Genomic DNA, 55,868 nt, shown 5'->3' with positions numbered 1-55,868 from the left:
GAAGCGACCGTAGACGAGACGTTCTAGCCGCTCGTCTGCGCTGCCTCCCTGACCTGCATCTAGGTATTCCTTCTCGGCGTGGGCAATCTTCTGCTGGAAGTCGTGTAGTAGAACGTCGAGATCCTCGATCACACCGCTGACGTCGCTAGAGTCGAACTTCAGGGCCTTTTTGAGTTCCCGCAGAACACCGACGAAGTCCACCACCACGCCCACCCGTTTTTGCACGCCGTTGGCGTCGACATAGGGCCGGTTTACACGAGCGATCGATTGCAGGAGCACGTGATCTCGCATCGGCTTGTCGAGGTAAAGGCAATAAAGCAGCGGGGCATCGTATCCGGTGAGCAACTTGTCCGTCACGATGAGGATCTTGGGGTCCTCGGTCGGCTTCTTGAACAACTGCCTGACGTCTTCTTCACGTTCAGAGGATAGTTGGAGTTCTGCTACGAGTGGCCGGTCGACGACATCTGCCGCATTTTCCGTATAGACCGGTACCGACCATTCAGGTGGTAGCAGCTTATCTAGCGCCTTCTTGTACTTGGCGCAGGCCTCGCGGTTGACTGCCACTAGAAAAGCCTTATAGCCCAACGGTAATACACTCTCCTTGAAGTGCTCGGCGACGAAGGCTGCCACCTTCTCAATACGCTCGTCAGCGCATAAGAAGGTACGCAGACCCACTGCGCGGTCGAGCACCTTGTTGAGTTCCTCGATATCGGACACGCCTTCGCTATTTGCCAGCGCGAAGAATTCCTTGTCCAACTGTTCGGTCGGCACAGTCATCGTACTGGGTGCCATCACGTGCTTGATGGGAAGCGTCGTTTCGTCAGCAATGGACTCTGCAATCGAATACTTGTCGAGGTATCCGCGCTCGTCCTGGGCGCCAAAGATCTTGAAGGTTCCCTCGCCTTGTGAGGTGTGTGAGATAGGGGTACCCGTGAAGCCGATGATGGTGGCGTTAGGCACGGCAGCCATGAGGTAGGTGCCTAGGTCTTTTGCCACAGAGCGATGCGCTTCATCGATAAAAACGTAGACGTTGTCGCGGGTGCAGCTATCTTTGCGGATCGCCTCAAATTTGTGGATCATCGAGATGACAAGGCCGCGAAAATCAGCATCGAGCAGGGCCTGTAGCTCGGGTTTGTTGTTCGCCCGTTTTACCGCGATGTCTTCCTGCTGCATCTCGCCAAGCAACCGTTCGACCCAGCCCTTGAGCTGACCTTCCAGCTCCGTCCGGTCCACAACCAAAATGACCGTCGCGTTGGCGAACCGGGCCTTATCCTCGAGGATCAGCCGAGCCGCCGTAAGCAGCGTAAATGTCTTGCCGGATCCCTGGGTGTGCCAAATCAGCCCACGATTCTTGGTAGGGTCGAGACAGCGATCCAGGATAGTGTCGATTGCACGCCGCTGGTGCTGCCGCAGAATAGACTTTCGTGTCTCACCGTCTTGGACGTAAAACAGAATCCAATGCTGTAGCGTGCGCAGGAAATCGGTGCGCTCGAAGAATGCCTGTACGGCGAAGCGGTACGCCTCCTCCGGCACCTGCTTCCAGCGTGCCATGTCGCGCCGATTCACGTTCCACGTTACGCCGTACCAATAATCAAGCAGGTGTGTCACATTGAACAGTTGCGGCGTAGCCAGCAGCTCCGGCGTCTCCAGCTCGTAACGACGCAGCTGCTTGATCGCCCGCTCGATGGCGTCGCCGTCCTTGGGATTCTTGTGCTCGACGATGCACACCGGCACGCCGTTAACAACGAACATCACATCTGCGCGGTTGCCCTTACGTGCAGGAGGCTTGATCTTCCACTCCCAGGTGACGTGAAAGACGTTCGCATCGACATGCACAAAGTCGATAAGCTGGACGTGTCGATGGCGTTTCTCTGCCTCGTCATACCACTGCCGCTCGCCGCGCAGCCATGCCAACAGCTCCCGGTTGCCTTCGATTGTGGCCGGGAGGGCGTCTAAGGTCTCTACTACTGATCGTACGCTGTCTGGCGACAGCCACGGATTGAACTCGGTTAGCTTGGCTTCGAGTTCGTCGCGCAAGAAGGTGCCGGCGTCACCTCCACGTTTGGCACGGGCCACGTCCGGTGTGAGTGGTGTCCAGCCGATCTCTTCGGCGTGCTTGACCATGGGAAACTGCACCGTGCCGGCTTCGCTGATCTTGAGCATGCTCATACTTGGGATTCCTCGATCGTGGCACCTACGCTCTCTAGCGCCGACAGGTCTAGCTCTTCGCTGTTGATTTCACCCGTCATGAGCCTTTGCAGCAGTGCCATGAATAGTTCTCCCATCACATCTCGCTTCTGTTTATGCAGGTCGATCTTGCGATCGATGGTGTCGAGGAATCTTGCAATATCCCTTTGTTCTTCCAATGGGGGTTTTACGATCAGAAGGTCTCGAAGATATCCAAGATTCAGATGTGACACGTGTCCGAGTGATCCCATACCTCGCAACCGCTCATAGCAACTCAACAAGTAGTGCCACAAATATGCTGAATCCATTTCATTTGATGGCTGGATTGCCGCCGCATTCTGAGTTGTGGCTGCGGCAATTTCGAGTAAGGACACCTGTCCGCGTGTCTTTCCTTGGCCGTACATCGCCATCAACACCGTTCCCGGGGGAAATAATTTTAAGCTGTAGTCATCAATAGCTTGTTGCGATATAAACGTGTTAGCTGAGGTAATTCTGTTATTAACAACGTCAGCTGTCTTGATAAATGGGATATTGCCGTCGTAATAATGTTTATGTTTCGTAGCTGGCGTTGTTCCTGTACTAAGCGTGCATACCTTGCCAAGCTCTACCGATTCCCAGCCCTCGGGAATTAGCCCGATTTCGGTCTCCTTCTGTGGCTCGCCAAGCAGTCCCTGCGTGAACAGTTCGAGCATGGCGGACCGTTTTAGCTCCTGTGCCGCGGCCATACTTCGGTCGTGTGTCTGCATGGCGGAGCGTACACGGGCAAGCGCGGTGGCAATGGCCTTCTGTTCGGTCTGTGGCGGATGAGGCACCTCAAGTGCCGCAAGGCGATTGCGTGACAGATTGGGAATAGTCGTTTTGTTGCCAGCCCCTGCGAAGAGGCCCAGCTGCGTGAACGCCGATTGCAAGAAATAGACGTAGAAGCGTGGCTCGACATCGTCGACGAGTGGTCGCAGCCGATGAAGATGATTCTGAAACGACATGACAGTCATCTCACCGTTCCAGATGGCGGCCCGGCCGATTTCTCCTCCCTCGCAGACCAACAAGTCGCCGGGGCGCACCAGCTTGTCCGGTAGCTCATGCTCAGGGATCGTCATCTCATCGACCGTTGTCAAATCGATTTCATCCCATAGCACGTTTGAGGTCCGGAGAAACGGAGTTTTAGCCACACCGGCGCGCGCGGCGGCCGACATGGTCTTGCCCGCACCAATCTCGAACAACTCGCCGAGCGGGCGCCATGACCAGGCATCGTTCTTCATAGGCGCTCCAGCATCTTTGCTAGGGAGGCATCGACTTCTCGTGCCAGTTCATCGAGCCGAAGCATCTCGGTTACGATGTCCTTGATCGGTCTCTGCATTATTGCGTTCGCTTGCACCACCCACTTTCCCGGGCTCAGGTTGTAATCTGCCTCCTGAGCTTGTTCGATAGTGATGACCGCTAACTCGCCATCAATCTGATCGCCCTTCAGGTACATCGCAGCCAGAGTCCGGATATCTTCCTCCGGTAAATAGTTCTTTGGCCGTCCCTTGATGAAATGCTTGCTAGCGTTGAGCAGCACGATCTTGCCCTTACGGGCGGCGGGCTTACGTTTGGAGAGCACAACAATGACGCCTGCAGCGGTCGTGTTATAGAAAAGGTTCTCCGGCAGAAGGATCACTCCATCGATCAAATCGCGATCGACGAACCACTTGCGGATGTTGCGTTCCTTGTCCTCGTTCTTCGAACCCGAGCCGCGCGTGACCGCACCGGTGTCTAACACGACAGCGGCGCGACCATGCTCGTCCATGCAGGCGAGCGTGTGCTGCAGCCAAGCCCAGTCACCCTTGCCACTGGTGATGCCGCCCGTTGTACGGAAGCGGTCAAAGGGGTCGTTGGCAAATAAATCCGATGGAAACGGCTGATTCCACATCGGATTGGCAACGACGATATCATTGGTGGCCAACCGACCATCCGCATCGCGGAACTTGGGGTTGATAATCGTATCGCCGCGCGCCAGTTCCACCTCCATGTCGTGGATGATCGCGTTCATCTGCGCCACGGCATAGCTCTCTGCCTGTAATTCTTGGCCGGAGAGCTTGAGCGGCACCCTACTGGTCGGATCGAGCTCGCGGGCAACGAGCTGCAACTTGATCAGTAGCCCTGCCGAGCCGCAGGCATAGTCGTGGCAGGTTTCACCCGGCTTCGGGCGCAAGATATGCGCCATCAGGAAGCCCACTTCGGTCGGCGTGAAGAACTCGCCGGCGCTTTGGCCGGAGCCCTCCGCGAACTTGCGCAACAGGTATTCGTAGGCGCGACCAAGGAAGTCGGGCTGTACGTCGGCTAGGCCCAGCCGGTAGCGTGGATCGGAGAAGGTCTCGACGACACCGCGCAGCTTGGCCGGATTGATGTCCCGCTCTCCATTTCGTTCGGCTGCGAAATCCACTATATCGATGACGCTGGAGAGGGTCGGATTCTGCTTGACCACCGCACGTACAGCCTTTGTGAGGTGCTCGCCAATGTCTTTCGGCGCTGTGCTGCGACCTTTTTCGTCGAGTGGCCAGTCGTAGTGCTCTCGCCCGCTTATCACGGCCCAACGAGCCTCTGCGGGTAGGTAAAAGCGCAAGAGTGAGTGATCGGACTCTGCAATCTCGAGGGCGGTGGAGCGATCACCGTATTCCTCGGCCAAACGATCGATCTCGTCGTCGAATACGTCGGACAGGCGCTTGAGGAATAGCAACGGCAGAAGGTAGTCCTTGAACTTCGCCGCGTCCTTTTCCCCTCGGATGGAACAAGCTGCATCCCAGAGCATCTGCTCCATGGGCTTTGTGGTTGGGGCGGCATTTGCGCTCCGGCCAAGCCGGCGAGTGGTGGATGGAGCGGCTGCGACGGCAGTAGGCCCCCATTCGAGTTGAGCTTCCTGTATGAGCGCCTGAATGGCTGCCATTGGGGCTCTTTGGGGTTTGGAAAGTCCCCCCTCCCAGCGATTTACGGTTGCGAAAGAGACACCAAGGCGCTCAGCGAGCTGTTCCTGGGTCAGGTCAAGGTTCGCGCGGATGCTCCGGAGGAGATCTGGGATGTCGTGTAAATTTGTCATGTTTGTTATATTTGCTATAAAGTAGTATTGTGTCAAGCGGCTAGTGCTCGGCGCTTGTTGTGGCAGTCAGGCTTAAGAACTCGACTGCATTCGCTCTTCAATGGACAGGAGCAATCCATGGCAGATGTGCATCAGGTTATCTTCTACCCAGTGGGCAATGGTGACACCACGCAGATCGTCTTATCAGCAGGGCGCCGGGTACTGTTTGACTTCTGTCACCGCGACAAGTCCGAAGAGGATGACACGCCGGAAATCGATCTCAAGACGCAGCTCAAGGCGGATTTGAAGGAGGCTGATCGAGACTACTTTGATGTCGTCGCATTCACCCATGCGGACCTAGATCACATTCAGGGCAGCACCGAGTTCTTCGAGCTCCAGCACGCGAAGAAATATCAGGGCGAAGGTCGCATCAAAATCCGGGAGCTGTGGGTGCCGGCTGCGATGCTGTTAGAGGAAGCAGACAACGACCATCAAACTGAGGAATACGTCCTTCTGCGGCAAGAGGCGCGGTACCGTTTGCTGGAAGGCAAGGGCATCCTCGTTTTTTCGAAGCCTCAGGCTTTAGCCGATTGGCTGGAGCCGCTGTTGAAGGCGCGGGGGGAGTCGACTTCTGCACGTGATCATTTGTTTATTGACGCGGGCACGATCGTGCCAGGGTTTTCGCTGCCCGACGACGGGGTCGAATTCTTCTGCCATTCGCCCTTCATCAAACACTGTGATGATGGCGACATCATTCGCAACCGCGCTTCACTTATTTTCAATGTACGTTTCCATGCCGACGGTGAGTACTACGACTATCTGGAGGTAGGTGATGCCACTTGGGAAGAAATTGAAGATATCGTCTGCACCACGCGGTATCACAAGAATGACGATCGCCTCGCCTGGGACCTGTACAACATCCCTCACCATTGCAGCTATCTGGCGCTGAACGAAGAAGGCCAAAAGGGCGACAAAGAAACGGAGCCCAAGCCGCTGGTTAAGGAGCTGTTGCTGCAAGGCAAGAAGGATGCATACATCGTCAGCTGCAGCAAACCCATTCCAGATGTGAAAGATTCATATGAACAGGTCCAGCCGCCGCACATCCAAGCTCGCAAGACCTATGAGCGCTATTTGAAAGAAGTGGACGGCCGCAAATTTCTTGTGACGATGGAAGAGCCAAACGCCAAGAAACCTGAGCCGATCGTCTTCGAAATCGCAAGCGGTGGAGTTACCTGGAAACGCTCAACTTCCATTGGTGCTCCCGCCATCATCGTATCTAAGCCTCCTCGAGCAGGTTGATAGTTATGGCATACCACGAACTTGCCAACGTTGTTGTAATCGAGGACGCAGACACGCTGATCATCCCCCGTGCAAAGGCGCTACTTAAGGCGGTCCAGCATCAACGCGATTATTCGCTGGTCCAGCTCCTGCGGTATCCCATAGACGGAATGCCTACGCTCGAATGCCTCATTGTCGACGTAGAATGCGACGGCGTACCGCCCAAAAATTCATTCGGCATTCAATACCGCGAACGCCTGGCGCTGTGCGTGCCGAATGATCCCAAAAAACTGATCGAGGTCCTGGCGCTGCGCCAGGACTTCCCTTTCCTAATGCACCAGAACCAGGGTGCCCCAGGCGCGCCAGCAAGCTTGTGTTTGTATTTCGAGCCTCCTGCCGCAGTCATGCGTACTTGGACGCCATTGGCGTTTCTTCGCCGCATTCAATGGTGGTTAGAGAAGAGCGCACGTGGCGAGCTGCATCCAGCAGATCAACCGGTTGAGCATTTGTTTTTCGCTAGCAAGTATGAGCTTGTTTTGCCGTGGAATCTTGAGGAACTTCGCAAGAATCCTGTTCTTCGCTTCGGTGTTGTCCGTCGACCTGAGCGTTCTGACGGAGGCCTGACTTGTTTTCTGGAGGCCATCCCTGATGGTGGAGCCAAAGCGAAGACGACGGCACACATCGAGTTGACGCTACCACCGATCGTGCACGGTTTTGTCGAACGTGATCCCGTGACTCTGGGGCAGTTGGCTGACCTGCTGTCGAGGCGAGAGGTCGACCTGATCTCGCCCTTGCGGTTAGCGTTACAGGAACGCGTTCCAGAATCCGGCACCGCAGCGTCCGCCGACGATAATGGTGCCGTCATCTTGCTGCACATTCCTTTATGCAGAGAAGCCTCTGCTGAACCAGACGGAGTCGCGCATCGTGCGTTTTTGGTGCCGGTCGGTGCATTGGAGCTGGGCGTTGCTATCGGCGCGCTGCTCATACACGAGAAACGCTATTACAAGGACATGATGAATGTCCAGGTGCCAATGACCTGGCAGGAACAGCCCATACTTCCCATGAATGTGCTGATGCAGAATGACGCTGCAGCGGCGAGATTGCAATCTGGGATTGAGGATGGGGGGGCTGCAGGTGTACTGATTGGTGCCGGTTCGCTAGGTAGTGCGCTGCTTAATTTATGGGGGCGCAGTGGTTGGGGACGTTGGACCGTTATCGATGTGGACCACGTAAAGCCGCACAATCTGTCACGGCATTCGGCTTACGCGCAGCATATTGGCGAGAGTAAGGCGACGGTCGTCGCAGAGTTGCACGCAGCCATAATGGAAGGCGCAACTGAGATTCTTCCTTTGGTCGCTGATGCTTGTGACTTCACGCAGGAGCCGGTCTCACATGCCTTCAACGGCTCAGCTCTAGTAGTCGATGCTTCAACTTCTCTGGAATACCCACGAGCCGCTAGCACTAGCGATGTGTTACCACGACACATCTCAGTTTTTGTTACGCCAAATGGAATTGCAGCGGTATTGTTGTCCGAAGATGTGAAACGAACGATACGCTTGCGCTCACTCGAAGCGCAGTATTATCGCGCATTGATCCAATCGGATTGGGGGCGAGACCATCTAACCGGCCACACGGGCACGTTTTGGAGCGGAGCCAGTTGTCGTGACATTTCGGTAGTGATGCCCTATTCACGCATCCTAAACCATGCCAGCACACTTGCCGAACAGATTCAGATGGCTGCAGTGCGTGAGGATGCCTTGATTCGAATATGGCAACGCGACCCTCTGTTGGGTGGCGTAGAAGTGCATGACGTCCGGGCCATGCCTGAGCAGCGAATCACGCTCGGTGAGTTCGATCTGTTCATTGATGGCGGTTTAGAGCAGCAATTGCGAGACTGGCGTCAACAAGGCTTCCCTAATGAAACCGGTGGTGTGTTGCTCGGTTACTATGATTTCAACATAAAAGCCGTCATGGTCGTTGCTGCGCTGCCGGCTCCACCTGACAGCAAAGCTAGCCCCAGGTCTTTCGAACGCGGCATCATGGGCCTAGCCAAGGCTGTCAATGACGCCGCTACACGAACTGCAGGCATGGTTGGATACATCGGCGAATGGCACAGCCATCCACCGGGTCACTCTGCCGCGCCGAGTCAGCACGATCTCTTTCAACTCATTCATCTGGCTCTCGGCATGGCCGATGACGGGCTGCCTGCGGTTCAGCTTATTGTGGGCGAACACGACCTGCAAGTGCTGCAAGGTGCGGTGAAGTGATATGTCCGGCGAGATGATTCTGAAAATATGGGACGTGCAACATGGTGCCTGTGCCATGCTCACGCACAGATCGAGTTACGGCGAGGAAGGCCGCCTGGCGATGATCGACTCTGGCGACAACAGCGACACGGGCTGGAAGCCGAGTGCTTACATCAAGCACTATCTAAATCGCAGTGCATTGGACTACTTGTTCGTGACTAATGCGGACCTCGACCACATCAGTGATTTGAACAATCTGTGGCGCGAGGGGATTACGGTTTTAAACTTCTACCGAAACCGCAGTGTGTCGCCGGAAGCACTGAGGCTCATTAAAGAGGCCAGTGGTGAGCTGACCGAAGATATTGAGCGATATTTAGATCTTCACGCCGGCTACGTTTATCCTGTGGACGCACCATTCGATCAAAGCATGGGCGGCATTACGACCAAAACCTTTTACAACAATTATCCGCGCTTCGATGACACCAACAATCTGAGCCTGGCGGTGTTCTTCAAGTTCGGAGCTTTCAAAATACTGTTTCCGGGGGATATGGAAAAAGACGGCTGGCTTGCGCTGCTCGAACAGCCAGCGTTTCGGGCTGAGCTGATTGATACGACTGTGCTTGTCGCATCTCATCATGGGCGCGAAAACGGTTATTGTGCTGAGCTGTTCAACTACTGTCATCCACGTGTGGTTGTAATGTCAGATAAAGCCATAGTCCACGATACCCAGAGGATGACACAGACCTACCGCCAGCGCGTGATTGAGTACTGGCCGAACGGTATCCAGGTCGCCTCAACGGGAAAGCAGCGCCACGTACTTACAACACGCCGTGATGGTTGGATTCAATTCAATGTCAACGATCGCGGCGACTTCACGATCTATACCGAGCGTTTGGGATGAAAGACACCAAAGACTACAGTAGCAAAACGTTGAAAGGCCGCAATCTTACTTGGATGGTTGCGACGCTCGTTCTTGATGTCCTTGTGCTCCTGGTTCTGGCGTTCCATACAGCGTTTGAGGATCTGACGCCGACACGAGTGGCCGCCATCCGCGCTAGTCTAACCGCGTTGCTGCCCATCCCTGTTTTGATCTTCTCTTCGCTCATCTCGGCGGATCATAAGGCCATCCTCGTGTTTTGGCGCTTCCAACATCCACTGCCGGGTTCGAGGGCTTTCTCGGTTCACGCGCCGGCCGATCATCGAATCGACTTGGCGCAGTTGAGGGCGAATGTGGGAGAGTTTCCGGTAGGCGAGAGAGACCAGAACTCGAAATGGTACGGACTCTATAAGCAAGTTGATTCGGATCCCTCTGTTGTAGACAGTCATAAAAACTATCTTCTATTCCGTGATATTGCCGCGATGTCTCTACTGCTCGTGCCCGTGTTACCGGTGGTGATGTATTTCAGCGGCGTGGATTTCAAGCGTATCCTGATTTCGCTTGCCTGGTTCTTTGGGCAGTATTTATTGACAGCGATTGCTGCTCGAACGACTGGGATTCGCTTTGTCCAGAACGTCCTTGCTGTTCATGTGAGCCAGAGCATCACCCCAAGAAAGTCGAGTGGATCTTCTTCATCTAGCCGAGAGGTAAGAGGGGAGAAATGATAATATCATATAAATATAGGCTCGGTGTTGCACAAGCCAGATAGATGGCGTGCCTGGGGGGTTGAGGTGGTATAGTTATAGAGGGGGCGATGTGCGTATAAATTTTGTTAGGCTCAATCCCAAGTATAAATTAAATGGCAGGTTGTTTGTTTACTCAAGTGAAAGATAACAAATCATGGGCATGAAAATTAAGTTAGAAATTCTAGAAAACGGAGATGAAATTGTCGGATTCTCGGAAGGCCGGCTTGCAGTAAAAAAGAGTAATGGCGAATTGGAGATATTCTCATTGTCTTTCGATGAAAATAACATTCCAAGAGTGCATGAGAGAAGTGTTCTAGTTACATTTAAAAGTGGTTCAGCAAAGAAGGTTTCTGTTGTTGATGACGATGGCGATTTTGAAATCGGCTCTTTTTAAATGGGGCCAAATATGCCATGCTCAATTTGCGGAAAAGATGGACACAATGCGAAGACCTGTAATGAAAAACAGCATCCTACAGTTGGCGATACTCATGCCTTATGGGTGAAATTTGATAAAATAACAGGAAAAGAAGCGAGTGAATTATTGAAAGCAATTATCGACATAAAAGAAGAGATTGCACCGCATGCCAGAGGTACCTTTGCCAAAGGCGCGAAAAAAGAAATGCCTCAAAAAATCGCTGAGGCGTTACGATTGAGCGAAAATAATACTGCCGACGATGAGCCAAAGAAGATCGAATAAGCATATAAGTGCTCAGAAAACTGGTAAAGAATTAGATGCCTATATCTGCTTTTTTTGCAACAAAGTTGATAGGGGGAATCATGGACATCATATTATACTGTTTTCTGAAAATGGGAGCGCCTCAATTGATAACATCATAACATTATGCCCAGAATGTCATCGCGAGTATCATGCTGGTCGTATAAAAATTGATATTGGCAGGTTTTAATAATTTTAATTTAATCTTTAAAAATCAACAGATGCATAACTTGGACTGTAATTGATGGCGTGCCAATTTGGTTAAGTTTGTTTATTGAAAAACAATTTTAAGAAAATATTTCCTAATAAATGCAAAATCCCAAGATAATTAGTAAAAATTCGGTAAGAGCGGGAGATGTCCTGCTGTGTTTTGCGCAAGACATGGCGGGAAAGGAAGTTGGCATAGAGCATGGGTATTCTCATGTTGCCATGTGTATTAACGAAATTGATATTGCCGAATCTGATTCGGCTGGAGTTAGAAAAACAAATATCAGTAAACTGCTTGAGGACTATGGGCACATAGCAGTACTTAGAAATGCCGAAATCTGGCAGCCATGTTTAATAAATGGTCTTCATAAATTCACTGAAGAAAAAATTGGTAAAAAATTTAATCTTGTTGGAGCAAAAAAATACAAGGAACGAAAAGAGAGGAATCAAGAGACCCTGATGCAGCAAGTGGAAGACATCTTTGATGGGAAAATTCTTCCTGCATCAGCAGACAGAGATGTGTATTTTTGTTCTGAATTCGTAGTCTCCGTATTCATTCATTTGGGTATTATAGGAAAAGAAGCAACTGTTGCATTTAGATCTGAGACTTTTTCACCTGAAGATATTGGAAAAGATAAGGTCTTTGGTTTCTTTGTGGGATATGTTATTTCATATAATGACTATAAAATTCCAGAAAACGACTATTTTATGACGTCTGTCTAGTGAAATCAGCATGACAAAGGGGGTTTGATAGGAACTATAGCGTAGGACTAATCGATGGGTAAGCGCAGGTTGATTTTCACAATCTTCAAAGATGGGTCAAGCTCTTGTGTCACTACAGAGACTGATCTGATGCCGAATATCAGAAAGCGTCTGCCTGAGTACGTCAACACTAGGAAAATTTGAATCCCATTCAAGGGTGACTGGCACCGGGCCAGTCAATTTGATAGCTTCGACAAGTAAATTCAAGGACTCTGGCGACGGCGTGCAATCATGAGAATCAACTAACAGGGGGCCAATTCTACGGGAGCCCGCAATATGAATCGCTCCAACCTTATCTATAGGAAGTGCTTGTAGATAGCTTAGTGGGTCGAAATTAAAATTGATTGCATTGACAAAAATATTATTAACATCTAAGAGAATTTCACAGTCTGCAGCAGTAACTACCTCTGCCAAATAATGCGCGTCCATCGCGTCATATCCCGGATATCGGAAGTAATATGCAATATTTTCAAGGAGGAATCTAACTCCGGTCTTCTCCATAAATATCTTTATCTTCGCGGCTGCGTCGCGAAGTACTCCATTCGTAGGGCGCAATGGCAATAAACGGCCAGCTTCATACCCATTTAGGCGAGTAATAGCAAAGTGGTCACTCCAGATTTCGGGGGAAAGGGATGACACCGCTAGTTCGCTTGAGCAAAGAAAATCACTCGTCACCCCTCCTGTGGAACCGATCGACATTGATGAAGAGTGTATATGGATGCTTTTATATTGGATAATCTCATTCCAGCTTTCTGTGCGGCTTAACTCACGGATGTTTTCATACATGACTTCCACGTGGTCAATGTCATTAAGGCATTCACGTACAAGGGGAAGTGAATCCAGGTGTAAATTAATACCGATGCTCGGCTGTAGTGTAATTTCCTTCATACAATAGATTCTCGCCGCCTAAAAATCTTTCCCGAACCCACATCACCATAAATTACACATCTATGTGGGAAGTTGCATCCTGAGAACAAAGGGTGATTTAACAGTCCTTCATCTGGCAAAGGCGAGCATGATTGCAAGGTAATTGAGCCGCCTCGACTAAGCACGGTTAGTTTGGCTTTCTCGAGCTCCAACAAAGCTTTGCCAAGCACATTGCAATGGCATACATTAGCCGATATATATCCTAACAGTATCGATAGTGTCTCTTCCACTCTAACTGCAGGCGGAATAGATTCATGCTCAAGAAAGTCCTCGATAACTTCAAGCCACGCATTTTGCCCAACAAAAGAAATGATGGAACTGAATTGGCGTTCGGCGCCGATGCAAAATCTCTCTTCATTTAGCTTGCCAAGAAGCTCTATTCCATGAGGATTTTCTTGTGTTAAGAATAACATCTCTTGATCAATGGCATTTGAATTTAAAGGAAGGCTGTTACTTTTATTTAGTAGTTGTTTACGCTTAAGGCGACTTCCTAGCAATTTACGTAGCGCCTCATCTGAAAGATAATTTTCTGTATCGGTCATATTGTCAATGCCATAGATAGTGAGTCTTTCACTTGCCGAATTTCATCGACATTGGGATGCTCGTTTCCCATAAGAAAGATTATCTCCTCTAGCCTTTTTAGCGCAACTTCTGGCCGGTGTTTTGCTATTGCCTTAGTTGCGAGTAGCTTTAGACCAATTGGCGCGAGATCATATGCCTCATCCAATAACTGGAGCGACCGGTCACCTGGGTGCTGATCTAATATGAAAATATGAGCGCGTAGAGCTCTATCGTATATGCCTTTTGAGTATCTCTCCTCATTGCTTCGTTCGACCCACTCAACCTCAGGAATATCTCTGCTGATCAAGTGCCTGCGGTGAAAAACTGCAATAGTTACTGAAGGCGTCTGTGTTTCGTTAATTGCTTGGTGTGTACAAGGGGGGGTTATATAGCCGACATCACCAACTTTTCCGTAGTAGCGATTAACTTCCTGTAGTTCACTAGTATTGGTTTTAGAATATTTAACTACAGTTATTTCATTATTGAGGACGCCAGTTACTGTCCAGAAATTGTGGGTGTGTATATCGCCTACGTATTTGGCTGGCCAATAAAGTAATCTCACAACAAAACCAGCTGTAACATCTGTAAATATAGGTGGATTTGTCCAGCCGTGACGCCCATTGGCCATGCTGAGTAGAGCTCGCTCTACACAGTCGATACGAAAATTCGCGCTTGACAAGGCGTCACGTAACTCATCTGATGCAGCGCGAGACATCTTATCTTGATCGGAGTAGAGCTGTAGCCTGTCATGTAATCTGAGGGCAAACTCCGCGAAATTATTCATACTCCCTCCGCTGCCGCTGCAAAAATTCTACTCCAGGAGTCAATATAATTAGAGTAGCCGCTTGCCCAATCGACAGTGCTCTTCGTCGGGGGGCAATTAATTATTGATCCAATAACGGATTCCAAGAAATTTGCCAGTAAGTCCACTTTAAGAGAGTCGGTAAACAACTGGTAATCGCGCCCAGGGGTTAGATTATTTTGATACCAAGGAGTTGCGAGGGACTCCGGCGATGCAACTAAGAATCCTCCGGAAGCAATCACTTCCTTTGGAATTATTGAGTTATGGCCAGAGGTACGGTAGCCATCCTTTAAGTAGAGAATAATGTCACAGGAGTGAATAAATTCTGAGACATCCCAATTTGGAATGAACCCCCTCGTCTCTACCCAATTCAGAGATCGAACTTCAACCTGCCATTTTTCTTCAAATCCAGGAAGAGGCTTTCCAGCACAGACGAACTCAATGTCCAAACCCCTAGATCGAAGTAAGGATATGGCCCTCACAGAAGTAATAAGTGACTTTCCCTCTGCTAGCTTTCCATAAAAACCAACTCGCACAGGGCGGTTTGAGAAGCTTTTATCAAAAGATGTCTTGAAATTAAAGAAATTAGGGTCGGGAAAATAAGCACTCGGCAACGGGCCGGTCCACTCTGCGTTCAGAAGTTTTGCCGTTGGGCTTTTGGCAATGAATGCGGAGGCGTGTTCAGCTATTTTCTTGTAGGCTTTCCCCATGTTTTTCGAATGAGCTAAGCGTGCAATGTCACTGCCTGCATGTGTCACAACCAATGGGGTGCCTGTAAGCGTAGAAACTATGTAGCCTGCTATTGCATACGGCTCCAGATAATGTGCAAAGATTACATCGGCAGGCTGTTCTTCAATCGCTGCCAGCGCTTCGTTTACGAGGAGAGTTACTCGAGGTTCAGTCGGTGGGATATAAAATTGATCATCTTCCCATTTTTGACAGTAGCGAATTCTGAAGTTTGCGCTATTGCATATATTCTCAATTTCCTTGGCTGGACAATGCCTAGACTCGTATCGATACTGAGGTGGCGCCCACCCACTATCCGTGCAGACAGACACCATATGCCCAGCATTCGATAGCCCTCGAGCGAGCCACAGGTTCAATGTACTAACCTGCCCAACCAAAGGGAAAAACTTGCTCAGCAGAAGAATGTGCATTCTATTTTACCCGGCGTGAGCAGGTTGATATGCTTTTAATTTGCCAATGTCGGATGATGCTCGTAGATATCGGCAAGAACTGGCTCTGACAGTTGAGAAAGGGATGTGGTCGTTATCATTTTTCCCATGATCTGGCCTAGCTGAATTGGTCCAAATCGGCGAGAGTCCATGATTGCGCCAGGGTTGTCTTTTAGAACAAAAATGCAACCCTCCGGCACCACTACTGCACTTGACCCGAAGGTAAAGTGTTTATTATCGAAAGCTGAATATAAGCCCTTGAGCTTTGCTGGGGGCTCTGTTTTTTTTCCATCAATGTACACGTTGCCACTGCGCAATTCGAAGGTTTCTCCTCCTAGCGCGACGACCCGACCTATAAAGTGAATTTGAGGTGGGCCAATCACATCTTTGACGTTCTGATACAAGGGAACCTTTTCTGGGGGGACTCCATTAATTTCCGCTAGCAACTTGAAGTCATCTTCTGACAAGTAGTGTCTAAAGCCAATGACGTCCCATCTAGCACAGTCCGTGCCAAACCTACCTACTAACACAGTTCCCTTCGTTAGGGTCGGTGACATGACCTCAGTATTCAAGGCCACTGCGACGCTTGGGGATTTTGCCAGCATAACAATCTCCTGACGTTAACATCGAGACTGCAATAATAGTAAAACGCTCAATCCTGCTCAGTCACTACAAAGAAGGTGGATCTATTGATTGCGCAATAGAGAATGGATTATGGAAAACATTCTGCGTCTCGATTTAACAACACATGAAAGCCATAAGGTAGGGAGCAGTGCATCTTTATCAAACTAAAGATATGCACAGCATGTCTTATTCAACGCTTTTAGGGTTTTGGAGGACTATGTTCGATCAATTGGCGCTTTACTCCTGAGCATGACAAGCAGCCCGCCTCTAGGCTATCGTAGCTTTCGAATTCATCGACTTCGCCAATGGCTAATGTTTGGAGCGCCTCTACCGCACTAGCCACTCGATTATTAGGCGAACCAGGCTCTCCCGAGCCCGTTGTTGCCACACTTTCTGGTGTGCTCATTACAATCTCCCTGTCTGATTGACATGTTGTTGGTGCTAGCACTAAGCAACTAGATTCAATCTGGGATTGCCTTACTCATTTGTCAAGAATAAAAAAACATAGAGAGAGCTCCATCCCTATGGGCTGCCTCGACAACAGTGGCACTTCCAACTGATGCATTGCTGGAGGTCTATGAGCGCGCAGCGTTTCTCATCGGAACTCAGAGACAGGGCCGTCTGGCAAGTCACCAGGCGTAGCAGACCCTCGCCGAAGTCGCCGCCTGTCGCGGAAGCTCCGTCCCTAGATTGCATCAATGAATGAAACGGTACGACCCCAAACACGCTACATCCACCGGAACAATGGACCAGCAAGCTGAGATTGGAATATCGAGTGGGAGAGTTGAAAGTTAGTCGCAGCCAACCAGAGGTATGGACAAAGTGGCTTGCGAAGGCTACCAAAAGTTAATTCTCTATGGACATTTGTTGATCTCATCATAAGCTTGGCTAAATGCGGGTCTGCAGTGATGTCCACGCCGTTTCAACTAACCCGTGCCCCGTGCTCGTCCACGCCCAACTCCCGCGCCGACACCGTGGTGCCGCCCTTTTCCTCGTACTTGTACAGATGCTCGCTATAGCTGACCTGATGCTCGCGCAATACCCGGATCGCCTGAGTGACCGGGGCTTTCTCCTTGGACATGATCTTCACGGTGAAAAACAAAACGCCACTGTAGAAGTTTGAGCGCCGGCTGGCAAACCCCAAGCCGCCGCTTCGCCGCTCCAGTGCGGGGGGATTTGCCCCAGCTCAAGCGCCGCCGGGCCGGCGCAGCCGCCACCACAGCCGCACCCCCAGCAAGGCGGCCAAGACCGCCGCGTAGATCAAGGGCTGGCTCAAGTCCTTTTTCACCAGCCACCAGTAATGGATGACCGCCAGCAAGGCCGTCGGATAGACCAGCCGATGCAGCCGGCCCCAGTTGCGCTTGAGCCGGCGCATCCAAGCTTGGGTCGAGGTCAGCGCCAACGGCGTCATCAGCAAGAGCGCGGCGAAACCGACGGTGATGAAGGGCCGCTTGTAGATGTCCCTGACGATGCCGGCCCAATCGAAGAACTGGTCCAGCCACAAATAGGTGAGGAAATGCAGGCTCAAGTAGAAAAAGGCGAACAAGCCCAGCATACGCCGGCACTTGAGCGGCCAGCCGCCAGCCCCCAAACGCCGCAAGGGCGTCATCGCCAGCGTCGCCAGCAGCCACACCAAGGTCCAGGTGCCGGTGGAACGAGTGATGAACTCCACCGGGTTCACCGCCTCGCCAGACAGCACAATCCAGGCGGCGCGCGCCAGCGGCAACAGACAGACCGCGAACAGCAGGCATTTGAACCAGACCAACGCGCGATCGGCCGGCCGAGCGGAAGCGGATTTAAGGCGCAATGTCGTCATCCTCGCCCCATCAATAGTTCTTGCGCAGATCCAGGCCGCGGTACAAACCCGCCACCTGATCGGCATAGCCGTTGAACATCAGCGTCTTGCGCTTGAAGAATTCGCCGATGCGGCGCTCGCTGGCCTGGCTCCAGCGCGGATGGTCCACTTCCGGATTCACATTGGAATAGAAGCCGTACTCGCGCGCATTGGCCCTATTCCAACTGGTGGCCGGCATGGTTTCCTGCAAATGGATGCGCACGATGGACTTGATGCTCTTGAAGCCGTATTTCCACGGCACCACCAGGCGGATGGGCGCGCCGTTCTGATTGGGCAGCACATCGTTGTACAAGCCGACGGCCAGAATGGTCAGCGGGTGCATCGCTTCGTCGATGCGCAGGCCCTCGCGATAGGGCCAGTCCAGCACCCGACCGCGCTGGCCGGGCATTTCCGCCGGCCGCTGCAGGGTTTCGAAGGCCACGTACTTGGCGCGCGAGGTTGGATTCATCTGCTTGAGCAGGCTGGCCAGCGGAAAGCCCACCCACGGAATCACCATGCTCCAGCCCTCGACACAGCGCAGCCGGTAGATGCGCTCCTCCAGCGGCATTTTCAGCAATTGCTCAATGCCGAAGCTGCGCGGCTTGGCCACCTCCCCGTCCACCAGCACATTCCAGGGACGGGTTTTCAGCCCGCCGGCATTCGCCGCCGGGTCGGCCTTGTCGGTGCCGAACTCGTAGAAATTATTGTAGCCGGCAATCTCTTTCAGACTATTGGCCTTGTCATTTCCGGCCAAGGTCGACAAGGGGCTTTTCTTGGTGGCCAGCGCCGCCAGCGTCTCCGTGGACAGCAGCAAGCCGGCGCTGCCCAGCATGAAGTGGCGGCGATTCAGGTACACGCCTTCCGGCGTGATGTCCGACGAGGGAATGTCGGCGGGTTTCTTGATCAGCATGGCGGTGTCTCCAGTCTCTACCCCCATAAGTCGGGAGCGGCTCCTGAATCTGACAATCGACCACGCGGATAATTTACGCAAGCCGTTCCGTGTCCGGCCGCCAAGATTGTCCCAGCGCGCTCCCCTGGCCGCCGTCCCGCGTCAGCAGCCGGCCTATCGCCTGCAAGGCGGTCCAGCGCGGAGCGCACCAATCCGGCGCGATCAGCGTGGGCGCCTGCGCCGTGGCCGACACCCGGTGATACACCACTTGCGTTGGAGTGTGGCGAATCAGGCTGGCGGCCACCTCGGCATAGTCGTCCAGGCTCCACGGCATCACTTCTCCGCGCCGGTATTGCGCCGCCATCCGCGAGCCGCGCACCACCATCAGCGGGTGCAGCTTCAGCCCCTCGACGCCGATGTCCAGCACCGTGGCCAAGGAGGCGTGGACGGCGGCGGCATCCTCGCTGGGCAGGCCGGCGATCAGATGGGTGCAGACCTTGAGCCCGTGGCCATGCGCGCGTCGCACCGCGTCGCGGTATTCGGCCAGGCCGTGACCGCGCCGGATCAAGGCCTGAGTCTGGTCATGCGCGATTTGCAAGCCCAGTTCCAGCCATACTTCGCTGCCTTGGTCCTGGTATTCCGCCAGCAAGGCCAAGGTGGCGTCCGGCACGCAGTCCGGCCGGGTGCCGACGCACAGCCCCGCCACGTCGGCGCCGGCCAGCGCCTCGTCGTACAAGCGGCGCAGCAGTTCGGTTTCGGCATAAGTGCTGGTATAAGCCTGGAAATAGGCGAGGTAGCGCCGCGCGCGATCGGTCTTCTCCTTCTCCCGCGCCAGTTGCTCGCTGATAGACAAAGCCGCCGGATCGCGGCCGAAGCTGCGCACATTGCAAAACGTGCAGCCACCGCGCCCCAGCGTGCCGTCGCGGTTGGGACAGGTGAAATCGCCAGCCAGCGATAATTTGTGCACGGTCTCGCCGAAGCGGCGTTTCAGATAATAACCAAAGGTATGCAGATGCCGGGTCAGGTCCATCGCCAAACAACGCCCAAAGCCGGGCAGTCTAGCAAACGGAGCCGCCGGCGGCGCTGAGCGGGATCAAGGATGGGCGTGGCGGGCGCAGCGCAGCTCACAAACGGTGCCAGCCCAATAGATACAAGGCCGAAAACAAGCCGGCGCTGAGCAGCAAGGCCAATGCCAAGGTGCTGAACAGCTCGTGCAGGCTCTGCCGCTGGCGGCGGTTGAGCAGCCAGCGCGCCAGCATCAGCAAGACGCCGCACAACACGAAAAACTTGAAAAGACGACCGAACATGGCGGGCCAACGGAGGAAAGTCGCCCGATTATCCAGCGCGCCGCCCTGGCTGGCAAGACGGCTGTCGCCGGCGGCGAAAGACATGCTAAAGTCCTGGCTGTAGCCTACAGGAGGCTCCGCGACAGAGAATGGCCGGCATGGACCGGCCGCCGGCGGAGCGGACATGCCCGACGCGCGGCCCAGCCGGCGCACCCAACGCATGTCGAAAACAGCAATAGAGGCACTCAACCCCCATGTCCGATCCTCACGACTCCATCGGCATCGTCACGGCCCAGACCGCAGTCTTCGATGCCCCCTTGCCGCTGAACTGTGGCGCCACGCTGCATGACTACCAGCTGCGCTTCGAAACCTATGGCGAACTCAACGCCGCCAAAAGCAACGCCATCCTGATCTGTCACGCGCTGTCCGGCCATCACCACGTGGCCGGCCGCCACCAGGCGGACGATAAGGCCGCCGGCTGGTGGGACAATATGGTCGGCCCCGGCAAGCCCATAGACACCCGCCGCTTCTTCGTGGTCGGCGTCAATAATCTGGGCGGCTGTCACGGCAGCACCGGCCCGTCCAGCATCAATCCGGCCACCGGCCAGCCCTGGGGCTCCGCCTTTCCCGTCGTCACCGTGTCCGACTGGGTCGCCAGCCAAGCGCGGCTGGCGGACCGGCTGGGCGTGGAACGCTGGGCTGCGGTGATAGGCGGCAGCCTGGGCGGCATGCAGGCCTTGCAGTGGAGCATAGACTACCCGGAACGCATCGCTCACGCGCTGGTGATCGCCTCCGCGCCCAAGCTGTCGGCGCAGAACATCGCCTTCAACGACGTGGCGCGCCAGGCCATCATCACCGATCCCGAATTCCATGGCGGCGACTTCTACGCCCACGACGTGCTGCCGCGGCGCGGCCTGCGGCTGGCGCGCATGCTCGGCCACATCACCTATCTGTCCGACGACGGCATGGGCGAGAAATTCGGCCGCATGCTGCGCTCCGGCGACTATCGCTTCGGCTATGACGTGGAATTCGAGATCGAATCCTATCTGCGCTACCAGGGCGACAAATTCTCCGACGCCTTCGACGCCAACACCTATTTGCTGATGACCAAGGCGCTGGATTACTTCGATCCGGCCAAGAGTTTTGGCGGCGACCTGGTTGCCGCGCTGAAAAAGGCCAGCGCCCAATTCCTGGTGGCCAGCTTCACCAGCGACTGGCGCTTTTCGCCGGAGCGCTCACGCGAAACCGTCAAGGCGCTAGTGGCCGCCAACCGGCCGGTTGCTTATGCCGAAATAGAATCCGCCCATGGCCATGACGCCTTCCTGATGACCGACGAGCCCTATGTCCAATTGATGCGCGCCTACCTCGACCGCGTGGCGCGGGAGGTGCGAGCATGAACACCCCGCAAACCACGGCGCCGCTGCGCGCCGACCTGCAATTGATCGCCGACTGGATCGCCCCCGACAGCCGGGTGCTGGACCTGGGCTGCGGCGATGGCGCGCTGCTATCCTGGTTGCAGGGCAACAAGAACACCACCGGCTACGGCGTCGATCTGGATGTGGGCAATGTGGTCAAATGCGTGACCTCCGGCGTCAATGTGCTGCAGGGCGACCTGGAAACCGGCCTGGCCGAATTCGACAGCGGCGCCTTCGACCACGTGGTGCTGTCGCAAACCATACAGGCGATGCGCGAAACCGAGCAGATCCTGAATGAAATGCTGCGCGTCGGCCGCGAAGCCATCGTCACCTTTCCCAACTTCGGCTACTGGGAAAACCGCTGGCAGATCCTGCAAGGCCATATGCCGGTGTCCGACACCATTCCCTACCAGTGGTACGATACGCCCAATATCCACTGGTGCATGCTCGGCGACTTCGAGGCGCTGTGCGCCAAGAATCGGCTGCGCGTGCTGGAACGCGTGGTGATGAACGGGGTCAAACGGGTGACTTTCATGCCCAATCTGCGCGGCAGCCTGGCCTTCTACCGGGTGGCGCGCCAATAACAACAAGCGGCGGGGGCGGCCCCGCCGCGCGATCCGTAGAAACATAGCCTGCCCATGAGCAATACAACCATCGATTGGCGGCGCGACGTCTTTTCGCGCACCATGCTGATTTGCATCTTCACCGGTTTCGCCTCCGGTCTTCCGCTGTACACCCTGATCAATCTGCTGCCGGCCTGGCTGCGCAGCGAAGGCGTGGACCTCAAGGCCATAGGCCTGTTCGCGCTGATCGGCCTGCCCTACACCTGGAAATTCCTGTGGTCGCCGCTGATGGACCGCTATGTGCCGCCGCTGCTGGGCCGCCGCCGCGGTTGGATGCTCTTGACCCAGTTGGCGCTGATCGCGACCATGGCCGGCTTCGGCCTGTTCAACCCGGCTCAGCACATCTGGAGCATTGCCGCGCTGGCGGTGGGCGTGGCCTTCTTCTCCGCCAGCCAGGACATCGTGCTCGACGCCTACCGCCGCGAGATCCTCAGCGACAGCGAACTGGGCCTGGGCAATACCGTGCACATCAACGCCTACCGCTTGGCCGGCCTGGTTCCGGGCTCGCTGTCGCTGATCCTGGCCGATCACATTCCCTGGGACCAGGTCTTCCTGATCACCGCGCTGTTCATGATTCCCGGCCTGTTGATGACGCTGCGAGTCAGCGAGCCCAAGCTCGCCGGCCAGGCGCCCAAGACGCTGCGCGAAGCCGTGGTCGAACCCTTCCATGAATTCATCACCCGCCAGGGCTGGCAGGGCGCGGCCTGGATTCTGGGCTTCATCTTTCTGTACAAGCTGGGCGACAGCATGGCCACCTCGCTGGCCACTCCGTTCTATCTGGACATGGGCTACGCCAAATCCCAGATCGGCCTGGTGGCCAAGCACGCGGCGCTGTGGCCGGCGGTGACAGGCGGCCTGCTCGGCGGCCTGTGGATGATCAAGCTGGGCATCAACCGCGCGTTGTGGGCCTTCGGCGTGGTGCAGGTACTGTCCATCCTCGGCTTCGCCTGGCTGGCCAGCTATGGCCGCTTCTCCGCCATCGGCGCGCATGAGCTGAGCATGCTGGCCGTGGTCATCGGCTTCGAGGCGCTGGGCGTGGGTCTTGGCACCGCCGCCTTCGTCGCCTTCATCGCCAAAAGCACTCACCCGGCCTATACCGCCACCCAGTTCGCGCTGTTCACCAGCCTGGCGGCGGTGCCGCGCACCCTGGCCAATGCCGCCACCGGCTATATCGTCGACAGCATAGGCTGGACCAGTTTTTTCCTGCTGTGCACCGCGCTGGCGCTGCCCGGCATGGTGTTGTTGTTGAAAGTCGCCCCATGGAGGAAAAAGGAGGGAGCATGAAGGCATGGAAACCGGCGCTGCTGGGCGCCGCGCTGCTGGGAACGGCCATGGCAGCCGTTGCGGAGCCCGTCGGCGAAGTCATGCACACCATCAAATACCGCTGCAACGGCAGCAAGATGGTGGTGGTCGAATACCCGAAGCCGGAGCAGGACAGCTCCGCCGCCATACGCCTGAACTGGAACAACCATCACTACCGGCTGACGCCGGCCAAGGTCGCGCAGGGCGAGCGTTACGTCAGCCAGCAGCTGATCTGGTCACTGCGGGATGAGCAGGCGCGGCTGACCACCCGCGGCGGTCGGGTGTTGGCTCAAAACTGCCGCGAGATGCAGCTGCCAGCGTCGGGTTCTTAGAACCTGTTTACGATCTCGCGAGCAAGAGCGAGACAAGGCGAAAACGGCTGAAGAAGCGGAATGTACATACGGTACATGAGCATTCTGAAGCCGTTTTCAACGCGCCTGTCTAACTAGCCCGCCGCAGCGCAGCAGACTTTGAACAGGCTCTAAGAGGCAAGCCGGACGCGGTCATATCCCAAGTTCAATCTCCCCAGGCGCGGCATGGCGCTGGGACGGCCCCCTCGTCCGGCCCGCATTGCAACAGATTGCCATCCTGATCCACACTCAACAACAGGCGCCCAGCCAGACGATGCCCGGTCTTGGGCCTGGCCAGCAAACGGAAACTCGCTTGCCCTGCGCTATCCGTGCCCGGGCTTGCGCTGCCGAGCTGGATGTCGAAATCACGAGTGCCCTGCCGCGGCAAGCCCGGCCATTCCGCTTGCCGCAGACGGCTCTCCAGCCGCCAACGTTGGACGAAGTGCAGGTTTTCCAGCAAGGCGGCGCGCGCTTCCGCCAATTGCGCGCGCAACATCTGCTGCTGATACGCCGGCCAGGCCATGCCAGCCAAGATTGCCGCCAGCGCCAGCGTCATCAGCAACTCCAAGAGCGTCATCCCCCGCGCAGTCCTCATTCCTCCTCCTCCGCCTGCCGCCAGTTCAAACGCCCGCCCTGCTGTGCCCGCGCGCCGACCCCAGCCCAGAACCAGCTTTGCAGTGTCAACGCTCTACCCTCGTTGTCCCCCCAGACTCGCAAGCTGATCCGGTACAGACGACCGCTGGCGCCGTCGGCGGGGCGGAACGCCGGATTCAACAACTCGACCAGATAACGCGGCGCGCTCCACGGCTGACCGGCGCGCGGTCGCGGCGGGACACAGACGCCAGCCACGCGCCCGTTTTCCGCGGCCAAAGAGCGGCTGGCCCCGCAGGGGTGCAACAGCGGCCAGCGCCTTCCCTGCACCACCGCGCTGCGCCGCCACAACGCGGGGGCCGTTGCGCACAAGCCGTCCCCAAGACCGCCGCCGGCGGACAGACAATCCGGCATGAACCAGCCCGGCGCACGGCCATCTCCCTGCCAGGGCTTGCCACGCCCGTTCGCCAACTCACCGTCGAAATACGCGTTCAACGCCAATACCCGTCGCTCCGCCGCCTGCAAGGCTTGCATCGCCGCCAGCCACAAAGCCCGCTGTTCGGCCAGGTTGCGCGTGGCGCGCTACTCCACCGCCAGCGAGCGCGATGCGCCCACTGCCAGCACCGTCAGCAGGCTGAGCAGCGGCAGAATAAGCCACAATACCGCGCCGCATGGCCTGGCCTTCATTCTCCCGGCTCCAGAGCGCACGGCAGGGCCGGCGTCAACGCCACCATCGTGCTCCATGCCCAACGCTCCTGGCCCAAGCGCATTTCCAGCGTCAGTTCCACCCGCAGCAGGCGTCGCCAATCCTCCGTGCTCAATTGGCCGGCCTGCTCCCGCCATTTCAGTGTCAGCGGCCGGCAAGCGCTGCGCACGCCGAAGCGCTGCCGCAGCGCGGTCACCCCTGCCGCCAGCAGCTGCGGCGCCTCCGTCGCCTGACCGGGCAGGCCTTGCTCCAACCACAGCATGCTGTCGTTGCCGTTCTGGCGAAGGAAATAACGCTGCCATTTTATGGCCATGGCCTCCAGCGACGCGGGGTCGGCATCAGGCCAAGATTCCTCCGCGCTCCCCGGCAAGATCAGCAGTTGGTCTCTGGATTCCCGCCGCCACTGCCAAGCGCCGTCCCCGCGCCGCACAATACGCAGGCTGGCGCAACTGGCCAGCGCCACCTCCGCCAAATCCGCGCTGCCCGACCAACGGATGACGACCCCGCCTTCCCTCCGTGTCACTACCGCGGGCCTGACCCCGTAGCGAAAACGCATGCCTTCCGACGTGTCAAATCCGGCTCCGGGCGACAAGCCCAGTTGCGCACAGGCGAAGCGGCCATGCTTGCGCCAGCTATCGGCCAATTGCAGCAACGCGAACTGCCCATCCTGGTGCAGGCGCAGCCGGCGCTCTATCGCGTACAGGCTGTTCTGCATCGTCAACGCGCCCTGCAAGGCCAAGGCCAGCACCAGCAGCCCAAGACTCAGCGCCACCATCATCTCCACCAGGGAGAAGCCCCGAGGACGCACAGCGGGCACCATGGCTAGGGAGCCTCCATGACCAAGGCGTAGCGGTACTCGAAACGAGCGGCGCCCTCCCCTGCGGCCGCACCGCGCCAGGCCAGCGACAAAAAGGAGCCGGTCCCCAGCTGCGCGCAGCGGCCAGTCAAGTCATCCGCCGCGCCACGGCACAAGCGGGCCTCGAGCAGTCCGTCTCCCGCCAGCTGCGCCAACCGCTGCTGCCCGCGCTCCCAATCCTCCACCCGCTGCGCCGCGGCGTCCGGCTCTGGCCACAGCAAGGCGGCCTCGCCCAGCGCCAGCGCCTCCGCGATCACTTCCGCCCGCAGCAGCGCGTCGCGGCCCTGCAGCAAGGCCCGCAGTTGCACCGAAGACAGCGCCAGCATCGCCACCATGAGCACGAACAAGGCCAGCATGGTTTCCAGCAGAGCGCCGCCGGACGCGGATTTATGCCGGGCAATCACCGCGGACCTCGCCTATGTCCGGCCGGCCATGGCCGCTGACCGTCAACGTCAGACACTGGCCGGAAAGCGGACTCTCCAGCAGCAGGCGCGCGCCCTGGCCGCGTTCCAGCCGACCATTGGCCATGAATTGCAACTGATCTCGCCCTACCCGCATCCGCAGCTTGCCCGCCGCGAACACCAGCAAATGCAAGCGCTCCTGACTATCGTAGGCGCCCGTGCCGCCACCCCCTCTATCCGCATACGCGAGGATGCCGGCGTCCCAGACTTGCCGCTGCCGGGCACAGCCTTGCAATTGCAGATTCCGTTTCAGATTGGCCGCGCATAGATAGACCGGGCGGTTGCCGCGCAAGGCCTCGCCGCGAGCATAATGCAGCACGCCGGCCACTGCCTGCGCATGGCTGCGCAGTTGCTGCGCCAGCAAAAAGCGGCTCAGCCCCGGAGCGGCCAAGGCCAGGCACAGCAGCATGACGGCCAGCGCCGTCATCGCTTCGATCAGGGTGAAACCGCTCTGGCTGCGCATGGCAGAATCTCCGCCTGGGCTGGAATATGGCTAATATATTCACCAAGCGGCGACGATGAAATCGATCTTGTCCCCGTTCGCCCGCGCTACGCCAGGCATTATGGCCAGGCGGGTCGGCGGCCAATAAAAAAGCCAGCCCGGAGGCTGGCTTGCGTCAGATGAGCGCGACGACTCAGTGCGCGGCTTCCCAACTATCTCCGGCGCCCACTTCCGCCAGCAGCGGCACCTTGAGCCTGGCCACGCCGGCCATGATTTCGGGCAGGCGGCGTTTGACCTGCTCCAGCTCGGCTGCCGGCACTTCCAGCACCAGTTCGTCATGCACCTGCATGATCAGCTTGCTGCCCAGGGCTTCGCGCTGCAGCCAGTCCTGCGTCGCGATCATCGCCAGCTTGATCAGGTCCGCCGCCGTGCCCTGCATCGGCGCGTTGATCGCCGCGCGCTCGGCGCCGGCGCGACGCGCCGGATTGGACAGCTTGATCTCCGGCAGGTATAGCCGGCGGCCGAACACGGTTTCGACATAGCCTTGCTCGCGCGCGGTTTCGCGCGTGGTCTGCATATACTCGGCCACGCCGGGATAGCGCATGAAGTAACGATCTATGTATTGCTGGGCGGCGCTGCGTTCTATATCCAGTTGCGCGGCCAGACCAAACGCGCTCATGCCGTAGATCAGGCCGAAGTTGATCGCCTTGGCGGCGCGGCGCTGATCGGCGCTAACCTGGTCCAGCGCCACGCCAAACACCTCGGCGGCGGTGGCGCGGTGAATGTCCTCGCCGCTGGCGAAGGCTTGTAGCATGCCGGCGTCGTCGGACAGATGCGCCATGATGCGCAGTTCAATCTGTGAGTAGTCGGCGCTGACGATCACATGCCCCGGCGGCGCGATGAAGGCCTCGCGCACGCGGCGGCCTTCCGGCGTGCGCACCGGGATGTTCTGCAGATTGGGATCGGAGCTGGCCAGCCGGCCGGTGATCGCCACCGCCTGCGCGTAATTGGTGTGCACGCGGCCGGTATCGGCATTGATCAGCTGCGGCAACTTGTCGGTATAGGTGGACTTGAGCTTGGCCAGGCCGCGGTACTGCAGGATGCACTTGGGCAACGGATAATCCAGCGCCAGCGCCTCCAGCACCGATTCATCGGTGGAATAGCCGCCGGAAGGCGTTTTCTTCACGCCCTTGGTGGGAATACCCAGCTTGCCAAACAGGATTTCCTGCAATTGCTTGGGAGAATTCAGGTTGAACGGCTGACCGGCCAGTTCGTAAGCCTCGCTTTCCAGGCGCAGCATCTCGGTGCCCAATTGATGGCTCTGCGCCATCAGCCTGTCGCGGTCGATCAATACCCCGTTGCGTTCCATCGCGAACAATACTTCAGCCACCGGCAGTTCGATGTCGCGGTAGACCTCGCGCAAGCGCCCGCTCAACTGGCCGGCGAAGTATTGGTTCAGGCGCAAGGTGATATCGGCATCCTCCGCCGCATAATTGGACGCGGTATCCACGTCCACCTCGCCAAAACCGATCTGTTTGGCGCCCTTGCCGCAGATTTCCTCGTAACTGACCGTGGTTTCGCCCAGGTGGCGGCGCGCCAGATCGTCCATATTGTGGCGCTCATGGCTTTCCACCACATAGGACGCCAGCAGGGAATCATCGACCACGCCGGCCAGCCGGATGCCGTGGTTGGCGAACACATGGCGATCATACTTCAGGTTCTGGCCGCACTTCTTCTTGGCGGCGTCTTCCAGCCAGGGCTTGAGCTTGGCCAGGCACTGCTCCAGGTCCAGCTGCTCAGGCGCGCCGGCATAGTGATGGCCTAGCGGCAGATAGGCGGCTTCGCCGGAGCGCACCGAGAAGCTGACGCCGATGATGCGCGCCTGCATCTGATCCAGGCTGGTGGTTTCCGTGTCCAGCGACACCACTTCCGCCGCCGCCAGCTTGACCAGCCAGGCATCCAGCTGCGCGGGCTCCAAAATGGTTTCATAGCGTCGCTCCGCCACCGCCTCCGGCAGGGCCGGGCTGTGTTGCGCGGCTTCGATGGCGAACAAGTCATCACCCTGCACGCCGGGCGCGGTCTGCGCCACCGCCGGCATTTCCTCGCCCTCGGTCACTTCGCGGTAGAAGGTGCGGAAGCCCAAGCCCTGGTAGAGCTCGGCCAGCCGCGGCTTGTCCTTGACGCCATGCTGCAGGCTGTCCAGGCCATAGGGCATGTCGGTGCTCAGGTCCACATCGCATTTGATGGTGATCAGTTCGCGGCCCTTGGGCAGCCAGTCCAGCGCCGCGCGCAGGTTCTCACCCACCTTGCCGCCCACTTCCGCGGCCTGGGCGATGACGGCGTCCAGGCTGCCGTACTGCTCCAGCCACTTGACCGCGGTCTTGGGGCCGCACTTGTCGACGCCCGGCACATTGTCCACCTTGTCGCCGATCAGGGTCAGGTAGTCGACGATCAATTCCGGCGGCACGCCGAACTTGTCCTTGACCCCGTCGCGGTCGAAGGTTTCATTGGTCATGGTGTTGACGATGGACACCAGCTCGTTCACCAGCTGCGCCATGTCCTTGTCGCCGGTGGAAATGATCACCCGCATGCCGGCGGCCGCGCCGGCCCGCGCCAGCGTGCCGATCACATCGTCGGCCTCCACCCCGGGCACCACCAGCATCGGCCAGCCCGATGCTTGCACCACCTCGTTTACCGCCGTAATCTGGGAGGCGAGTTCCTCCGGCATCGACGGGCGATTGGCCTTGTATTCGGGGTAGAGGTCGTCGCGAAACGTCTTGCCTTTGGCGTCGAAAACGCAGGCGCTATAATCGAACTGCACTTCCTTCTCCAGCCGCCTGAGCATGTTCACCATGCCATAGACAGCCCCCACCGGGCGGCCATCCGGAGAACGCAAATCGGGCATCGCGTGAAAGGCGCGGTACAAATAAGAAGAGCCGTCGATCAATAACAGTGTTTTCATAAAAAGAGGCAGAATATGAGCTTGTCCGATAAATTACCGCAAACCAGCGATCGTCACGCGATGATGCAGCGTTTCCGTTCCCGCGAAGCCTGGCATGTGATGAAGATTATGTCGGAGTTTGTCGATTCGGCCGAGGCCTTGCAAGGCATCATGCCGGCGGTGAGCATCTTTGGCAGCGCGCGCACGCCGCGCGACCACAAGTATTACAAATTGACCGAAGAAGTTGCGCGCCTGCTGTCGGATTCAGGCTTCTCCGTCGTGTCCGGCGGCGGCCCCGGCATCATGGAGGCCGCCAATAAGGGAGCATTCTACGGCAGAAGCCCGTCGGTGGCGTTGAATATCGTGCTGCCGCATGAACAGAAACCCAACGAATACCAAGACCTCAGCATCAAGTTCAATCATTTCTTCAGCCGCAAGGTCATGTTCGTCAAACATGCGATCGCCTATGTGGTGATGCCCGGCGGCTTCGGCACTCTGGATGAGATGTTCGAGGCGCTGACGCTGATCCAGACCGGCAAGAGCCGCAAGATCCCCATCATCCTGTGCTGTCGCGAGTTCTGGGAAGGCCTGCTGGACTGGGTCAAGGACAGACTGATCAGCGAAGGCATGATCAATCCCGACGACATGAATCTGATCCAATTGATCGACGACCCGCGGCAAATCGTCGAAACTATCTTCAAACATTACGAAACCCGCGGTTTTGAAGCGCTGCCAGAAGAGCGCGAACAACTGCTGCACCTTTAAACTAAACTGATGACAATCAAGGACCACGCCATGCGCCGCCTGCTCGCCGCCCTCGCCCTGCTGCCCCTGACAGCCGCCTGGGCAGATACGCCCCCTCCCGCCAAAACCCCGGTGCCGCCGCCGCCCGCCATCAGCGAGCAGAACGCCGCCACCGCGGAACCGGAAGTGCGCATCATCCAGAAGGGCGAGGACAAGATCGAGGAATACCGGCTCAACGGCCATCTATACATGGTCAAGGTGACGCCGTCGCATGGCGTGTCCTACTACCTGATGGACGACAACGGCTCCGGCACCATGAAGCAAATCGATCCCGCCAACCGCATCATCATCCCGCGCTGGGTGCTGATCCGGTTCTGACGAGGAAAGCCATGTCGGTTTACACCACGGTCGGCCACGACCAAATGCAGGAGTGGCTCAAGCGCTACACCTTGGGCCAATTGCTGGACTTGCAAGGCATTGCCTCCGGCATCACCAATACCAATTACTTTGTCACCACCACGCATGGCCGCTATGTGCTGACGCTGTTCGAAACGCTGAAGCCACAGGAACTGCCCTATTACCTGACGCTGATGAGCCACCTGGCGCGTCACGGCGTCGCCTGCCCGGCGCCGGTGGCGGATAGTACCGATCAGTTCTCCTCCATGCTGGCCGGCAAGCCAGCCTGCCTGGTTAGTTGTCTGCAAGGCGCCGATGTCGAACGTCCAAGCGCGGCCCAATGCCGCGCGGTCGGCGAGATGCTGGCGCAAATGCATATCGCCGGCGCCACCTTCCCCGGCAAGATGGACAATCCGCGCGGTCCGCGCTGGTGGAGCGCGACCGCGCCCCAGCTTTACCCCCGGATGCGCGCGGAAGATGCCGCCATGCTGCGCGAAGAGGTGCTGTTCCAGGACAACCACCGCTTTGACCATCTACCCTCCGGCGTGATCCACGCCGATCTGTTCCGCGACAATGTGCTCTTGGACGGCGATCGCATCTCCGGCTTCATCGACTTCTACTATGCCTGCAACGACGTGCTGCTCTACGACCTGGCCATCGCGGTCAACGACTGGGCCCGCAACGACGACCACAGCATCGACGACGAGCGCGCAGCCGCGCTGCTGACCGGCTACCAGACCGAACGTAAGCTCAGCACCGAGGAAAAACGCGCCTGGCCGGTAATGCTGCGTGCCGCCGCGCTGCGTTTCTGGGTATCGCGTCTGCAGGATCTGTATTTTCCGATGAGCGGGGAGATGACCTACACTAAAGAGCCACAGGTTTTTCAGGCCGTTCTCAGCGCCCATAGAACTCGTCTGCATTTTTGGGTATAAACCCTAGTAAGCCGTGAAATAGCGAACGTCATACAGCATTCACTTTGCTAAAGCCAATGCACTGTCTTATGATGCAGCTTGTAGTATCTCGCAAATATTCTTGTGCCCAACTTTTCGAATATATAAGGACTTTGTCATGTTGAAGAAAATTATGCTGATCGCTCTGGCTGGCGTGCTTTCTGCCCCGGTATTCGCTGCGGAAGAAGCCGCAGCCACCTCCGCTGCAGGCTCTAGCGCGGCAGGAACCACCTCGGCAGCCGCCGCTGGCGCCGCCGGCACCACTGCAGGCATTGCAGGTTTGAGCGTTGGCACTATTGCTGCTATCGGCGCAGCTGTTGCAGCTGCCGTAGCGGTCTCGAGCAACAGTGACTCCTCGACTAGCCACTCCGCGACCACTCATCACTAACAGTTCACCCATTTGGCCTGATTATCGCTTAGGCCATATGGACTTAGCTGTATTAATCAGGCAGTTTATCTTCGACAAGCAGAGATAGCTGCCTGATGTTTTATCCTATTAAAATTTTGGGCTATGCGGCACCCCGAAAAAGTACGCCCTCATAGCATCATAGAAAAATTTAAATAATTCAAAATATTGTGTCAATTTCTCTTTCTTTGCGCAGCGGGATAATCAAAGGGGTTTTAATTAGTGGGGCATATTATTACGCGCCACACACTTTGGCTCAACCAAGTCTAAATGGTCAGCTTGGCTATATCAATATGCCATCCGCTGATGTTGGCCGCGATGGCTCCCTAAGCTTTGGTTTCAGCGCAGACAAGCCCTATGATACTCTCTGGACCTCGGCAACCATTCTACCTTTCCTACAGATTTCTGGTCGCTACATTTCCATTTCTGGCATTGCTGGATTTAACGACCAGCAATACGGAGGAGGGTATGGCAGCTATAAAGACAAAGCCATAGACGCCAAGTGGCAGATATTTTCTGAAACCTCAAAGTGGCCCGCTGTATCTTATGGACGCACAGACATATTCGGCACTGCCTTGTGGCGAGGCAATTACATTGTTGCCAGCAAACATTTTCTGCCTAATCTAGAGGCTTCAATTGGCTTCGCCTCGGAACGCATCAAAGGCCCTTTTGGCGGGGCCCGCTGGACTCCCCAGAGTTACCCTAACTGGTCATTAGTCGCAGAATACGACGCCAACAATTACCCTAAAGATTTTCGTGCCGCAGACACCTTTGCGCATCAGAGAAAAAAAGGCCCTGCTGCAGGCATAGAATACCGATGGGGTTGGCTAGGACTACAGCTAGCCAAACAGAATACTCACACTAGCCTAAACGCATCCATTGAAATCCCCCTCAATGAACGCGAGTTTGTGCCAAAAATCTCCGAGCCGGCCTACTTCTCAGGCAGCCCGGAAGTACCGCTCCGCCCCACTCTAAAACAGTGGCAAAGTGACACCAGCTATGGGCACCATTTGGTGTCGGCTCTCAGCCGCCAGGATTTCAAGAATATCCGCATTAGCGTTCAAGGCGACGAGTTGCTGCTAGAGCTCACCAATAGCCGTATTTCCAATGTAGGCCGCGCCGTTGGCCGCGCAGTACGTACCGCCCTTTATTTTGCACCGATAGAAACACGCAGTATCCGCGTCGTATATACCAAGCTGGAACAGCCTATCGTCACTTATAGTTTTTTCAACTTGACGGTACTGAACAACTACTTGCTGGGCAAAGTCGATCGGCAAACTTTTCTGGATAGCGTCTCGGTCAAGCCGGGCAGAGATGCTGAACTGGCAGAACGCTCGACCGAGCAACTGGCCTCTACCATTCGAGATGGCGTAAGCCTGGAGATCATGGCGGGCAAGGACGGCGACATTGTCCAAGTCAATGCGGAAGACAATGAAGCTAACCGCTTCCGCCTTGTGCCCAAAACTGGCGTCTATTTTAATGATCCAAGCGGGGCTTTCCGCTATGAAATCGCCGCAGCGGCAACCTACACCAAAAGACTTGGCAGCGGCCTGTACCTAAATAGCGCTTTGAGCACCAATCTGTACAATACCGTGTCTGGCGTTAAGCAGCCGTCGAATAGCATCTTGCCCCATGTCCGCTCCGATGTCGCCGACTACAAAAAAACCAATACCCCCAAGCTTGATCGCCTGTTGCTCAACCAATACCTAACATTCGGCCCCAATACCTATGCGCGGGCTTCCGTAGGTATTTATGAGGAAATGTTCCGTGGTGCAGGCGGCCAAGTCTTGTATTTCCCGGAGACTCGGCACTGGGCAGTGGACCTGTCAGTCGATGCGTTGCAACAGCGGGATGTTAAAGGCTGGTTCGGCAAGCGCGACTATCAAACCGTTACGGCTCTCGCCGCCTTGCATTACCGCTTGCCGATGAATGTGACCGCCACCGTCCGTGCCGGGCGTTTTCTGGCCAAAGACATGGGCGCACGTCTAGAGGTGAAACGCCGCTTCCACTCCGGCATCGAGATCGGCGCCTGGTATACCAGTACCAATGGCAACGACATTACCTCACCCGGTACACCTAGCTCCCCCTATAAGGATAAGGGGCTGTTTATATCCATTCCTCTGAACAGCATGCTGACACTGGACACTCAGGCGGTTGGCAATTTTGCTATCTCGCCATGGACCCGGGACGTCGGTCAAATGGTCATGTCGCCTGGCGACCTTTACGACATTCTCAGCGATCCGCGTCGAGATGTGGAAATGTATGATGGCCTCGGCAATTTTGCTGAGCGCGCTGATGAGCAGAACCTGCCAGCGGTCAATCCGCCATTACCAACCTTCCAGCCCTGGCCTGCCATACGTTTGCGTCTTGAGGATAGCCATCAGCAGTTTTCCCGTTTCGACGATAAAACCACTGCTTTGACGACTGCGGCCGGATTGACCCTAGCGGCGATGGTGCTAGACAAGCCGATGAATGATGCCATCGGCAAACGTCAAAACCTGCGCTTGCTGCGTAGCTGGAAACATATCGGCGATGCCGCTCCCCTCGCCGCGATCGGCCTGGCAGGCAGCGCTTTCGCCTTCGGTGATGAGCGATTGAGCAATACCGGCCTGATATCCCTCGAGTCCGCTGCACTAGCAAGTGCCGGTAGCATTGCACTCAAAGGTTTGGTCAATCGAGCTCGGCCCGACAGCAGCGATAGTCCATGGCGGAAGCAGGCCGCCGATGCCGCCCGCTTCCAAAGCAGCTTCACTTCCAATCATGCGGCTGCGTTATTTGGAGCGGTTACTCCGTTCGCCAAAGAGTATGACCAGCCTTGGCTCTATGGCTTGGCAGCAATCGGCGCACTGGGCAGGGTTGCCGGCAAGGAACATTGGCTGTCGGATGTCACCGCGGGCAGCCTGCTCGGCTATGCTTCCGGCGCCTGGCTATGGCAGGCGCAGCGAGATGAGTCCCGATATCGCACCTCGCTGATGCTTGGGCCTAATCAAGCCGGGATCCAAATTTCGAAATCATTAAACTGAATCACTATTGAATATGGTCTTATAAGCAATGAAAATCTTACAAAATATTTCAAGCGACATTTCCATCCGCGTGCTTGCGGGCATCTTCGCCCTCGGTGCTGCCTCGGCCCACGCAGCCCCAAATGGTAAATCCGCCGCCACAGGATTTTCGGAAACGATGATGCAGGGCTATGACAGCGACTCTTCATTCGGCATGCCCAATATAGCCAACCAGCAAGCTATTCCGAATCAGACACCACGTTTTGGCCAAGCATACCAAATGCGGCCTCCCAAGCTCCGCAAACAAGGCGAGCAGGAACTTAGTCCATTTATTGAGTTTGTGCGAGTAGCAACCGGCAAGACTCTGCCCATCTTTGGCAGTGATCTATTCACCAATCCGCCATCGACTTTTGCACCAACCGATGCGGCTCAGGTCAATCCTGATTATGTCATAGGGGTGGGAGATCAAATCCAGGTCAAGGGCTGGGGCATGGTCGATATTGACCTGACCTTGACCGTCGAACGCAATGGCACCGTCTACCTGCCTCGTGTCGGCTCGGTGGCAGTTGCCGGTGTCAAGTTCAAGGATTTGCAAGATACGCTGAAGAAAAGCGTCTCGCGCGTGTTCAATAATTTCGAACTCAGTGCCAGCCTGCTGCAAACACGCGCAGTGCAAGTCTATGTGGTCGGCAATGTCCAAGCGCCTGGCAGCTACACCTTGAGTGGAATGAGTACGCTACTGAATGCACTGTTTGCCTCCGGCGGTCCAAACGATAATGGCTCGATGCGCAATATCCAGCTGATGCGCGATGGCAAGTCGGTTGGCACGCTTGACCTATACAAAATTCTGGTCGATGGCGACAAGTCCTCCGACCTAACTCTCCGTGATGGCGATGTTATCCACATCACCCCAGCCAATAAGCGAGTCGCTCTGCTAGGCGACGTCAAACATCCCGCTATTTACGAGTTCTCTGCAGGAGAAAGCAGTGCGGACTTGTTGCGTTGGGCTGGCGGCCTGGAGTCTGCTGCGGAGAGCAAGGCGTGGCGGTTGGAGAAAAATACTGACAATCAATTCGCGCTGCAATGGCAAGCCAGCCCAGACAATAGCAACATCAATGCCCCGGCGCTGAAACAGCTCAAGCTGGCTGCTGGCGATATTTTCCGGGTATTTGCTCCTGGCGCCTTGCCCGTCGATGTCCGCCAAGAAACCGAATTTGTCCGGGTTACCGGTGAAGCCAAACAAACCGGTACTTTCCAGCTACAGAAAGGCGAGACGCTGCGTGAACTGGTCATGCGCCTAGGCGGAACAACAGAATATGGCTATATCTATGCCACCGCCTTGCAGCGCGAAAGCATACGCAAGGAGCAACAAACCAAGTTAGATGAAGTTGCTTCTCGTTTCGAGAAGGAACTGGAACAGACCGCCGCGGCCAGGCTCTCCAAGCAAACCGACAAAGACAATGTCGCCGCCATTACCGCTGAAGTCGAACGCCAACGCAAGCTGGCCGAAAAAATGCGCGCGATCAAGGCGGAAGGCCGTGTCGTGTTAGAGCTTAGCGGAGCTGACGCCTTGGTCAAAGACCTGCCAGACCTGCCTCTGCAGAATGGCGACACCATCACCATTCCACGCCGCCCCGGCACCGTCAACGTCTTAGGCGCCGTCTATCAAAGCAATGCCTTCATCTATCGCCCGCAACGCGCGGTCAAGGACTACCTTGATCTCGCAGGTGGCATTACCCAGACTGGCGATAAGTCTGCAACCTATGTGCTGCGGGCGGATGGCACCGTAGCCAGCAACAATAACGCCGGTTGGTTCTCCAGCTTGGGCGGCAAACGCATCAATCCAGGCGACACCATCGTCGTGCCTGACGAAGTCGTCGTCAGCAGTTGGACCCAGTCCTTAAAAGAATGGACGTCAATTCTTTACCAGTTCGGCCTGGGAGCTGCCGGCCTTAAAGTCCTGAAATAAGCGATCGCGCCCTAACATCTGGAATTGATTATGTCCATGAATGAGAACACCACACTAGCAAGCGACACCTCGGAAGAGATTAATCTTCTGGATATCATTCGGATATTCGTGCAACAGAAATACTGGATCCTTGGCAGCACCGCTTTCCTAGGAGCGGCCGCATTACTGGTAAGCCTCTTACTGCCGCCCACGTTTACCTCGACCGCAAAAATCCTGCCGCCGCAACAGCAGAGCGCAGGCATGAGTGCGCTGCTGGGGCAGCTAGGTGGTTTGGCCGGCATTGCCGGCGGTGCCTCTAGTTTAAAAAACCCAAACGACCTTTATATCGGTATGTTGCAAAGCAGGACCATAGCGGATAGCTTGATTCAGCAGTTCAAGCTGAAGCAGCGTTACCAAACGGAATCCATGGAGGCCACCCGGAAGGAACTGCAAAATGCCAGCGTAATCAGTAGCGGCAAGGATGGCATGATCAGCATCAGCGTGAATGATGCCGAGCCCCAATTTGCCGCCAAGCTAGCCAATGCCTACATCGAGCAGCTGATAAAACTGAATCAGGGCCTGGCCGTGACCGACGCGGCCAAACGGCGCCTCTTCTTTGAAAACCAGCTCAAGCAAACCAAGGTACAGCTTGCCGAAGCGGAAACCGCGCTGCGCAAAACCCAGGAACGCACCGGCATGATCCAGCCGGAAGGGCAGGTGTCCGCCATCATGAACACGGTAACCCAAGTCAAAGCCAGTATCGCGGCTAAAGAAGTTCAGCTGGAAGCGATGCGTAGTTACGCCACCGAGCAGAACCCATTGTACCAGCGCACTAGCCAAGAACTTGCCGGCTTAAAAGCACAACTGGCCAAATTGGAAACCGGCAAAGAAAGCGCTGGTGATGTGATGGTGCCAACTGGCAAAGTGCCGCAGTCCGGGCTGGAATATCTGCGCCGCCTGCGCGATGTCAAATATCAGGAGACCATCTTCGAACTACTCTCTAAGCAATACGAGCTGGCGCGTATAGAGGAAGCCAAGGACTCTTCCCAGATCCAGGTACTGGACAAAGCGGAAGTTCCTGAGTTGAAGAGCAAGCCCAAACGAGCACAGATCACCATGCTGGGTCTCTTTGGCGGACTGGCGATAGGTATTCTGTTGGCTTTCCTGCGCGACCGTATAAGCTCGGCCAAACAATCCGGACGCTTACGCGAGTTTGCGCTGGCTCTCAAACAAGGCTGAGCCTCTTCAAACAAAAACACCACAGCTAAACTGTGGTGTTTTTTAATGATATTGAAGCCTCACGGCATCATCTGGACGCCATGGTTACCCGCCGCCTATACCCCATCCGGAACACGAAGCCCAGCACCAGCATGACCATCATGCAGGCCGCCAGGCTCAGCGGGCTACCCCAGACCAGCGGCGCGATCAGGCCGGCCACCACGCTGGACATCATGGTCTGGAAGAAGCCTTGCAGCGACGAGGCGGTGCCGCGCAAGGACGGAAACTGGTCCATCAGGTTCAGGGTGATGGACGGCGCGGCGATCGACATGCCAGTGGTGTACAACGCCAGCGGCAGCACCGCCCACGGCATCGCCGCGGTCGGAGCTAGCAGGTTGTACAACAGGTTCCAGCCGGCGGCGATGAACATCACCACATAGCCGCGCGACACGATGTCCTTCTGCTCCACGCGTCCCGCCATCTTGCCGGACAGATAGGCGCCGAACATGATGCCGGATACCGCCGGGCCGAACATCCACAAGAACTGCCCCGGCCCCAGGTGCAAGTGCTGCATCAGGAATACCGGCGCCGATGGTATGTAAAGGAAAAAGCCGGCGAAATTGAAAGACACCGCCGCGGTCAGCAGTTGAAACTCGCGTTTGCGCCCCACCTGCCAGTAGTTGGCCAGCAGGTATTTGATCTTCAAGGGCTGGCGCGCCGATTCATGATGGGTTTCCGGCAAGGCGAACCAGCTCATCAGGAACAGCGCCAGGCCGATCAACGCCATGAACACGAAGATGGAATGCCAGCCAAAGGCGCCGAACAGCCAGCCGCCCACCACCGGCGCGATCGCCGGTGACAGGGAAAACAACATCGTCACTTGCGACATCAGCCGCTGAGCGTCGGCGCCGTCCAGCTTGTCGCGGATGATGGCCCGCCCCACCACCAGGCCGGCACCGCCGCAGAAGCCTTGCAGCGCGCGGAACAGTAACAGCTGACCCAGGCTGTCCGCCAACGCGCAGCCTATTGACGCCAGACTGAACAACAAGGTGGTGACCAGCACCACCGGACGGCGGCCCACCGCGTCCGAGATGGAGCCATGCCACAGCATCATCACCGCGTAAGACAATAGATATACCGTCAGCGCCTGCTGCATCTGCAGCGGCGTGACCGCCAGGCTCTGCCCGATCGCGCTCATCGCCGGCAAGAAGGTGTCGATCGAAAACGGCCCTAGCGTGGACAGGGCCGCCAATAGGATTGCCAGCCCGAAGTGGCTGCGTGTGGAGGCGTGCATGGCGAATAAATAACAATGAGAGTCAATGCATGGTAACGGTTGGGCCGGAACTTGCCAAACAAGACTGATTCAAATTAAACGCCATCGGTGCATATTGTGCTAGCCATAAGCCGCCACGCACGCTGGCGCCAATCGCGATTTCGTGCCACGATCAATTCGCTCCGCGCAAAGCCATAACAAGGAGATACCATGATCCGCCTCTACCATAATCCGCGCTGCTCCAAATCCAGGGAGGCGCTCAGCCTGCTGGAAAACGCCGGCGCGGAAGTCGAAGTCGTCGAATACCTGAAACACCCGCCCAGCTATGAAGAGTTGGAGCGCCTGCTGGCGCTGCTGAACATGGAACCGCGCGACCTGATGCGCCAGAAAGAGGAGGAGTACGCCGAACTCTATCTGGACGACATCACACTGGAACCCAGACACCTGATTACCGCGATGGTGGACAATCCCAAGCTGATTGAGCGCCCCATCGCCGTCCGCGGCGAGCGCGCCGTGGTGGGACGGCCGCCGGAACGCGTGCTGCAGTTGCTGGACTAGCCGGCATTCCCACCCGCGCCCAGCCCCTCCGGCTGGGCATATTTATTTCCGCCACATCGGCTTTCAACGCAACCGTCCCATCTCCTTCTAAATTATCACTTGCGGAATAGTAACCTAAGTTACTAAAATGGCGTTCATGAATCCAACCAAGTCTTTTCAAACGCTAGAGCAGGCGGTCAATCGGATCGAAGCGCGTTTTCCAGGAGTGCCGCGCCAGGAGGTGATTCTGGCGCGCTTGCTGTACCACATCCTGCCGCGCCTGTCCGCTCACCTGTGCGACAAGCTCAAGCAGCACGGCCTCAACGAAACGGTATGGATGGCCCTGCTGGCGCTGTACGCCTGTCCGCAGCAGGCGCTCTACCCGTCTGAAATCAGCGATACGCTGGATTCATCACGCACCAACGCCACGCGCATTGCCGACGAACTCGTCAAAAACGGCTGGGCCGCGCGTTCGCCCAGCGCGGAAGATCGGCGCAAGATTCTGCTGGAGCTGACGCCGGGCGGCGTTCAACTCGTGGAATCACTGCTCCCCATCTCCCGAGAATGCCACCGCGAGCTGTGGGCCGATTTCGACGCCGCGGAAAAACAAGAGTTCGAACGCCTATTGCGCAAGCTGCTCTGCAGCCTGGGCGGTTAAGGCCGCATACGCGGTTTTTTTCGTCCTAATAATAACTTAAGTGACTATCACATCATCAATCACTTCATCAATTGCTAATAAAGCAAGTGAACACGGGGAGACCCTCAAGGTGAAAAAGACTCAATGGCAGCACGGCGTCAGCGCCCTGCTGCTCAGCGCCCTATTGGGCGGCTGCGCGAGCTTCGGCCCCGACAGCGTCCCGGCCAGTCAGCTCAATGCCGAGCAACTGCGCCTGGCCAACAAGCAGGGCGGACAGCTCGCCAGCGACTGGTGGACCCAGTTGAATGACGCCGCTTTGAACCAGTTGGTGGCCAGCGCCTTACAAGACGCGCCGTCGCTGAAGCTGGCCGAGGCCAGGCTGCGCCAGGCGCGCGCCGCCGTCGGTATTGTCGAAGGCAATAGCGGCCCCAAACTCGACTTCAGCGCCAATATGACCCAGCTGAATTACGAGTTCCCGGCGCCGATCTCGCGCGACTACGTCAACGCCTATACCGCGATGCTGATGGGCAGTTGGGAGTTCGACTTCTGGGGCAAGCACCGTGGCCAGATCGACGAGGCCGTCGGCCAGCAGACCGCGATCGCCTTCGAGGGCGCGCAAACCCGGTTGACGCTGACCCAGGCCGTCATCGCCCAATACACCCAATTGCAGCGGCTGCAGGCGCAAAGCGCGGTGCTGGCCAAGCGCATCCAGCTGGCGGAAAGCCGCCAGACGCTGACCCAGGCCCGCATCAACGCCGGCTTGCTGCCGGGCGACAATCAGCGCGGCAATGAAGTCTCGCTGCACCGCCTGCGTCAGCAGCAAAGCGCGCTGGCGCAAGACAGCGACCGCGCCCGCCACGCGCTGGCGGCGCTGACCGGCCAAGGCCCGGACGCCTTGCGCGATCTGCAACCGGGCAAGGCGCTGACGGTGCCTGCCATGGATGCCGACGGCCTGAACGCCGATCTGTTGGGCAAGCGCCCGGACATCGCCGCCCAGCGCGCGCGAGTGGAAGCCATGGCCGGCGCGGTCAAGGCCGCGCGCGCCGAGTTCTATCCCAATATCAAGCTGACCGCCTTCGCCGGCCAGACTTCGCTGGAATTCAACAAGCTGATGAACGGTGATTCCTCGTTCTGGGGCTTCATGCCAGCGATCAGCCTGCCGATTTTCCACTCCGGCGCGATCCAGGCCAATCTGGGCAAGCAACGGGCCAGCTATGACATGGCTGTGCTCAGCTACAACCAGACCGTGCTGGACACGCTGCGCGACGCCGCCGACGCCGTCAGCGGCTGGCAGCAAAGCGGCAAGCAACTGGAACAGGTGCGTCAAGCACAGGACAGCAGCCTGCGCGCGGCGGACTCCGCCGGCGCCCGCTTCAAGGCCGGCATCATCAACAAGCTGAACCTGCTGGACGCTCAGGACAGCGCGCTGGCGCAACAATCCGCGCGCATCGACGCCGAAGCCGGCCGCAAACTGGCCTGGACCTCGCTGAACACCGCACTGGGTGGCGGCTTCACCGCTGCCCCCGCCACCCACTAGGACACCATCGTCATGGATAAGAAAACCAAAACCGCGCAAGGCCGCAAGCGCAATCTGATTGTCGCCACCACCTTGTTCGCCGCCATCGCCATCGCTTACGGCGCTTACTGGGCGCTGGTGCTCAGCCACGAGGAAAGCACCGACGACGCCTATGTCAGCGGCCACCTGGTGCAAGTCACCCCGGAAGTGGGCGGCACCGTCGCCAAAGTGCTGGTGGACGACACCCAGCACGTCAAGGCCGGCCAACTGCTGGTCAGCCTGGACAAGAACGACGCGCAGCTGAACTTCGACCGCGCCCGCAATGAGTTCGCTCAAGCCGTGCGTCAAACGCGCCAATTGATGAGCAATACCCAGCAACTGGCGGCCCAGGTCACCCTGCGCGAAACCGAGCTGGCCCGCGCCGATGCCGACCTGAAGCGCCGCAAGCAGCTAGCCGGCACCGATGCGCTGTCGGCGGAAGAGCTGGGCCACGCCAATGACGCCGTCGCCGCAGCCAAGGCCGCGCTGGAGGCCGCGCGCGAACAGCAGAAAGCCAGCGCCGCGCTGCTGGGCAAGGACGCGCTGGCGCAGCAGCCGGCGGTCAAATCCGCCGCCAGCCGGCTGAAGGAAGCCTGGCTCGCGTTGCAGCGCACCGAGATCAAGGCGCCGCTGGACGGCGCCGTCGCCCGCCGCAATGTACAGGTTGGCCAGCGCCTGGCCGCCGGCACCCCGCTGATGTCGGTGATTCCGCTGCAGAACCTGTGGGTGGACGCCAACTTCAAGGAAGGCCAACTGGCCAAGATCCGCATCGGCCAGCCGGTGGAACTGAAGTCCGACCTCTACGGCGGCAAGATCGTCTACCACGGCAAAGTGGTCGGCCTGTCCGCCGGCACCGGCAGCGCTTTCTCGCTGCTGCCGGCGCAGAACGCCACCGGCAACTGGATCAAGGTGGTGCAACGCGTGCCGGTGCGCATCCAGCTGGACCCGAAAGACCTGCAATCGCATCCGCTGCGTGTCGGCCTGTCCATGGACGTGGTGGTGGACACCTCCAGCAAGGATGGCAAGGCGGTGGCGGAAGCCCAGCCCTTCGTCGCCCATCAGGATGTCTCCGGCCAGTTGCCGGACCTGAAACAGGCCGATGAACTGGTGCGGACGCTGCTGGCGGCCAACGCGGGTGAAGGCAAGGCCGAATAAGGAGGCCGGACCATGAATCATCCACCATTGACCGGCTCCAAGCTGGTCTGGATCACGCTGGCGCTGTCGATGTCGGTGTTCATGCAAGTGCTGGACACCACCATCGCCAACGTGGCCTTGCCCACCATCTCGGGCAACCTCGGCGCCGCCACCAGCCAGGGCACCTGGGTGATCACCTCCTTCGGGGTGGCCAACGCCATCGCGGTGCCGCTGACCGGCTGGCTGGCCAAGCGCCTGGGCGAGGTGAAGCTGTTCACCGCCTCCACCCTGCTGTTCGTGCTCACCTCCTGGCTGTGCGGCATGTCCAACAGCCTGGAAATGCTGATTTTCTTCCGCGTGCTGCAAGGCGCGGTGGCCGGCCCGATGATTCCGCTGTCGCAAAGCCTGCTGTTGTCCTGCTACCCGCCGGAGAAGAAAGGCATGGCGCTGGCGCTATGGGCGATGACGGTGATCGTCGCGCCGGTGTTCGGCCCGATTCTGGGCGGCGTGATCAGCGACAACTGGCACTGGGGCTGGATTTTCTTCATCAACGTGCCGGTGGGACTGGCGGCGGCCTTCATTTCCTGGCGCATCCTCAAGCCGCGCGAAACCGACACCGTGGACCTGCCCATCGACCGCATCGGCCTCGCCTTGCTGGTGATCGGCGTCGGCGCGCTGCAAATGGTGCTGGACCGCGGCAAGGAACTGGATTGGTTCAACTCCACCGAGGTGGTCACCCTGGCGGTGATCGCGGTGCTGGCGCTGGTCTATCTGGTGATCTGGGAGCTGGGCGAGAAACATCCCATCGTCGACCTGAGCCTGTTCAAGCAGCGCAACTTCACCGTCGGCACCGTCGCCATCAGCCTGGGCTTCATGCTCTACTTCGGCACCGTGGTACTGCTGCCCCTGATGCTGCAGACCCAGATGGGCTATACCGCCACCTGGGCCGGCCTGGCCGCGGCCCCCATCGGGCTGATCCCGGTGGTGCTGTCACCCATCATCGGCAAGTACGCGCAGCGGCTGGACATGCGTTGGGTGGTGACGGTGAGCTTCAGCGTGTACGCGATCTGCTTCTTCTGGCGCAGCACCTTCAACCCGCAGATGGACTTCGCCTACGTGGTGTGGCCGCAGGTGGTGCAAGGCATAGGCGTGGCCTGCTTCTTCATGCCGCTGACCACCATTACCCTGTCCGGCCTGCATCCCAGCCAGATCGCCAGCGCGTCCAGCCTGTCCAACTTCCTGCGGATTCTGGCCGGCAGCATAGGCACCTCGATCACCACCACGATGTGGGACCGTCGCGAGGCGATGCACCACGCGCGCCTGACCGAGCATGTCAGCCTCTACGATCAGGCGTCCAACGCCTGGTTCCGGCTGCTGGACATGGCCGGCCTGTCCTCGGGACAGCAGGCGGCGCTGACCTCGCTGCAAATCACCAAGCAGGGCTACATCATGGCGGCCAATGAGATTTTCTGGCTGTCCGGCGTGTTGTTCGTGCTGCTGATCGGCCTGGTGTGGTTCGCCAAGCCCCCGTTCACCGCTGCTGGCGGCGATAGCGGCGCGCATTGAACACAATAGCCTGAATAGAACGGGCAACGCTTTACTGCGTTGCCCGTTTAACTATTCAACAAATACACTTCCCTGCAAATCCTGTGGCGTAATGTGATAAACACCTTGTGCGGGGAATTGGCGTGGCCGCTCTTTGTCGACCACTGCATATAGGACTTCTCGGTTACTCTGTTTTTGTAGAATTACCCGACACTCATCATCCGTTCTTCCAGTAAAAACTGGGCTCACTCTACGTAAAGTTTTTAACTCAACCTTAGCCTGTGGTTTTGTACCCAATAGCAATAAAACATATTCTCCATCAAGGCGAACAACAAGGTTATCAACCTCCATACCACCCTCCATCACGGTAATAAAGCCCCCTGATTGTAGTAGACCAGCATCTAAAACATGCTATGAAGATATCCATACCCCCTGAATTGAAATCAACTCTCCAGAGTCATAACAAGAACTTCCTATTCCCCTAGGAACACCGCGGCTCTCTTTTCGAGAAATGCCCGCATGCCCTCCTTCTGATCCCGCGACGCGAACAAGAGCTGGTATGCCTTGCGCTCCAGCATCAGCGCCGTCGCCAACGGCGCGTCGGCGCCGGCCAGCACCACCTCCTTGATCTGCGCCACCGCCAGCGGCGGCAAGGCCGCGATCTGCATCGCCAGTTCCAGCGCCCGCGTCTCCAGAGCCTCGTCCGCCGCCACCTCGCTGACCAGGCCCATCGCCAGCGCCTCCGCCGCGCCGATGCGCTCGCCGGTCAGCAGCAGCTTCAGCGCGCGGAACTTTCCCACCGCGCGCAGCAAGCGCTGGGTGCCGCCAGCGCCCGGCATCACACCCACTTTGACTTCCGGCTGCCCAAACTGCGCCGATTCCGCGGCGACGATGATGTCGGCGTGCATCGCCAATTCGCAGCCGCCACCCAGCGCATAGCCCGTCACCGCCGCGATCACCGGCTGGGGGCAATCGGCTATCGCCTGCCACAGCTTATGCACTTGGCGTTGCATCAGTTCGATGCTGCCACAATCGGCCAGCTCCGCCAGGTCGGCTCCGGCGGCGAACGCGCGCCCAGCGCCGCACAGCACCACCACCCGTATGTCGCGCTGTTCCGCCACCGCGTGGAAATGGCGCGCCAATTGCCGTCGCATCTCCAGGTTCAGGGCATTCAATGCCTGCGGACGATTCAAACGCAGCCGCGCCACACCGGGGGCCGGGTATTCCAACAACACCAGCTCGTCCATCAGCCCTCTCCCTCCACCCGTTCCAATATCAGCGCCACCCCCTGGCCGACGCCGACGCACATCGCGCACAAGGCCAGCCTATCGCCGCTGGCCTCCAATTGACGCAAGGCGGTCAACACCAGCCGCGCGCCGGAAGCGCCGAGCGGATGGCCGAGCGCGATGGCGCCGCCGTTGGGATTGACCCTGGCGTCATCGTCGGCCAGGCCCAATTGCCGCAATACCGCCAGCGATTGCGAGGCGAAGGCCTCGTTCAACTCGATCACATCCAGTTCCGCCACGCTCAGGCCCAAGCGCCGCAGCAGCTTTTCCGCCGCCGGCGCCGGCCCCATGCCCATGATGCGCGGCTCCAGCCCCACCGAGCACTGACCCAGAATCTGCGCCCTGGGGCGCAGGCCGTGGCGCTTGATGCCAGCGCCGCTGGCCAACAGCAAGGCCGCCGCGCCGTCGTTGACGCCGGAGGCGTTGCCGGCGGTGACCGAGCCGTCCGCCACCACGCCCTTGAGCCGCGCCAGCTCCGCCAGCGTGGTGGTCGGCCGCGGGTGTTCGTCCTGGGCCACCCGTAGAGGCTCGCCCTTGCGCTGCGGCAGCTCCAGCGCCAGGATTTCCGCGTCGAAGAAACCGCGCTCGCGCGCCGCGGCGTAACGCTGCTGGCTGCGCAGCGCGAACGCGTCCTGATCGGCGCGGGAGATATTGAACTGGCGCGCGACGTTTTCCGCGGTTTCCGGCATCGAGTCGATGCCGAACTGGCGCTGGAAGGCCGGGTTGACGAAGCGCCAGCCTATGGTGCTGTCTTCCAGCCGCGCATTGCGCGCGAACGGGCCGTCCGCCTTGCCCAGCACAAAGGGCGCGCGCGACATGCTCTCCACGCCGCCGGCCAGCGCCAGGTCGGCCTCGCCTGCGGCGATCGCGCGCGCGGCGATGCCCACCGCGTCCAGGCCGGACGCGCACAAGCGGTTGACGGTGAGCGCCGGCACCGATTGCGGCAGACCGGCCAGCAAGGCCGCCATCCGCGCCACATTGCGGTTGTCCTCGCCAGCCTGATTGGCGCAGCCCAGAATCACTTCGTCCAGGCAAGACCAGTCCAGCAGCGGATGACGCCGCATCAGATCGGCGAGCGGCAAGGCCGCCAGATCGTCGGCGCGCACGCCGGAAAGCGCTCCGCCGTAGCGACCGAATGGGGTGCGGATGCCATCGCAGATATAGGCATGGGACATGGTGTGACTCCTTATTGAATAAATTAAGAAGTGATTCAGCGCCTGCCGCGTTTCATCAGGCGTCACACGCCAGAGGCGTTCCGCATGCTCGGCCATCGCGGCTTTCCCAGCCATGACGCCTTGCCTCGCGCGTGCTCGCTAAGCATTGGGCAGGTTCTTAAACAACGACGAGCGAAGCATCCGGGCCTCAAACCTTCACCTCGCTCCTGGCGCGCCTAGCGGTGCTGGAAGCGAGGCGGCCGCTTGTCGAGAAAGGCCTGCATTCCTTCCCGCCGATCATCCAGCGCGAAACTGGCGTGGAAGGCGCGCCGCTCGAACAGCAGGCCCTCGGTCAGGCTGGATTCGAAAGCGCGGTTCAAGGACTCCTTTATCAGCAGCAGCGCCGGCAGTGAATAGCCGGCCATCCGCGCGGCCAGCGTCTGCGCCGTCGCCAGCACTTCGGCGTCGGCCACCACCCGCGACACCAGGCCGGCCTGCTCCGCCTCACGGGCGCTGTACAGCTCGCCGCTCAGACACCACTCCATCGCCTTGGCCTTGCCGATCGCGCGCGGCAGCCGCTGGGTGCCGCCCATGCCGGGCAAGGTGCCCAGCTTGATTTCCGGTTGGCCGAAGCGGGCGGACTCGCCGGCGATGATCACATCGCACATCATCGCCAGCTCGCAACCGCCGCCTATCGCCAGGCCGCGCACCGCCGCGATCAATGGCTTGCGCACGCTACGCGCGCGCTCCCAGTGCCGGCTCACATAGTCGTCGAGAAAGACCTGCTGATAGTCCCATTCGGCCATGCGGCCGATGTCGGCGCCGGCGGCGAAGGCCTGCTCGGTGCCGGACAGCAGAATGACGCTGATGGCGGGGTCGCCGTCCGCCGCGTCCAGCGCGGCCTCCAGCTCCCGCATCAGTTCGGCGCTCAGCGCGTTGTGCCGCGCCGGCCGGTGAATTTCCAGATGGCAGATCCGCTCAGCGCGGTACTCCCTCAGATACTTGCTCATAGTCAGTTCCCTCTCCACATCCATACACGCCGTGAAGAAACAACTGGCTGACAATGCGCGCCATGCCCGCCCTATCTATCGCGCCATCGGCGCGGAACCAGGTAAACGTCCAGTTCATCATGCCGAACAAGGTCATCGTCACCGGCTTGACCTGCGCCGCCGGCAGCTCCGGCCGCAGGCGGGCGATCAGTTCGGCGAACGCCGCCACCACCCCGGCCTGCTTGGCCTTCACCTGCTTCCGCTCCGTCTCGCCCAGGAATTTGACATCCTGTACCAACACCATGTGGTAATGGCGCGAGGACGCGTACTCTTCCATGAAACGCTCGATCAGCAGCCGCAAATGCGCGTCCGCCGGCAGGCCTTGCCGCGCCGCCGCGTCGACGATGCCGACCAGCTTATCCACATAGGTGTCGGCGATATCGAACAGCAGATGCGATTTGTCGCGATAGTAGTGATACAACAGCGGCTTGGACATGCCGCACAACTCAGCCAGCTGGGCTATCGAAGCACTGGGAAAACTCTGCTCGGCAAACAGCCTGGCCGCGTTTTCCAATATGTTTTGCTGCTGCGCCTCGTAATTGGGAGATTTTGTTCTGGCCATATCCGCATATCAGATTGAGTGAAAAGGCCAGACGCGGCAGCAACGAACCTCCCCGATGACTACGAACCACCGGGCAAAACCGGGGTTAACCGGGTTTTGCCGGCGGCTCTAGGCAAGCAACCGTCAACGCTCATCAAAACTGAGCACCACTTGCTGGGTTCGTGGCCGCGCCTGACAGGCGAGCACGAAGCCTTGTTCCACCTCGGCGGGTTCCAGGGCGAAATTCTTGTCCATGGACACCGCGCCGGACAGCACCTTGGCTCGGCAGGTGCAGCATACCCCACCTTGGCAAGAGTAAGGTAGGTCGACCCCGGCCGCGACCGCGGCCGCGAGTATGCGCTCACCGGCACGCAGCGCCAGCTGCCGCTGCTGGCCGTCGATGATCACCGTGACGCTGGCCGCCGGGTTCTCCTCCTCCCGCGCCGGCGGCGGCGCCGCGCCGCGCACGGGTTCGCCGAAGCGCTCGCAATGGATACGGGACGCGGCCAGGCCGGCGCTCTCCAGACAGGCGCAGGCCTGATCTATCATATCGTTGGGCCCGCAGACGAAGGCTTCATCGACCAGGCCTCGCGGCAGCAGCGCCGCCAACGCCCGCTGCAGCCGCGTCCGGTCCAGCCGGCCATGAAACAGCTCGGGCTGTTGCGCCTCGCGGCTCAGGAAATGATGCACCGCCAGCCGCGCCGGATAGCTGGACTTCAGCGCCGCCAGTTCCTCGGCGAACAGAATGTCCTGCCGCCGCCGATTGCCGTAAAACAAAGTAAAGCGGCTGCGCGGTTCGCGCCGCAACGTGGTCTTGATCAGGGACAACAAGGGCGTGATGCCGCTGCCGGCGGCGATGCCCAGATAATGCTTGCGCTGCGCCTCCGCCAGCGGCGTGAAAAAACGCCCCGTCGGCGGCATCGCCTCCACCCAGCGCCCCGGCTGCCAGCATTGGTGGACATGGCTGGAAAACACGCCGCCGTCCACTTTCTTCACCGCCACCCGCAGCCCATCCTCGTCGGCGTCGCCGCACAGCGAATAGGAGCGGCGCACCTCGGCGCCGTCGATATGCTCCCGAAACACCAGGTGCTGGCCCTGGGTAAAGTGGAATTGCGACTGCAGTTCGGCTGGCGGCTCCAGAGTCAGCACCACGGCGTCGGCGGTTTCCCTGCGCACATCGACAATGCGCAGGCGATGAAAAGCGAGTCTCATCCGGCCTCCTTGTTCAGATCGGTTTGAAATACTCGAACGGCTCCAGACACGCTTCGCAGCGATACAGCGCCTTGCAGGCGGTGGCCCCGAACTGGCTCAGCCGCCGGCTGCGGCGGCTGCCGCACCGTGGACACGCCGGCGATGCCGGCTGAAAGCGCAGGGGCTGCCAGTCCTTGCCGCCGACCTCCGCCGCACCACCCGGTTCCGGCGGCGCGATGCCGTAGCGACGTAACTTGTCGCGGCCGGCGGCACTGATCCAGTCCGTGGTCCAGGGCGGGCTAAGCTGCGTGCGCAAAACCACCCGCGTTTCTCCGGCCCGGCCCAGCGCCTGGCGCACCGAGGCTGCGATCGCCTCGGTGGCCGGGCAGCCGGAATAAGTCGGCGTCAGCGTCACCTCCAGATCGCCGTCCACCCTGCGCACCCGGCGCACGATGCCCAGTTCGCACAGCGACACCACCGGCACTTCCGGATCCGGCACCCGCTCCAGCGCCCGCCAGGCCTGCGCCACCGTCAGCTCGCGCCTGGCCATCACCAGTTTCCGCCGGGATAGGCGCGCTGCAGAAACTGCATTTCCGCCAGCACATGACCAAGGAATTCGCTATGCTCGCCGCGCTTGCCACCGGAGCGGTACGCGCTGGCCTCGGGCCGCTGCAGCGTGGCTTGCGCCAGCACCGGCAGGATCAGCGCCTCCCACGCCGCCCGCAGCTGCCGCGCTGGCGGCGCGATGCCGTCAAGACGCCGCTCCAGCGCGTCGTCGTCGAACATCTCGGCCAGATATGGCCACCAATGCGCCAACGCCTGCTGCATGCGCCGACGCGATTCGTCGGTGCCGTCCCCCAGCCGCACCACCCATTCCGCCGCGTAACGCAGGTGGTAGCGGCTTTCCGCCAGCGCCTTGTCGGCGATCGCCGCCAGCCGCGCGTCACCGCCGCTGCGCAGCGCCTGCCACAGCGCCACTTGATAGCCGCTGAACAAGGCGATGCGCAGCACGGTCTGGCCGAAGTCGCCGTTAGGCAGCTCCGCCAGGGTCAGGTTGCGGTATTCGGGCACATCGCGCAGAAAAGCCAGCGCGTCCTCGTCGCGGCCGCGCCCCTCCCATTCGCCGGCCAGGCCCAGCAACAGCCGCGCCTGGCCTATCAGGTCCAGCGCGATATTGCTCAGCGCGATATCGTCCTCCAGTTCCGGCGCGTGGCCGCACCATTCACCCAGACGTTGGCCCAGCAGCAATGCGCTGTCGCCCAGCCGCAATGCGTACTCGATCAAATCCTGGCTCACCTCCGCCGTTGCCGGCGTCTCCGCTTGCACGCGCATGCGCGTTCTCCTCACATATGGTTCACGGCTTCCGGCAGTTGGAAGAAAGTCGGCAAGCGATAAGGCTTGCTGGCCATCGGCTCGATAAACAGCCGGCGCTGCTCCGGCTCGCTGCAGCTCAACGCAGTGCTGGGCAGCGCCCAGACCGCGCCGGGCGGGAAGGCGCCGAAAGCGCTCTCGGCCTGCGCCAAGGCCTGCGGCGCCGACTCGGCCAGCAGGCTGGCGACGTGCAGGTGGTCCAGTCCCGGCTTGAATTGGATGAACAGCTCGAACTGCTGCGGTTCCGCCGCTTCCCGGACCACGACCGCCGGCATGCCGTTTTCCTGCAAGCTGTTGCTGAGCGCCACCCACAGGCTCACGCCTTCCTGGCGGCGGAAATAGACGTCGCGGGCCAGCAGCAGCGCATGCCGCGCATCGCTGGCGTGCAAGCTGCTGGAATGCTTGTATTGCAAGGCGTGCCGGCCGAGGACGAAGACCTCGAAGCGGGGCCAGCCGGCGCTGGAACGATCAGACATGCGAGCTCCTGGTCAGGCGGCGGCGCGCGCCGCCTGCTTATCGGCGTGGGCGCGGGCGGCGGCGCGCACCCAGCCGCCCTCTTCATGCGCGCGCTGACGCGCGGCCATGCGTTCGCGGTTGCAGGGACCGTCGCCGGCCAGCACTCGCTTGAACTCCTCCCAGTCCGGCTCGCCGAAATCGTAATGCCCGCGCTCCGCGTTCCAGGCCAGCGCCGGGTCCGGCAGGCTGACGCCCAACACTTCGGCCTGCTGCACAATGGCGTCGACGAACTTCTGCCGCAGATCGTCATTGGAAATGCGCTTGATGCCCCATTGCATGCTGCTGGCGCTATGCACCGAATCCCGGTCCGGCGGGCCGAACATCATCAGCACCGGCCACCACCAGCGATTCACCGAACGCTGCACCATGGCACGCTGCGCCTGGCTGCCGTCCATCATCGCCAGCAGCAGGTCGTAACCCTGGCGCTGGTGAAAGCTTTCTTCCTTGCAGATGCGCACCATCGCGCGGGCATACGGACCATAGGAGCAGCGGCACAGCGGGATCTGGTTCATGATCGCGGCGCCGTCCACCAGCCAGCCTATGGTGCCGATATCGGCCCAGCACAGCGTCGGATAGTTGAAGATGCTGGAATACTTGGCCTGGCCGGACAGCAACGCCGCCACCATCTCGTCGCGCGAAGCGCCCAGCGTTTCCGCCGCCGCGTACAGATAAAGGCCGTGGCCGCCCTCGTCCTGCACCTTGGCCAGCAGGATGGCCTTGCGCTTGAGCGTGGGCGCGCGCGTGATCCAGTTGCCCTCCGGCAGCATGCCGACGATTTCGGAATGCGCGTGCTGCGAAATCTGCCGCAGCAAGGTCTTGCGGTAAGTCTCCGGCATCCAGTCGCGCGCCTCGATCTTTTCATCCGCTTCCAGCTTGGCGTCGAACGCCTGCTGTCGCGGCGATGACGCCGCCGCCGGCGCGCTGATGTCCGGCTGATCCAATGCTTGGGTATACATCGCCCATCCTCCTTGATGAACGCCGCCAGGCCTCGCCGCCCGGCATGCGGTGACAACTCCCAATTAATTTACCGATCGTTCGATAAAATAACAAGCGAAAATGCGAACCATGCGGCGAAGTTGTCAGCGCGGGCGCTTGTCCACCACCCGCCGCGCCTTGCCCACCGAACGCTCTATCGCCATCGGCTCCACCACCTGCACTGTGGTCGTCACGCCGACATGGCTCTTGATCCCGTGCTGCAACTGTCGCGCCGCCAGCTGTTTGGCATCGTCTCGCGCCGGCCCGCTGGGTTCGCGCTCGACATAGACCACCAGCTGATCCAGATGGCCATCCTTGCTCACCTCCAGATAGAAGTGCGGCGCCAAGCCTGGCTGCTGCAGGATCAACTCTTCGATCTGGGTGGGAAACACATTGACGCCACGGATGATCAACATATCGTCGGAACGGCCGACGATCTTGCCGATGCGCCGCATCGAGCGGCTGCTGGGCGGCAGCAGCCGGGTCAGGTCGCGAGTGCGGTAGCGGATCACCGGCATCGCTTCCTTGGTCAGCGAGGTCAGCACCAATTCGCCCTCCTCGCCATCCGGCAGCACTTCGCCGCTGTGCGGATCGATGATTTCCGGGTAGAAGAAATCCTCCCAGATCACCGGGCCGTCCTTGCTTTCCACGCACTCGCTGGCCACGCCCGGCCCCATCACCTCGGACAGGCCGTAGATGTCCACCGCGTCGATGCCGGCGCGGCGCTCGATCTCCTGCCGCATCAGTCCGGTCCACGGCTCGGCGCCGAAGATGCCGACCTGCAGCGAGGAAAGCGCGGCGTCCATGCCCCGCCGTTCCATTTCATCGAGAATATTCAGCATATAGGACGGCGTGACCATGATGATGTCAGGGCGGAAATCCTGGATCAGCTGCACCTGGCGCTCGGTCTGGCCGCCGGACATCGGCACCACGGTGCAGCCCAGGCGTTCGGCGCCGTAATGCGCGCCCAGGCCGCCGGTGAACAGCCCATAGCCGTAAGCGATGTGCACCATGCTGCCGCGACGGCCGCCAGCGGCGCGGATGGAACGCGCCACCACCGTGGCCCAGGCATCGATATCGCCGCGGGTATAGCCCACCACCGTGGGCTGGCCGGTGGTGCCGCTGCTGGCGTGAATCCGCGCCACCTGCTCGCGCGGCACCGCGAACAGACCGAACGGGTAGTTGTCGCGCAAATCCGCCTTGCTGGTGAAGGGAAAGCGGGACAAATCCTCCAGCCGCCGCAACTGCTCGGGATGGACCTCGCGCTGTTCGCACTTGGCGCGGAAGTGGCCGACATTGTCGTAGGTATGCTGCAAAGACCAGCGCAAGCGCCGCAGTTGCAAGGCGGACAACTCATCGCGGCTGGCGGTTTCCATCGCGTCCAGTTCGCTGGACGACGGGCGGGGGGCGGGCATGGTGCTTCTCCTGTGTGATAGGGGGCTGGCTCTGCGGCCATTTCCTGTTTAGAGCGGCTGACAACGCTCCTGATACGGCGTTGCGCCGACCTGCCTTGGCCGCAAAACCGGCTCTTGCTAGCCACTCTTGCCGGCTGATCCAATAAAACCTCCTCTTGCTTAATCATCCGAGGCGGCGCACGCGCCAATCCGGTGTGAGCGGCCACGCAGCAAGGCCAGGATTTCGTCGCGCTGATTGCTCAGCCTCACCTCGTAAAGGCCTTGCCGCCCGCCTTGATGCAGGCATTCGGCCGTAGCGGTCACGCAGTCGCCTCCGCGGGCCGGCCGCAGATAATCCATGCTGATGGCGGCGCCGACGGCCTGCGGCCCCCAGGAATTGCAGGCGATGGCGAAGGCGGTGTCCGCCAGCGCGCACAGCAGCCCGCCGTGACACAGCAGAAAGCCGTTCAGCATATCGTCGCGCACCCGCATGCGCAGCCGCGCGCGGCCGGGCCCCACGTCCAACAGCTCCATGCCCAGGCTGGCCGATGCGCGGTCGCGGCTCAGCAGCGCCAACGCGCTTTGCTCGGCCTGGCGGCAGGCAAGCTCGTACTCAGTCATGGAAGCACCCTCCGGACAAGGCCCGCCGCCGCAGCAAGGGCGACACCCGGTAGCGTTCGTCGCCGTAATGCGCGCACAGGGCATCCAGCGTCTGCGCGACGAAATCGTTGCCGAGACGATCAGCCCAGGCCAGCGGCCCGCAGGGATAAGCAGTGCCCAAACGCATGGCCAGGTCCACGCTGTCCGCCGTGGCCACGCCCTGCCCCACCGCGTCGGCCGCCTCGTTCGCCAGCATCGCCACGGTGCGCAGCACCGCCATGCCGGCGGCGTCATCCATCCGCGACACCAGCAGGCCGGCCGCCTGCAACACGCCCTCCGCCCGCGCAGCCACTTCCGGCGCGGCCTGGTCCGCCACCGCCAGAGCCAACCGCCACACGCTGGCGTAATCCAAAGCCAGATCGAATACCGCCCAGCCGGCGTGGCCGCTGTCGGCCGCGCGGCGAGTCGCGCTGCGGCCATCCGACAGCGCCAGCCGCAAACTCTCCCATTCCAGCCAGCCTTGCGCCGGCCCCGGATCGCGCTCCACGCGCACGCCGCCGGCCTGCAGCCGCGCCAGCAGCGGTTCGGCCA

General features: G+C 58.9%; 57 protein-coding genes and 1 pseudogene (1 of these 58 running past the window's edge). 24 read left to right on the top strand and 34 right to left on the bottom strand.

Annotated features, from left to right (window positions below):
- From LQT98_RS06095 to LQT98_RS24185, 4 genes and pseudogenes are all read right to left on the bottom strand, one after another.
- Nucleotides 1-2,169, bottom strand: partial view of a type I restriction endonuclease subunit R gene (locus tag LQT98_RS06095; protein ID WP_231461516.1) — the 5' portion only. The gene continues 774 nt to the left of window position 1, outside the view; only the first 2,169 of its 2,943 coding nucleotides appear in the window; its start codon is at nt 2,167-2,169; its stop codon lies beyond the left edge, outside the window.
- Entirely contained in the window at nt 2,166-3,446 is a 1,281-nt protein-coding gene (locus tag LQT98_RS06090; RefSeq protein WP_231461515.1) for a restriction endonuclease subunit S, read from the bottom strand. Before LQT98_RS06090 ends, LQT98_RS06095 begins: the two co-directional genes overlap by 4 nt.
- The gene (locus LQT98_RS06085; protein ID WP_231461514.1) at nt 3,443-5,110 is read right to left on the bottom strand and encodes a type I restriction-modification system subunit M; all 1,668 of its coding nucleotides are present in this window, start codon (nt 5,108-5,110) and stop codon (nt 3,443-3,445) included. The genes LQT98_RS06090 and LQT98_RS06085 overlap by 4 nt, the downstream gene beginning before the upstream one ends.
- Before the next feature lie 15 nt (nt 5,111-5,125).
- Nucleotides 5,126-5,260: pseudogene (locus tag LQT98_RS24185) on the bottom strand (helix-turn-helix domain-containing protein); the annotation flags it as partial.
- A 117-nt stretch (nt 5,261-5,377) separates the two neighbouring features.
- On the opposite strand from LQT98_RS24185, the gene LQT98_RS06080 reads away from it, so the two are divergent.
- From LQT98_RS06080 to LQT98_RS06050, 8 genes are all read left to right on the top strand, one after another.
- On the top strand, nt 5,378-6,538 hold the full coding sequence (locus LQT98_RS06080) for a ComEC/Rec2 family competence protein (RefSeq protein WP_231461513.1): 1,161 nt from the start codon (nt 5,378-5,380) through the stop codon (nt 6,536-6,538).
- Between the two features lie 5 nt (nt 6,539-6,543).
- Nucleotides 6,544-8,784 (top strand): ThiF family adenylyltransferase, encoded by a 2,241-nt coding sequence (locus LQT98_RS06075; RefSeq protein WP_231461512.1) that lies wholly within the window; start codon nt 6,544-6,546, stop codon nt 8,782-8,784.
- Nucleotide 8,785: 1 nt separating this feature from the next.
- Complete coding sequence (locus LQT98_RS06070) at nt 8,786-9,664, top strand: ComEC/Rec2 family competence protein (protein ID WP_231461511.1); 879 nt, start codon at nt 8,786-8,788, stop codon at nt 9,662-9,664.
- Nucleotides 9,661-10,365, top strand: coding sequence for a hypothetical protein (locus LQT98_RS06065; RefSeq protein WP_231461510.1), 705 nt, complete (start codon nt 9,661-9,663; stop codon nt 10,363-10,365). The genes LQT98_RS06070 and LQT98_RS06065 overlap by 4 nt, the downstream gene beginning before the upstream one ends.
- Before the next feature lie 175 nt (nt 10,366-10,540).
- Nucleotides 10,541-10,780 (top strand): hypothetical protein, encoded by a 240-nt coding sequence (locus LQT98_RS06060; protein WP_231461509.1) that lies wholly within the window; start codon nt 10,541-10,543, stop codon nt 10,778-10,780.
- Nucleotides 10,781-11,083: a hypothetical protein gene (locus tag LQT98_RS06055; protein WP_231461508.1), complete on the top strand. Its 303-nt coding sequence runs from the start codon at nt 10,781-10,783 to the stop codon at nt 11,081-11,083.
- Entirely contained in the window at nt 11,061-11,291 is a 231-nt protein-coding gene (locus LQT98_RS24180; RefSeq protein WP_378123927.1) for an HNH endonuclease, read from the top strand. The genes LQT98_RS06055 and LQT98_RS24180 overlap by 23 nt, the downstream gene beginning before the upstream one ends.
- A 119-nt stretch (nt 11,292-11,410) precedes the next feature.
- Nucleotides 11,411-12,031: a hypothetical protein gene (locus LQT98_RS06050; RefSeq protein WP_231461507.1), complete on the top strand. Its 621-nt coding sequence runs from the start codon at nt 11,411-11,413 to the stop codon at nt 12,029-12,031.
- Nucleotides 12,032-12,127: 96 nt separating this feature from the next.
- Here LQT98_RS06050 and LQT98_RS06045 read toward each other — a convergent pair whose 3' ends face one another.
- The 10 genes from LQT98_RS06045 to LQT98_RS06000 form a co-directional block, all read right to left on the bottom strand.
- Nucleotides 12,128-12,958, bottom strand: a complete 831-nt coding sequence (locus LQT98_RS06045; RefSeq protein WP_231461506.1) for a DUF692 domain-containing protein — start codon at nt 12,956-12,958, stop codon at nt 12,128-12,130.
- Nucleotides 12,955-13,539, bottom strand: coding sequence for a hypothetical protein (locus LQT98_RS06040; RefSeq protein ID WP_231461505.1), 585 nt, complete (start codon nt 13,537-13,539; stop codon nt 12,955-12,957). The genes LQT98_RS06045 and LQT98_RS06040 overlap by 4 nt, the downstream gene beginning before the upstream one ends.
- Nucleotides 13,536-14,342 (bottom strand): cupin domain-containing protein, encoded by an 807-nt coding sequence (locus LQT98_RS06035; RefSeq protein WP_231461504.1) that lies wholly within the window; start codon nt 14,340-14,342, stop codon nt 13,536-13,538. Before LQT98_RS06035 ends, LQT98_RS06040 begins: the two co-directional genes overlap by 4 nt.
- Nucleotides 14,339-15,517 (bottom strand): glycosyltransferase, encoded by a 1,179-nt coding sequence (locus LQT98_RS06030; protein ID WP_231461503.1) that lies wholly within the window; start codon nt 15,515-15,517, stop codon nt 14,339-14,341. The genes LQT98_RS06035 and LQT98_RS06030 overlap by 4 nt, the downstream gene beginning before the upstream one ends.
- Nucleotides 15,518-15,552: 35 nt before the next feature.
- The gene (gene lepB / locus LQT98_RS06025; protein ID WP_231461502.1) at nt 15,553-16,140 is read right to left on the bottom strand and encodes a signal peptidase I; all 588 of its coding nucleotides are present in this window, start codon (nt 16,138-16,140) and stop codon (nt 15,553-15,555) included.
- A 941-nt stretch (nt 16,141-17,081) separates the two neighbouring features.
- Entirely contained in the window at nt 17,082-17,240 is a 159-nt protein-coding gene (locus tag LQT98_RS06020; protein WP_231461501.1) for a YbaK/EbsC family protein, read from the bottom strand.
- Between the two features lie 105 nt (nt 17,241-17,345).
- Nucleotides 17,346-17,975 (bottom strand): protein-methionine-sulfoxide reductase heme-binding subunit MsrQ, encoded by a 630-nt coding sequence (locus LQT98_RS06015; RefSeq protein ID WP_231461500.1) that lies wholly within the window; start codon nt 17,973-17,975, stop codon nt 17,346-17,348.
- Nucleotides 17,976-17,985: 10 nt separating this feature from the next.
- The gene (gene msrP / locus LQT98_RS06010; protein ID WP_231461499.1) at nt 17,986-18,903 is read right to left on the bottom strand and encodes a protein-methionine-sulfoxide reductase catalytic subunit MsrP; all 918 of its coding nucleotides are present in this window, start codon (nt 18,901-18,903) and stop codon (nt 17,986-17,988) included.
- A gap of 73 nt (nt 18,904-18,976) precedes the next feature.
- Complete coding sequence (locus tag LQT98_RS06005) at nt 18,977-19,912, bottom strand: TIGR01212 family radical SAM protein (RefSeq protein WP_231461498.1); 936 nt, start codon at nt 19,910-19,912, stop codon at nt 18,977-18,979.
- Nucleotides 19,913-20,006: 94 nt separating this feature from the next.
- Nucleotides 20,007-20,189 carry a protein MIGRI gene (locus LQT98_RS06000; RefSeq protein ID WP_048409661.1) on the bottom strand — a complete coding sequence of 61 codons (183 nt, stop codon included), beginning with the start codon at nt 20,187-20,189 and terminating at the stop codon, nt 20,007-20,009.
- Nucleotides 20,190-20,422: 233 nt separating this feature from the next.
- Here LQT98_RS06000 and metX point away from each other — a divergent pair, with 233 nt between their 5' ends.
- The 4 genes from metX to LQT98_RS05980 are packed head-to-tail and all read left to right on the top strand — an operon-like array spanning nt 20,423 to nt 23,840.
- Nucleotides 20,423-21,565: a homoserine O-succinyltransferase MetX gene (metX, locus tag LQT98_RS05995; protein WP_231461496.1), complete on the top strand. Its 1,143-nt coding sequence runs from the start codon at nt 20,423-20,425 to the stop codon at nt 21,563-21,565.
- A complete protein-coding gene (gene metW / locus LQT98_RS05990) occupies nt 21,562-22,167 on the top strand; it encodes a methionine biosynthesis protein MetW (protein WP_048409399.1) in 606 nt (201 codons plus the stop codon). The genes metX and metW overlap by 4 nt, the downstream gene beginning before the upstream one ends.
- A gap of 54 nt (nt 22,168-22,221) precedes the next feature.
- Nucleotides 22,222-23,490, top strand: coding sequence for an AmpG family muropeptide MFS transporter (locus LQT98_RS05985; RefSeq protein WP_231461495.1), 1,269 nt, complete (start codon nt 22,222-22,224; stop codon nt 23,488-23,490).
- On the top strand, nt 23,487-23,840 hold the full coding sequence (locus tag LQT98_RS05980; protein ID WP_231461494.1) for an MliC family protein: 354 nt from the start codon (nt 23,487-23,489) through the stop codon (nt 23,838-23,840). The genes LQT98_RS05985 and LQT98_RS05980 overlap by 4 nt, the downstream gene beginning before the upstream one ends.
- Before the next feature lie 184 nt (nt 23,841-24,024).
- Here the strand turns inward: LQT98_RS05980 and LQT98_RS05975 are convergent, their stop codons facing one another.
- The 6 genes from LQT98_RS05975 to polA form a co-directional block, all read right to left on the bottom strand.
- Nucleotides 24,025-24,453, bottom strand: coding sequence for a type IV pilin protein (locus LQT98_RS05975; RefSeq protein WP_231461493.1), 429 nt, complete (start codon nt 24,451-24,453; stop codon nt 24,025-24,027).
- Entirely contained in the window at nt 24,450-24,983 is a 534-nt protein-coding gene (locus tag LQT98_RS05970) for a hypothetical protein (protein WP_231461492.1), read from the bottom strand. Before LQT98_RS05970 ends, LQT98_RS05975 begins: the two co-directional genes overlap by 4 nt.
- A gap of 149 nt (nt 24,984-25,132) precedes the next feature.
- On the bottom strand, nt 25,133-25,975 hold the full coding sequence (locus LQT98_RS05965) for a prepilin-type N-terminal cleavage/methylation domain-containing protein (RefSeq protein WP_231461491.1): 843 nt from the start codon (nt 25,973-25,975) through the stop codon (nt 25,133-25,135).
- Nucleotides 25,976-25,977: 2 nt separating this feature from the next.
- Nucleotides 25,978-26,415, bottom strand: a complete 438-nt coding sequence (locus LQT98_RS05960; protein ID WP_231461490.1) for a hypothetical protein — start codon at nt 26,413-26,415, stop codon at nt 25,978-25,980.
- Nucleotides 26,399-26,935 carry a GspH/FimT family pseudopilin gene (locus tag LQT98_RS05955; protein ID WP_231461489.1) on the bottom strand — a complete coding sequence of 179 codons (537 nt, stop codon included), beginning with the start codon at nt 26,933-26,935 and terminating at the stop codon, nt 26,399-26,401. The genes LQT98_RS05960 and LQT98_RS05955 overlap by 17 nt, the downstream gene beginning before the upstream one ends.
- A 172-nt stretch (nt 26,936-27,107) precedes the next feature.
- The gene (gene polA / locus LQT98_RS05950) at nt 27,108-29,876 is read right to left on the bottom strand and encodes a DNA polymerase I (RefSeq protein WP_231461488.1); all 2,769 of its coding nucleotides are present in this window, start codon (nt 29,874-29,876) and stop codon (nt 27,108-27,110) included.
- Between the two features lie 15 nt (nt 29,877-29,891).
- On the opposite strand from polA, the gene LQT98_RS05945 reads away from it, so the two are divergent.
- From LQT98_RS05945 to LQT98_RS05915, 7 genes are all read left to right on the top strand, one after another.
- Nucleotides 29,892-30,620 carry an LOG family protein gene (locus LQT98_RS05945; RefSeq protein ID WP_019101898.1) on the top strand — a complete coding sequence of 243 codons (729 nt, stop codon included), beginning with the start codon at nt 29,892-29,894 and terminating at the stop codon, nt 30,618-30,620.
- Between the two features lie 30 nt (nt 30,621-30,650).
- Nucleotides 30,651-30,977, top strand: a complete 327-nt coding sequence (locus LQT98_RS05940) for a DUF2782 domain-containing protein (RefSeq protein ID WP_048409659.1) — start codon at nt 30,651-30,653, stop codon at nt 30,975-30,977.
- An 11-nt stretch (nt 30,978-30,988) separates the two neighbouring features.
- Nucleotides 30,989-31,927 carry a homoserine kinase gene (gene thrB, locus LQT98_RS05935; RefSeq protein WP_231461487.1) on the top strand — a complete coding sequence of 313 codons (939 nt, stop codon included), beginning with the start codon at nt 30,989-30,991 and terminating at the stop codon, nt 31,925-31,927.
- Between the two features lie 136 nt (nt 31,928-32,063).
- Nucleotides 32,064-32,333 carry a hypothetical protein gene (locus tag LQT98_RS05930; RefSeq protein WP_081554603.1) on the top strand — a complete coding sequence of 90 codons (270 nt, stop codon included), beginning with the start codon at nt 32,064-32,066 and terminating at the stop codon, nt 32,331-32,333.
- 188 nt (nt 32,334-32,521) lie between these two features.
- Complete coding sequence (locus LQT98_RS05925) at nt 32,522-35,374, top strand: YjbH domain-containing protein (RefSeq protein ID WP_331282528.1); 2,853 nt, start codon at nt 32,522-32,524, stop codon at nt 35,372-35,374.
- Nucleotides 35,375-35,402: 28 nt separating this feature from the next.
- The gene (locus LQT98_RS05920) at nt 35,403-37,322 is read left to right on the top strand and encodes an SLBB domain-containing protein (RefSeq protein WP_231461485.1); all 1,920 of its coding nucleotides are present in this window, start codon (nt 35,403-35,405) and stop codon (nt 37,320-37,322) included.
- Nucleotides 37,323-37,358: 36 nt separating this feature from the next.
- Nucleotides 37,359-38,540: a GumC family protein gene (locus tag LQT98_RS05915; RefSeq protein WP_231461484.1), complete on the top strand. Its 1,182-nt coding sequence runs from the start codon at nt 37,359-37,361 to the stop codon at nt 38,538-38,540.
- Between the two features lie 67 nt (nt 38,541-38,607).
- Here LQT98_RS05915 and LQT98_RS05910 read toward each other — a convergent pair whose 3' ends face one another.
- On the bottom strand, nt 38,608-39,813 hold the full coding sequence (locus tag LQT98_RS05910) for a multidrug effflux MFS transporter (protein ID WP_231461483.1): 1,206 nt from the start codon (nt 39,811-39,813) through the stop codon (nt 38,608-38,610).
- Nucleotides 39,814-40,002: 189 nt separating this feature from the next.
- On the opposite strand from LQT98_RS05910, the gene arsC reads away from it, so the two are divergent.
- The 5 genes from arsC (at nt 40,003) to LQT98_RS05885 (ending at nt 45,221) form a co-directional block, all read left to right on the top strand.
- On the top strand, nt 40,003-40,350 hold the full coding sequence (gene arsC, locus LQT98_RS05905; RefSeq protein ID WP_048409387.1) for an arsenate reductase (glutaredoxin): 348 nt from the start codon (nt 40,003-40,005) through the stop codon (nt 40,348-40,350).
- Nucleotides 40,351-40,486: 136 nt separating this feature from the next.
- The gene (locus tag LQT98_RS05900) at nt 40,487-40,987 is read left to right on the top strand and encodes a MarR family transcriptional regulator (RefSeq protein ID WP_048409386.1); all 501 of its coding nucleotides are present in this window, start codon (nt 40,487-40,489) and stop codon (nt 40,985-40,987) included.
- 109 nt (nt 40,988-41,096) lie between these two features.
- Nucleotides 41,097-42,503 (top strand): efflux transporter outer membrane subunit, encoded by a 1,407-nt coding sequence (locus LQT98_RS05895; RefSeq protein ID WP_231461482.1) that lies wholly within the window; start codon nt 41,097-41,099, stop codon nt 42,501-42,503.
- 12 nt (nt 42,504-42,515) lie between these two features.
- On the top strand, nt 42,516-43,676 hold the full coding sequence (locus LQT98_RS05890) for an EmrA/EmrK family multidrug efflux transporter periplasmic adaptor subunit (protein WP_231461481.1): 1,161 nt from the start codon (nt 42,516-42,518) through the stop codon (nt 43,674-43,676).
- Nucleotides 43,677-43,688: 12 nt separating this feature from the next.
- Nucleotides 43,689-45,221 (top strand): DHA2 family efflux MFS transporter permease subunit, encoded by a 1,533-nt coding sequence (locus LQT98_RS05885; protein WP_048409383.1) that lies wholly within the window; start codon nt 43,689-43,691, stop codon nt 45,219-45,221.
- A gap of 51 nt (nt 45,222-45,272) precedes the next feature.
- Here LQT98_RS05885 and LQT98_RS05880 read toward each other — a convergent pair whose 3' ends face one another.
- The 13 genes from LQT98_RS05880 to LQT98_RS05820 form a co-directional block, all read right to left on the bottom strand.
- Entirely contained in the window at nt 45,273-45,551 is a 279-nt protein-coding gene (locus LQT98_RS05880; RefSeq protein ID WP_231461480.1) for a hypothetical protein, read from the bottom strand.
- A 122-nt stretch (nt 45,552-45,673) separates the two neighbouring features.
- On the bottom strand, nt 45,674-46,447 hold the full coding sequence (locus tag LQT98_RS05875) for an enoyl-CoA hydratase-related protein (protein ID WP_231461479.1): 774 nt from the start codon (nt 46,445-46,447) through the stop codon (nt 45,674-45,676).
- Nucleotides 46,447-47,661: a 3-oxoadipyl-CoA thiolase gene (gene pcaF / locus LQT98_RS05870; RefSeq protein ID WP_231461478.1), complete on the bottom strand. Its 1,215-nt coding sequence runs from the start codon at nt 47,659-47,661 to the stop codon at nt 46,447-46,449. Before pcaF ends, LQT98_RS05875 begins: the two co-directional genes overlap by 1 nt.
- A 215-nt stretch (nt 47,662-47,876) precedes the next feature.
- Nucleotides 47,877-48,650: an enoyl-CoA hydratase-related protein gene (locus tag LQT98_RS05865; protein ID WP_231461477.1), complete on the bottom strand. Its 774-nt coding sequence runs from the start codon at nt 48,648-48,650 to the stop codon at nt 47,877-47,879.
- A complete protein-coding gene (locus LQT98_RS05860; protein ID WP_231461476.1) occupies nt 48,619-49,251 on the bottom strand; it encodes a TetR/AcrR family transcriptional regulator in 633 nt (210 codons plus the stop codon). Before LQT98_RS05860 ends, LQT98_RS05865 begins: the two co-directional genes overlap by 32 nt.
- 123 nt (nt 49,252-49,374) lie before the next feature.
- Nucleotides 49,375-50,442 (bottom strand): 1,2-phenylacetyl-CoA epoxidase subunit PaaE, encoded by a 1,068-nt coding sequence (gene paaE, locus LQT98_RS05855; RefSeq protein WP_231461475.1) that lies wholly within the window; start codon nt 50,440-50,442, stop codon nt 49,375-49,377.
- Between the two features lie 13 nt (nt 50,443-50,455).
- On the bottom strand, nt 50,456-50,971 hold the full coding sequence (gene paaD, locus LQT98_RS05850) for a 1,2-phenylacetyl-CoA epoxidase subunit PaaD (protein ID WP_048409377.1): 516 nt from the start codon (nt 50,969-50,971) through the stop codon (nt 50,456-50,458).
- Nucleotides 50,971-51,753: a 1,2-phenylacetyl-CoA epoxidase subunit PaaC gene (gene paaC / locus LQT98_RS05845; RefSeq protein ID WP_231461474.1), complete on the bottom strand. Its 783-nt coding sequence runs from the start codon at nt 51,751-51,753 to the stop codon at nt 50,971-50,973. The genes paaD and paaC overlap by 1 nt, the downstream gene beginning before the upstream one ends.
- 11 nt (nt 51,754-51,764) lie before the next feature.
- The gene (locus tag LQT98_RS05840; protein WP_231461473.1) at nt 51,765-52,268 is read right to left on the bottom strand and encodes a hypothetical protein; all 504 of its coding nucleotides are present in this window, start codon (nt 52,266-52,268) and stop codon (nt 51,765-51,767) included.
- A gap of 12 nt (nt 52,269-52,280) precedes the next feature.
- On the bottom strand, nt 52,281-53,264 hold the full coding sequence (gene paaA / locus LQT98_RS05835; protein ID WP_231461472.1) for a 1,2-phenylacetyl-CoA epoxidase subunit PaaA: 984 nt from the start codon (nt 53,262-53,264) through the stop codon (nt 52,281-52,283).
- 123 nt (nt 53,265-53,387) lie between these two features.
- Nucleotides 53,388-54,698: a phenylacetate--CoA ligase PaaK gene (paaK, locus tag LQT98_RS05830; protein WP_231461471.1), complete on the bottom strand. Its 1,311-nt coding sequence runs from the start codon at nt 54,696-54,698 to the stop codon at nt 53,388-53,390.
- A 159-nt stretch (nt 54,699-54,857) separates the two neighbouring features.
- Nucleotides 54,858-55,298: a hydroxyphenylacetyl-CoA thioesterase PaaI gene (paaI, locus tag LQT98_RS05825; RefSeq protein WP_231461470.1), complete on the bottom strand. Its 441-nt coding sequence runs from the start codon at nt 55,296-55,298 to the stop codon at nt 54,858-54,860.
- A partial coding sequence (locus LQT98_RS05820) for a 3-hydroxyacyl-CoA dehydrogenase family protein (protein ID WP_231461469.1) occupies nt 55,291-55,868 on the bottom strand: 578 nt, incomplete at its 5' end. The genes LQT98_RS05820 and paaI, both read right to left, overlap by 8 nt.

Source organism: Chromobacterium aquaticum (assembly GCF_021129195.1).
In the GTDB taxonomy this organism is placed as follows: Bacteria; Pseudomonadota; Gammaproteobacteria; order Burkholderiales; family Chromobacteriaceae; genus Chromobacterium; species Chromobacterium aquaticum.
The sequence above is the reverse complement of the archived record's forward strand: the minus strand, read 5'-3'. Positions and strand labels throughout refer to the sequence as shown.

What these genes read in the sequence shown, in the direction of transcription:
- LQT98_RS05915 (WP_231461484.1), top strand. Translation starts at nt 37,359, where the DNA reads ATGAATGAGAACACCACACTAGCAAGCGACACCTCGGAAGAGATTAAT.
- LQT98_RS06090 (WP_231461515.1), bottom strand. Translation starts at nt 3,446, where the DNA reads ATGAAGAACGATGCCTGGTCATGGCGCCCGCTCGGCGAGTTGTTCGAG.
- LQT98_RS06020 (WP_231461501.1), bottom strand. Translation starts at nt 17,240, where the DNA reads ATGTCCAAGGAGAAAGCCCCGGTCACTCAGGCGATCCGGGTATTGCGC.
- paaD (WP_048409377.1), bottom strand. Translation starts at nt 50,971, where the DNA reads ATGGCCAGGCGCGAGCTGACGGTGGCGCAGGCCTGGCGGGCGCTGGAG.
- LQT98_RS06040 (WP_231461505.1), bottom strand. Translation starts at nt 13,539, where the DNA reads ATGACCGATACAGAAAATTATCTTTCAGATGAGGCGCTACGTAAATTG.
- LQT98_RS06015 (WP_231461500.1), bottom strand. Translation starts at nt 17,975, where the DNA reads ATGACGACATTGCGCCTTAAATCCGCTTCCGCTCGGCCGGCCGATCGC.
- LQT98_RS06070 (WP_231461511.1), top strand. Translation starts at nt 8,786, where the DNA reads ATGTCCGGCGAGATGATTCTGAAAATATGGGACGTGCAACATGGTGCC.
- arsC (WP_048409387.1), top strand. Translation starts at nt 40,003, where the DNA reads ATGATCCGCCTCTACCATAATCCGCGCTGCTCCAAATCCAGGGAGGCG.
- LQT98_RS05980 (WP_231461494.1), top strand. Translation starts at nt 23,487, where the DNA reads ATGAAGGCATGGAAACCGGCGCTGCTGGGCGCCGCGCTGCTGGGAACG.
- LQT98_RS06045 (WP_231461506.1), bottom strand. Translation starts at nt 12,958, where the DNA reads ATGAAGGAAATTACACTACAGCCGAGCATCGGTATTAATTTACACCTG.
- polA (WP_231461488.1), bottom strand. Translation starts at nt 29,876, where the DNA reads ATGAAAACACTGTTATTGATCGACGGCTCTTCTTATTTGTACCGCGCC.
- LQT98_RS05880 (WP_231461480.1), bottom strand. Translation starts at nt 45,551, where the DNA reads ATGGAGGTTGATAACCTTGTTGTTCGCCTTGATGGAGAATATGTTTTA.
- LQT98_RS06030 (WP_231461503.1), bottom strand. Translation starts at nt 15,517, where the DNA reads ATGCACATTCTTCTGCTGAGCAAGTTTTTCCCTTTGGTTGGGCAGGTT.
- LQT98_RS06050 (WP_231461507.1), top strand. Translation starts at nt 11,411, where the DNA reads ATGCAAAATCCCAAGATAATTAGTAAAAATTCGGTAAGAGCGGGAGAT.
- LQT98_RS06060 (WP_231461509.1), top strand. Translation starts at nt 10,541, where the DNA reads ATGGGCATGAAAATTAAGTTAGAAATTCTAGAAAACGGAGATGAAATT.
- LQT98_RS05955 (WP_231461489.1), bottom strand. Translation starts at nt 26,935, where the DNA reads ATGCGCAGCCAGAGCGGTTTCACCCTGATCGAAGCGATGACGGCGCTG.
- LQT98_RS05890 (WP_231461481.1), top strand. Translation starts at nt 42,516, where the DNA reads ATGGATAAGAAAACCAAAACCGCGCAAGGCCGCAAGCGCAATCTGATT.
- LQT98_RS05900 (WP_048409386.1), top strand. Translation starts at nt 40,487, where the DNA reads ATGAATCCAACCAAGTCTTTTCAAACGCTAGAGCAGGCGGTCAATCGG.
- paaC (WP_231461474.1), bottom strand. Translation starts at nt 51,753, where the DNA reads ATGCGCGTGCAAGCGGAGACGCCGGCAACGGCGGAGGTGAGCCAGGAT.
- LQT98_RS05920 (WP_231461485.1), top strand. Translation starts at nt 35,403, where the DNA reads ATGAAAATCTTACAAAATATTTCAAGCGACATTTCCATCCGCGTGCTT.
- LQT98_RS05965 (WP_231461491.1), bottom strand. Translation starts at nt 25,975, where the DNA reads ATGGTGCCCGCTGTGCGTCCTCGGGGCTTCTCCCTGGTGGAGATGATG.
- LQT98_RS06085 (WP_231461514.1), bottom strand. Translation starts at nt 5,110, where the DNA reads ATGGCAGCCATTCAGGCGCTCATACAGGAAGCTCAACTCGAATGGGGG.
- metX (WP_231461496.1), top strand. Translation starts at nt 20,423, where the DNA reads ATGTCCGATCCTCACGACTCCATCGGCATCGTCACGGCCCAGACCGCA.
- LQT98_RS06065 (WP_231461510.1), top strand. Translation starts at nt 9,661, where the DNA reads ATGAAAGACACCAAAGACTACAGTAGCAAAACGTTGAAAGGCCGCAAT.
- LQT98_RS05860 (WP_231461476.1), bottom strand. Translation starts at nt 49,251, where the DNA reads ATGGCCAGAACAAAATCTCCCAATTACGAGGCGCAGCAGCAAAACATA.
- LQT98_RS06035 (WP_231461504.1), bottom strand. Translation starts at nt 14,342, where the DNA reads ATGAATAATTTCGCGGAGTTTGCCCTCAGATTACATGACAGGCTACAG.
- LQT98_RS05910 (WP_231461483.1), bottom strand. Translation starts at nt 39,813, where the DNA reads ATGCACGCCTCCACACGCAGCCACTTCGGGCTGGCAATCCTATTGGCG.
- LQT98_RS06055 (WP_231461508.1), top strand. Translation starts at nt 10,781, where the DNA reads ATGGGGCCAAATATGCCATGCTCAATTTGCGGAAAAGATGGACACAAT.
- pcaF (WP_231461478.1), bottom strand. Translation starts at nt 47,661, where the DNA reads ATGTCCCATGCCTATATCTGCGATGGCATCCGCACCCCATTCGGTCGC.
- LQT98_RS05930 (WP_081554603.1), top strand. Translation starts at nt 32,064, where the DNA reads ATGTTGAAGAAAATTATGCTGATCGCTCTGGCTGGCGTGCTTTCTGCC.
- LQT98_RS05945 (WP_019101898.1), top strand. Translation starts at nt 29,892, where the DNA reads ATGAGCTTGTCCGATAAATTACCGCAAACCAGCGATCGTCACGCGATG.
- thrB (WP_231461487.1), top strand. Translation starts at nt 30,989, where the DNA reads ATGTCGGTTTACACCACGGTCGGCCACGACCAAATGCAGGAGTGGCTC.
- LQT98_RS06080 (WP_231461513.1), top strand. Translation starts at nt 5,378, where the DNA reads ATGGCAGATGTGCATCAGGTTATCTTCTACCCAGTGGGCAATGGTGAC.
- LQT98_RS05985 (WP_231461495.1), top strand. Translation starts at nt 22,222, where the DNA reads ATGAGCAATACAACCATCGATTGGCGGCGCGACGTCTTTTCGCGCACC.
- LQT98_RS06005 (WP_231461498.1), bottom strand. Translation starts at nt 19,912, where the DNA reads ATGGACCTGACCCGGCATCTGCATACCTTTGGTTATTATCTGAAACGC.
- paaI (WP_231461470.1), bottom strand. Translation starts at nt 55,298, where the DNA reads ATGACTGAGTACGAGCTTGCCTGCCGCCAGGCCGAGCAAAGCGCGTTG.
- LQT98_RS24180 (WP_378123927.1), top strand. Translation starts at nt 11,061, where the DNA reads ATGAGCCAAAGAAGATCGAATAAGCATATAAGTGCTCAGAAAACTGGT.
- LQT98_RS05885 (WP_048409383.1), top strand. Translation starts at nt 43,689, where the DNA reads ATGAATCATCCACCATTGACCGGCTCCAAGCTGGTCTGGATCACGCTG.
- LQT98_RS05865 (WP_231461477.1), bottom strand. Translation starts at nt 48,650, where the DNA reads ATGAGCAAGTATCTGAGGGAGTACCGCGCTGAGCGGATCTGCCATCTG.
- lepB (WP_231461502.1), bottom strand. Translation starts at nt 16,140, where the DNA reads ATGCTGGCAAAATCCCCAAGCGTCGCAGTGGCCTTGAATACTGAGGTC.
- paaE (WP_231461475.1), bottom strand. Translation starts at nt 50,442, where the DNA reads ATGAGACTCGCTTTTCATCGCCTGCGCATTGTCGATGTGCGCAGGGAA.
- LQT98_RS05975 (WP_231461493.1), bottom strand. Translation starts at nt 24,453, where the DNA reads ATGAGGACTGCGCGGGGGATGACGCTCTTGGAGTTGCTGATGACGCTG.
- LQT98_RS06000 (WP_048409661.1), bottom strand. Translation starts at nt 20,189, where the DNA reads ATGTTCGGTCGTCTTTTCAAGTTTTTCGTGTTGTGCGGCGTCTTGCTG.
- LQT98_RS05875 (WP_231461479.1), bottom strand. Translation starts at nt 46,447, where the DNA reads ATGGACGAGCTGGTGTTGTTGGAATACCCGGCCCCCGGTGTGGCGCGG.
- LQT98_RS06075 (WP_231461512.1), top strand. Translation starts at nt 6,544, where the DNA reads ATGGCATACCACGAACTTGCCAACGTTGTTGTAATCGAGGACGCAGAC.
- paaA (WP_231461472.1), bottom strand. Translation starts at nt 53,264, where the DNA reads ATGTATACCCAAGCATTGGATCAGCCGGACATCAGCGCGCCGGCGGCG.
- LQT98_RS05970 (WP_231461492.1), bottom strand. Translation starts at nt 24,983, where the DNA reads ATGCAAGCCTTGCAGGCGGCGGAGCGACGGGTATTGGCGTTGAACGCG.
- paaK (WP_231461471.1), bottom strand. Translation starts at nt 54,698, where the DNA reads ATGCCCGCCCCCCGCCCGTCGTCCAGCGAACTGGACGCGATGGAAACC.
- LQT98_RS05940 (WP_048409659.1), top strand. Translation starts at nt 30,651, where the DNA reads ATGCGCCGCCTGCTCGCCGCCCTCGCCCTGCTGCCCCTGACAGCCGCC.
- msrP (WP_231461499.1), bottom strand. Translation starts at nt 18,903, where the DNA reads ATGCTGATCAAGAAACCCGCCGACATTCCCTCGTCGGACATCACGCCG.
- LQT98_RS05840 (WP_231461473.1), bottom strand. Translation starts at nt 52,268, where the DNA reads ATGTCTGATCGTTCCAGCGCCGGCTGGCCCCGCTTCGAGGTCTTCGTC.
- metW (WP_048409399.1), top strand. Translation starts at nt 21,562, where the DNA reads ATGAACACCCCGCAAACCACGGCGCCGCTGCGCGCCGACCTGCAATTG.